The 56,410-nt window shown below is 69.7% G+C and carries 48 protein-coding genes and 4 pseudogenes (1 of these 52 running past the window's edge); 35 read left to right on the plus strand and 17 right to left on the minus strand.

Features of this window, described 5'->3' with window-relative positions:
• Positions 1 to 17: 17 nt before the first annotated feature.
• The 3 genes from ABZ396_RS18670 to ABZ396_RS18680 all read left to right on the plus strand — a co-directional run bounded on the left by ABZ396_RS18670 (position 18) and on the right by ABZ396_RS18680 (position 2,182).
• Positions 18 to 1,328 carry a ferric reductase-like transmembrane domain-containing protein gene (locus ABZ396_RS18670; protein WP_358921040.1) on the plus strand — a complete coding sequence of 437 codons (1,311 nt, stop codon included), beginning with the start codon at positions 18 to 20 and terminating at the stop codon, positions 1,326 to 1,328.
• Positions 1,329 to 1,371: 43 nt separating this feature from the next.
• A complete protein-coding gene (locus ABZ396_RS18675) occupies positions 1,372 to 1,896 on the plus strand; it encodes an FMN-binding protein (protein WP_358920934.1) in 525 nt (174 codons plus the stop codon).
• A 97-nt stretch (positions 1,897 to 1,993) separates the two neighbouring features.
• Entirely contained in the window at positions 1,994 to 2,182 is a 189-nt protein-coding gene (locus tag ABZ396_RS18680) for a hypothetical protein (protein WP_358920936.1), read from the plus strand.
• A 343-nt stretch (positions 2,183 to 2,525) separates the two neighbouring features.
• Here ABZ396_RS18680 and ABZ396_RS18685 read toward each other — a convergent pair whose 3' ends face one another.
• Positions 2,526 to 3,281, minus strand: coding sequence for a PepSY domain-containing protein (locus ABZ396_RS18685; RefSeq protein ID WP_358920937.1), 756 nt, complete (start codon positions 3,279 to 3,281; stop codon positions 2,526 to 2,528).
• 136 nt (positions 3,282 to 3,417) lie between these two features.
• Here ABZ396_RS18685 and ABZ396_RS18690 point away from each other — a divergent pair, with 136 nt between their 5' ends.
• Both ABZ396_RS18690 and ABZ396_RS18695 read left to right on the plus strand, forming a co-directional pair.
• Positions 3,418 to 4,080 carry a response regulator transcription factor gene (locus tag ABZ396_RS18690; protein WP_358920939.1) on the plus strand — a complete coding sequence of 221 codons (663 nt, stop codon included), beginning with the start codon at positions 3,418 to 3,420 and terminating at the stop codon, positions 4,078 to 4,080.
• Between the two features lie 38 nt (positions 4,081 to 4,118).
• On the plus strand, positions 4,119 to 5,663 hold the full coding sequence (locus ABZ396_RS18695; protein ID WP_358920941.1) for a HAMP domain-containing sensor histidine kinase: 1,545 nt from the start codon (positions 4,119 to 4,121) through the stop codon (positions 5,661 to 5,663).
• On the opposite strand, the gene ABZ396_RS18700 is transcribed toward ABZ396_RS18695, so the two are convergent.
• Both ABZ396_RS18700 and ABZ396_RS18705 read right to left on the minus strand, forming a co-directional pair.
• Positions 5,610 to 6,848: an FAD-dependent monooxygenase gene (locus ABZ396_RS18700; RefSeq protein WP_358920943.1), complete on the minus strand. Its 1,239-nt coding sequence runs from the start codon at positions 6,846 to 6,848 to the stop codon at positions 5,610 to 5,612. The genes ABZ396_RS18695 and ABZ396_RS18700 overlap by 54 nt on opposite strands.
• A 169-nt stretch (positions 6,849 to 7,017) precedes the next feature.
• Positions 7,018 to 7,377: a hypothetical protein gene (locus tag ABZ396_RS18705; RefSeq protein WP_358920944.1), complete on the minus strand. Its 360-nt coding sequence runs from the start codon at positions 7,375 to 7,377 to the stop codon at positions 7,018 to 7,020.
• A 387-nt stretch (positions 7,378 to 7,764) separates the two neighbouring features.
• On the opposite strand from ABZ396_RS18705, the gene ABZ396_RS18710 reads away from it, so the two are divergent.
• On the plus strand, positions 7,765 to 8,382 hold the full coding sequence (locus ABZ396_RS18710; RefSeq protein ID WP_358920946.1) for a TetR/AcrR family transcriptional regulator: 618 nt from the start codon (positions 7,765 to 7,767) through the stop codon (positions 8,380 to 8,382).
• 239 nt (positions 8,383 to 8,621) lie between these two features.
• Here the strand turns inward: ABZ396_RS18710 and ABZ396_RS18715 are convergent, their stop codons facing one another.
• Entirely contained in the window at positions 8,622 to 9,449 is an 828-nt protein-coding gene (locus tag ABZ396_RS18715; RefSeq protein ID WP_358920947.1) for a ZIP family metal transporter, read from the minus strand.
• Between the two features lie 227 nt (positions 9,450 to 9,676).
• Here ABZ396_RS18715 and ABZ396_RS18720 point away from each other — a divergent pair, with 227 nt between their 5' ends.
• On the plus strand, positions 9,677 to 10,039 hold the full coding sequence (locus tag ABZ396_RS18720) for a hypothetical protein (protein ID WP_358920949.1): 363 nt from the start codon (positions 9,677 to 9,679) through the stop codon (positions 10,037 to 10,039).
• Between the two features lie 535 nt (positions 10,040 to 10,574).
• On the opposite strand, the gene ABZ396_RS18725 is transcribed toward ABZ396_RS18720, so the two are convergent.
• The 4 genes from ABZ396_RS18725 to ABZ396_RS18740 all read right to left on the minus strand — a co-directional run bounded on the left by ABZ396_RS18725 (position 10,575) and on the right by ABZ396_RS18740 (position 17,844).
• A complete protein-coding gene (locus tag ABZ396_RS18725) occupies positions 10,575 to 12,470 on the minus strand; it encodes an SMI1/KNR4 family protein (RefSeq protein ID WP_358920951.1) in 1,896 nt (631 codons plus the stop codon).
• A 637-nt stretch (positions 12,471 to 13,107) separates the two neighbouring features.
• The gene (locus ABZ396_RS18730) at positions 13,108 to 13,275 is read right to left on the minus strand and encodes a hypothetical protein (protein WP_358920952.1); all 168 of its coding nucleotides are present in this window, start codon (positions 13,273 to 13,275) and stop codon (positions 13,108 to 13,110) included.
• A gap of 50 nt (positions 13,276 to 13,325) precedes the next feature.
• Positions 13,326 to 13,568, minus strand: coding sequence for a transposase (locus tag ABZ396_RS18735; protein WP_358921042.1), 243 nt, complete (start codon positions 13,566 to 13,568; stop codon positions 13,326 to 13,328).
• A 142-nt stretch (positions 13,569 to 13,710) separates the two neighbouring features.
• On the minus strand, positions 13,711 to 17,844 hold the full coding sequence (locus ABZ396_RS18740) for a S8 family serine peptidase (protein WP_358920954.1): 4,134 nt from the start codon (positions 17,842 to 17,844) through the stop codon (positions 13,711 to 13,713).
• 198 nt (positions 17,845 to 18,042) lie between these two features.
• On the opposite strand from ABZ396_RS18740, the gene ABZ396_RS18745 reads away from it, so the two are divergent.
• Positions 18,043 to 19,032 (plus strand): helix-turn-helix domain-containing protein, encoded by a 990-nt coding sequence (locus ABZ396_RS18745; RefSeq protein ID WP_358920956.1) that lies wholly within the window; start codon positions 18,043 to 18,045, stop codon positions 19,030 to 19,032.
• Between the two features lie 21 nt (positions 19,033 to 19,053).
• On the opposite strand, the gene ABZ396_RS18750 is transcribed toward ABZ396_RS18745, so the two are convergent.
• Complete coding sequence (locus ABZ396_RS18750; protein ID WP_358920957.1) at positions 19,054 to 19,239, minus strand: hypothetical protein; 186 nt, start codon at positions 19,237 to 19,239, stop codon at positions 19,054 to 19,056.
• 217 nt (positions 19,240 to 19,456) lie between these two features.
• Here ABZ396_RS18750 and ABZ396_RS18755 point away from each other — a divergent pair, with 217 nt between their 5' ends.
• The 6 genes from ABZ396_RS18755 (at position 19,457) to ABZ396_RS18780 (ending at position 25,449) form a co-directional block, all read left to right on the plus strand.
• Entirely contained in the window at positions 19,457 to 20,944 is a 1,488-nt protein-coding gene (locus ABZ396_RS18755; RefSeq protein ID WP_358920959.1) for a DUF1998 domain-containing protein, read from the plus strand.
• Positions 20,941 to 22,026 carry a DNA helicase gene (locus tag ABZ396_RS18760; RefSeq protein WP_358920961.1) on the plus strand — a complete coding sequence of 362 codons (1,086 nt, stop codon included), beginning with the start codon at positions 20,941 to 20,943 and terminating at the stop codon, positions 22,024 to 22,026. The genes ABZ396_RS18755 and ABZ396_RS18760 overlap by 4 nt, the downstream gene beginning before the upstream one ends.
• Before the next feature lie 575 nt (positions 22,027 to 22,601).
• A complete protein-coding gene (locus ABZ396_RS18765) occupies positions 22,602 to 22,805 on the plus strand; it encodes a cold-shock protein (protein WP_003973099.1) in 204 nt (67 codons plus the stop codon).
• Positions 22,806 to 23,149: 344 nt separating this feature from the next.
• Complete coding sequence (locus ABZ396_RS18770; protein WP_358920963.1) at positions 23,150 to 24,640, plus strand: DEAD/DEAH box helicase; 1,491 nt, start codon at positions 23,150 to 23,152, stop codon at positions 24,638 to 24,640.
• 46 nt (positions 24,641 to 24,686) lie between these two features.
• Positions 24,687 to 25,091 carry a CBS domain-containing protein gene (locus tag ABZ396_RS18775; protein ID WP_358920965.1) on the plus strand — a complete coding sequence of 135 codons (405 nt, stop codon included), beginning with the start codon at positions 24,687 to 24,689 and terminating at the stop codon, positions 25,089 to 25,091.
• A 49-nt stretch (positions 25,092 to 25,140) separates the two neighbouring features.
• Positions 25,141 to 25,449 carry an SCO5918 family protein gene (locus ABZ396_RS18780; RefSeq protein ID WP_358920967.1) on the plus strand — a complete coding sequence of 103 codons (309 nt, stop codon included), beginning with the start codon at positions 25,141 to 25,143 and terminating at the stop codon, positions 25,447 to 25,449.
• 308 nt (positions 25,450 to 25,757) lie between these two features.
• On the opposite strand, the pseudogene ABZ396_RS18785 reads toward ABZ396_RS18780, so the two are convergent.
• Positions 25,758 to 26,052: pseudogene (locus tag ABZ396_RS18785) on the minus strand (ATP-binding protein); the annotation flags it as partial.
• 1,265 nt (positions 26,053 to 27,317) lie between these two features.
• Between ABZ396_RS18785 and ABZ396_RS18790 the strand changes: the two are divergent.
• Complete coding sequence (locus ABZ396_RS18790) at positions 27,318 to 27,656, plus strand: MerR family transcriptional regulator (RefSeq protein ID WP_358920969.1); 339 nt, start codon at positions 27,318 to 27,320, stop codon at positions 27,654 to 27,656.
• Between the two features lie 241 nt (positions 27,657 to 27,897).
• Complete coding sequence (locus ABZ396_RS18795; protein WP_053751759.1) at positions 27,898 to 28,101, plus strand: cold-shock protein; 204 nt, start codon at positions 27,898 to 27,900, stop codon at positions 28,099 to 28,101.
• A 268-nt stretch (positions 28,102 to 28,369) separates the two neighbouring features.
• On the opposite strand, the gene ABZ396_RS18800 is transcribed toward ABZ396_RS18795, so the two are convergent.
• Positions 28,370 to 28,930 carry a hypothetical protein gene (locus ABZ396_RS18800; RefSeq protein ID WP_358920971.1) on the minus strand — a complete coding sequence of 187 codons (561 nt, stop codon included), beginning with the start codon at positions 28,928 to 28,930 and terminating at the stop codon, positions 28,370 to 28,372.
• Between the two features lie 214 nt (positions 28,931 to 29,144).
• On the opposite strand from ABZ396_RS18800, the gene ABZ396_RS18805 reads away from it, so the two are divergent.
• Positions 29,145 to 29,975 (plus strand): hemolysin III family protein, encoded by an 831-nt coding sequence (locus ABZ396_RS18805; RefSeq protein ID WP_358920973.1) that lies wholly within the window; start codon positions 29,145 to 29,147, stop codon positions 29,973 to 29,975.
• 23 nt (positions 29,976 to 29,998) lie between these two features.
• On the opposite strand, the pseudogene ABZ396_RS18810 reads toward ABZ396_RS18805, so the two are convergent.
• Positions 29,999 to 30,331, minus strand: a pseudogene (locus ABZ396_RS18810) (SpoIIE family protein phosphatase); the annotation flags it as partial.
• A 31-nt stretch (positions 30,332 to 30,362) separates the two neighbouring features.
• Here ABZ396_RS18810 and ABZ396_RS18815 point away from each other — a divergent pair.
• Positions 30,363 to 30,689 (plus strand): annotated as a pseudogene (locus ABZ396_RS18815) (FAD binding domain-containing protein); the annotation flags it as partial.
• Between the two features lie 340 nt (positions 30,690 to 31,029).
• Here the strand turns inward: ABZ396_RS18815 and ABZ396_RS18820 are convergent.
• Positions 31,030 to 32,715 carry a ribonuclease J gene (locus ABZ396_RS18820; RefSeq protein WP_358920975.1) on the minus strand — a complete coding sequence of 562 codons (1,686 nt, stop codon included), beginning with the start codon at positions 32,713 to 32,715 and terminating at the stop codon, positions 31,030 to 31,032.
• A gap of 368 nt (positions 32,716 to 33,083) precedes the next feature.
• On the opposite strand from ABZ396_RS18820, the pseudogene ABZ396_RS18825 reads away from it, so the two are divergent.
• From ABZ396_RS18825 to ABZ396_RS18865, 9 genes and pseudogenes are all read left to right on the plus strand, one after another.
• Positions 33,084 to 33,424, plus strand: a pseudogene (locus tag ABZ396_RS18825) (transposase); the annotation flags it as partial.
• A gap of 13 nt (positions 33,425 to 33,437) precedes the next feature.
• Positions 33,438 to 34,757 (plus strand): 4-carboxymuconolactone decarboxylase, encoded by a 1,320-nt coding sequence (gene pcaC / locus ABZ396_RS18830; RefSeq protein ID WP_358920977.1) that lies wholly within the window; start codon positions 33,438 to 33,440, stop codon positions 34,755 to 34,757.
• A gap of 87 nt (positions 34,758 to 34,844) precedes the next feature.
• On the plus strand, positions 34,845 to 35,480 hold the full coding sequence (locus tag ABZ396_RS18835; protein WP_358920978.1) for an MBL fold metallo-hydrolase: 636 nt from the start codon (positions 34,845 to 34,847) through the stop codon (positions 35,478 to 35,480).
• 36 nt (positions 35,481 to 35,516) lie between these two features.
• Positions 35,517 to 36,296: an exodeoxyribonuclease III gene (locus ABZ396_RS18840; RefSeq protein ID WP_358920980.1), complete on the plus strand. Its 780-nt coding sequence runs from the start codon at positions 35,517 to 35,519 to the stop codon at positions 36,294 to 36,296.
• A 16-nt stretch (positions 36,297 to 36,312) separates the two neighbouring features.
• Entirely contained in the window at positions 36,313 to 36,720 is a 408-nt protein-coding gene (locus tag ABZ396_RS18845) for a DUF6278 family protein (protein ID WP_358920981.1), read from the plus strand.
• A gap of 173 nt (positions 36,721 to 36,893) precedes the next feature.
• Entirely contained in the window at positions 36,894 to 37,637 is a 744-nt protein-coding gene (locus ABZ396_RS18850; protein ID WP_358920983.1) for an amino acid ABC transporter ATP-binding protein, read from the plus strand.
• A 16-nt stretch (positions 37,638 to 37,653) separates the two neighbouring features.
• On the plus strand, positions 37,654 to 38,577 hold the full coding sequence (locus tag ABZ396_RS18855; RefSeq protein ID WP_358920985.1) for a glutamate ABC transporter substrate-binding protein: 924 nt from the start codon (positions 37,654 to 37,656) through the stop codon (positions 38,575 to 38,577).
• 11 nt (positions 38,578 to 38,588) lie between these two features.
• Positions 38,589 to 39,233 carry an amino acid ABC transporter permease gene (locus ABZ396_RS18860; protein ID WP_358920987.1) on the plus strand — a complete coding sequence of 215 codons (645 nt, stop codon included), beginning with the start codon at positions 38,589 to 38,591 and terminating at the stop codon, positions 39,231 to 39,233.
• Positions 39,230 to 40,108, plus strand: a complete 879-nt coding sequence (locus tag ABZ396_RS18865) for an amino acid ABC transporter permease (RefSeq protein ID WP_358920989.1) — start codon at positions 39,230 to 39,232, stop codon at positions 40,106 to 40,108. Before ABZ396_RS18860 ends, ABZ396_RS18865 begins: the two co-directional genes overlap by 4 nt.
• Positions 40,109 to 40,151: 43 nt before the next feature.
• Here ABZ396_RS18865 and ABZ396_RS18870 read toward each other — a convergent pair whose 3' ends face one another.
• Both ABZ396_RS18870 and ABZ396_RS18875 read right to left on the minus strand, forming a co-directional pair.
• Positions 40,152 to 41,750, minus strand: coding sequence for an alpha/beta fold hydrolase (locus ABZ396_RS18870; RefSeq protein WP_358920991.1), 1,599 nt, complete (start codon positions 41,748 to 41,750; stop codon positions 40,152 to 40,154).
• Positions 41,751 to 41,866: 116 nt separating this feature from the next.
• Positions 41,867 to 42,631, minus strand: a complete 765-nt coding sequence (locus tag ABZ396_RS18875) for a hypothetical protein (RefSeq protein WP_358920993.1) — start codon at positions 42,629 to 42,631, stop codon at positions 41,867 to 41,869.
• 143 nt (positions 42,632 to 42,774) lie between these two features.
• On the opposite strand from ABZ396_RS18875, the gene ggt reads away from it, so the two are divergent.
• Positions 42,775 to 44,568: a gamma-glutamyltransferase gene (ggt, locus tag ABZ396_RS18880; protein ID WP_358920995.1), complete on the plus strand. Its 1,794-nt coding sequence runs from the start codon at positions 42,775 to 42,777 to the stop codon at positions 44,566 to 44,568.
• A gap of 74 nt (positions 44,569 to 44,642) precedes the next feature.
• Here the strand turns inward: ggt and ABZ396_RS18885 are convergent, their stop codons facing one another.
• Positions 44,643 to 47,186, minus strand: a complete 2,544-nt coding sequence (locus tag ABZ396_RS18885) for an ATP-dependent Clp protease ATP-binding subunit (protein ID WP_358920997.1) — start codon at positions 47,184 to 47,186, stop codon at positions 44,643 to 44,645.
• 307 nt (positions 47,187 to 47,493) lie between these two features.
• Positions 47,494 to 48,273 (minus strand): type I methionyl aminopeptidase, encoded by a 780-nt coding sequence (map, locus tag ABZ396_RS18890; protein ID WP_358920999.1) that lies wholly within the window; start codon positions 48,271 to 48,273, stop codon positions 47,494 to 47,496.
• A gap of 44 nt (positions 48,274 to 48,317) precedes the next feature.
• Between map and ABZ396_RS18895 the strand changes: the two genes are divergently transcribed.
• The 7 genes from ABZ396_RS18895 to hydA all read left to right on the plus strand — a co-directional run.
• A complete protein-coding gene (locus tag ABZ396_RS18895) occupies positions 48,318 to 48,569 on the plus strand; it encodes a helix-turn-helix transcriptional regulator (RefSeq protein ID WP_358921001.1) in 252 nt (83 codons plus the stop codon).
• 126 nt (positions 48,570 to 48,695) lie between these two features.
• Entirely contained in the window at positions 48,696 to 50,114 is a 1,419-nt protein-coding gene (locus tag ABZ396_RS18900; protein WP_358921003.1) for a hypothetical protein, read from the plus strand.
• A gap of 123 nt (positions 50,115 to 50,237) precedes the next feature.
• Entirely contained in the window at positions 50,238 to 51,080 is an 843-nt protein-coding gene (locus ABZ396_RS18905) for a nitrilase-related carbon-nitrogen hydrolase (RefSeq protein WP_358921005.1), read from the plus strand.
• The gene (locus ABZ396_RS18910; RefSeq protein WP_358921007.1) at positions 51,077 to 52,360 is read left to right on the plus strand and encodes an aspartate aminotransferase family protein; all 1,284 of its coding nucleotides are present in this window, start codon (positions 51,077 to 51,079) and stop codon (positions 52,358 to 52,360) included. The genes ABZ396_RS18905 and ABZ396_RS18910 overlap by 4 nt, the downstream gene beginning before the upstream one ends.
• Positions 52,361 to 52,480: 120 nt before the next feature.
• Entirely contained in the window at positions 52,481 to 54,061 is a 1,581-nt protein-coding gene (locus ABZ396_RS18915; protein WP_358921009.1) for a PucR family transcriptional regulator ligand-binding domain-containing protein, read from the plus strand.
• 332 nt (positions 54,062 to 54,393) lie between these two features.
• Complete coding sequence (locus ABZ396_RS18920) at positions 54,394 to 55,236, plus strand: nitrilase-related carbon-nitrogen hydrolase (RefSeq protein WP_358921011.1); 843 nt, start codon at positions 54,394 to 54,396, stop codon at positions 55,234 to 55,236.
• Between the two features lie 34 nt (positions 55,237 to 55,270).
• Positions 55,271 to 56,410: the 5' portion of a dihydropyrimidinase gene (hydA, locus tag ABZ396_RS18925; RefSeq protein WP_358921013.1), read on the plus strand. It continues 264 nt past the right edge of the window; the window shows 1,140 of its 1,404 coding nt (coding positions 1–1,140); it begins with the start codon at positions 55,271 to 55,273; its stop codon lies off the right edge, out of view.

The following is a 56,410-nucleotide window of genomic DNA, read 5'->3' on the forward strand; positions in this document are numbered from 1 at the left end:
GCCCCCCGCAGCCCTCCATGGCCTCCCCCCGCACCGTTCCGGTCGTGGCCCAGTTGCTGATCTGCGGCGGGGCCGCAGCAGTGGTCGGTCTGTGGTGGATCGACACCACCTCGGTGGTCGGCCCGGCCGGATGGCTGACCGACGCCGGCCGGGTCACCGGCCTGCTGGCGGGTTACGCGTGCGCGGTGCTGCTCGCCCTGATGTCCCGCTTTCCCCTGCTGGAACGGGCGGTCGGCTCCGACCGCCTCGCCCGCTGGCACGCGCTGGGCGGCCGCTACACCGTGTCGCTCTCGCTCGCCCACACGCTGCTGATCATCCTCGGCTACGCGGCAACCACCCACACCGACGTCGTGAGCCAGACCACCACGCTCGTCCTCACCTATCCCGACATGCTCAAAGCCACCGCGGGCTTCCTGCTCCTGGTCGCCACCGGGATCGTCTCGGCCCGCGCCGCGCGCCGCCGCCTGGGCTACGAGGTGTGGCACTACCTGCACTTCGCCACGTATCTCGCCGTCTTCCTGGCCTTCTTCCACCAGCTCTCCACCGGCGCCGACTTCGTCGCGCACCGCCCTGCCCAGCTCGCTTGGTACGCCCTCTACATCGGCGTGGCCGCGCTGCTGGTCTGGTATCGCTTCGTCACCCCGGTACGGCAGTCGTTGCGGCACCGGCTGACCGTGGTCGAGGTGCGGTCCGAGGCACCCGGCGTGGTGTCGGTCTGGATGACCGGACGGCACCTGGACGAACTGGGCGCCGAGGCCGGTCAGTTCTTCCGCTGGCGTTTCCTCGCCCGCGGGATGTGGTGGACGGCGAACCCGTACTCGCTCTCCGCTGCGCCGGCCGGGGACTTCCTGCGGATCACGGTGAAGGCCGTCGGCGGCCACAGCGAGGCGCTGGCCGGACTCCGGCCGGGCACCCGGGTGTGGGCCGAGGGGCCGTACGGTGCCGTCACCGAGGCCCGCCGAACGGCCCGCAAGGTCCTTCTGCTGGGCGGCGGGATCGGCATCACCCCGCTGCGAGCTCTCTTCGAGACACTGCCCGGAGACGTCACCCTGGTCTACCGGGCGCGCCGCCCGGAGGACCTGGCGCTCTGGCAGGAACTCGAAGCCATAGCGACGGATCGCGGCGCGACCGTGCACTACGTGGTGGACGAACCCGTCGAATACTCCTCGCCACTCACCGCGGCGGGACTGGCCGCCCTCGTGCCGGACATCGCCCAGCGCGACGTCTACCTGTGCGGGTCCCCGGGGATGACGGCCGCCGCGATACCGGCGCTGCGCCGGGCCGGGGTGCCGCGCCGCCGCATCCATCACGAGACGTTCGCATTCTGAGCCTTCTGAGGATTCGTCCGCTGATTCACAAGGAGCCAGTCCCATGGCAATGCGCCGTGCTGCCGTCCTCGCCACATCGACCGTCGCGGGCTTGGTCCTGCTGCTGTCCCTCAAACCGCATCAGTCCGTCGCGCCGGCGCTGGCCGCTCCGTCCGGCGGTGCCGCGGTCTCCTCGCCCGAGCCGGGCTCCAACTCCAGCGCCGGCTCCGGTGAGTCCTCCAGCACCGGCTCCAGCGAGTCGGGGCGGTCCGGCCGCTCCAGCACGTCGAAGAGCGGCGGCAGCGGAGGGGGCGCCACCGGCACTTACACCGGTGCTGTCGCGCAGACCCCCTACGGCCCGTACCAGTTCGCCGCCACCTTCTCCCACGGCAAACTGACCGACGTGAAAGCAGTGCAGATCCCGAGCGATGGGCGCAGCCAGTCGATCTCCGCCTACGCCGTTCCCACGCTCACCCAGGAGGCACTGGCCGCGCAGAGCGCGCAGATCCAGGCCGTCTCCGGCGCCACCTACACCAGCGAGGGCTACGCGCAGTCCCTCCAGAGCGCCCTGGACAAGGCCGGTGCCTGAGACGCCCCAGGGGCACGAAGCCACCAAGGCTTGCACCGGATCCGGGAGGCCCCGCCGCTTCCGCCACGTCGGCTGGACCGCGGTGACGGCCCCGGTGATGTTCGCGCTCGCCGCCGGCAAAGCACGCACCGGCACTGCGCTGGACAATCCGGTGCTGAAGACCGAGGGGCGGGTCACTCTGATCGGTGGCCTACTGGCCGCCGCCGTGGTGCTCGGCCTCGTGCTGAATTCTCTGGCTGGCCTGTGGTGGGCCGACCCGGCCGCCGGGTACGTGCTGGTCTGCTAGGCGCTGCGCGAAGTCAAGGAGATCTTCTTCGGCGAGCACTGACGGCCCGCACCAGCCAGCAGCACGCTTCACGACCGACGATGCCGTTCTCCGGTACGCGGCCCTGAGGCAGGCCGACGCTACGAAACGACAGGGGGCGCGCCCGCGATTGGGCGCGCCCTCTTGTGTGCCAGCGGCGACCGCTACCGGATGACGATGATCACGAAGGCCCCGTGCTCACTGCCGTGCACACTCGAGTTCTGCTTCAAGACCACTTCGATCACCGAACGACACCTGCATCGCCGGCATCACAGTGACCTGACGTGCCGTCCACGACGTGGTGGATGGCAGGGCGTCGGGCTCGTCACCCGTCGTCTCCGCCCCGGCCCCGTCCGCGGTTGCCGCCGTGGTCGTCTCCCGGGGTGTCGTCGTTGCCCACACGGTTCCCACCGTGGTCGTCGGCGCTGGGCCGAGTGGTCGCCCGGGTCGGGGTTCCTTTGTTGTGGTGGCCCTCGGAGACCGCGGCCGTGACGGTGTTGACGTGCAGCTCGTGGCGCAGGCGGTCCGTGCCGATGATGTCGACCTCCCAGTACGTGGCGTGGTCGTCGTCCAGGTCGACCTTCGTCACGACCCCCGGCGTGCGCGCGAGTGCGGCGGCTGCGGCCTGCTCCGCGCTCACCTGGGCCTTGGACAGCGCGACCCGGTCCTCGTCCCGGCGACGATCGTCCGTGTGCACGGCACCGGAGGTGGCGCCGACCTTGAGGTGGTGCCATGCGCCGTCCCGGCCCAGCAGTTCGACCTCCCACTGGTTGCCGCGGCCGAGCTCCACGGAGGCGATCGCCCCCGGATAACGCTTCAGCGCGGTGCCGGCCGACTCGCTCGCTGTGAGGCCCGTAAGGGTCGCACTGGTCGGCGTCCGAGAGCCCGACGCGGGGCGGTCGCCACCGTGGTCGTCGCCGATGTCGTGCCCGGACGTCGCACTCGGCAGGGCCGGGGCCGCCGTACCGCTCCTGTCGTCGATCCCGCCGTGGCCGCCGCCGCTTGTGGCGAACGCCGTGTAGCCGCCGCCGATGAGTATCGCCGCCGCGACGGCGGCGATGGTGGTGGTGTTGCGCTTCATCAGAAAGACCTCCCCGGCCGGGCTGTGCCCGGCCTGTGTCATGTCTGTGCCGTGACGCCAATCTGGCCGGTACAGGCTGAAGGCAGCCTGAAGCCGGCTGAAGATCTCTTCAGGTTCGATTTGGGAGGCTGGGCACATGCGCGTGCTCATCGTTGAGGACGAGAAGCGGCTCGCGGTCTCGCTGGCCAAGGGACTGACGGCCGAGGGCTTCGCCGTGGACGTCGTCCACGACGGGCTTGAGGGGCTGCACCGGGCCGGCGAGGGGGTGTACGACCTGGTGGTGCTCGACATCATGTTGCCCGGCATGAACGGCTATCACGTGTGCGCCGCGCTCCGCGCGGCGGGGAACAACGTGCCGATCCTGATGCTCACGGCCAAGGACGGCGAGTACGACGAGGCGGAAGGGCTCGACACCGGCGCCGACGACTACTTGACCAAGCCGTTCTCGTACGTCGTGCTCGTCGCCCGCGTCAAGGCGCTCGTGCGCCGTCGCGGGGGCGCGGGGGCATCCCCTGTCCATCGCATCGGTGTCCTGGTCGTGGACACCGCCACCCGCCGCGTCTTCCGTGAGGACACCGAAGTGGCCCTCACCGCAAAGGAGTTCGCCGTGCTCGAACAACTCGTGGTACGGGCCGGGCAGGTGGTCGGCAAGCCCGAGATCCTGGAGCACGTCTGGGACTTCGCCTACGACGGCGCTCCCAACATCGTCGAGGTCTACATCAGCGCGCTGCGCCGCAAGCTCGGCCCGGCCGCCATACAGACGGTGCGCGGCGCCGGCTACCGGCTGGTCGCTTCATGAGACGCCCGCACCGTCCGTTCGGATCCGTTCAGTCCAGGATGTCGCTGGGTGCGACGGCGGTGGTGGCGATCGCGCTGGTGGCCGCCGGCATCGCGGTACTGGTCTCGCTGCGTACGAACCTCACGGAACAGGCGCAGAGCCAAGCCGACGACACGGCCCGCAAGATCGCCCTGACCATCGCGCAGCAGAAGGCGGACGCCGCCCGGTACGCCCGGCTCCCGCTGCCCGAGGACGTGCCCGTACAGGTGACCACCGAGGACGGACAACTGCTCGCGGCCAGCCCGGGCTTGGAGAAGATCAGCGGCACAGGCGTGGCAGCCGTGAGGGTGCCGCGGGTGCCTGCCGGCGCCACCGCGTCGCCGAGTCCGACGTCATCCCCTACCTCGTCCCCCAGCTCGTCCCCGTCCCCGTCTTCGAGTCACGAGGCCGGGGACGACAACAGCGGGAGCGGGCGGCACGGGCGCGGCCGAGGCCGCGGTTCCGACGACGCGAGCGACGGTTCCCACTCGGCCTCGCCCACCCCGGACGCCGAACCAGTCATCGGCGAGATCGGCGATGTCCAGCACGGCGCGGGACGGGCGACACTGGGCGGCCGCAGCGCCGAATACCGCTTCACGACCGTCACGGCCACCGACCTCGGCGGCCGAACGGTCACGATCCACGCAGGCGCTTCGCTGGCGGCCCGGGAGAGCGCGGTCAGTACCGCAGCCGTCGCCATGCTGGCAGGACTGCCCGTTCTGCTGACGGTGGTCGCCGGGGCCACCTGGCTGGTCACCCGCCGCGCGCTGGCACCGGTGGAGGGCATCCGGCGCGAGATGGCGGCCATCACCGCATCCGAGGACCTCTCCAGGCGCGTGCCGGAACCCGCCACGCACGACGAGGTCGCCAGGCTCGCCCGAACGACCAACGCAACGCTCAAAGCCCTGGAGGCCGCCGTCGACAGGCAACGCCGCTTCGTCGCCGACGCCTCACACGAACTACGCAGCCCCATCGCCTCGTTGCGCACCCAGCTGGAGGTCGGCACGGCCTATCCGCAGCTGCTCGACGTCTCCGGCGCGGTCAAGGACACCGAGCGGCTTCAGCAGCTCGCCGGCGACCTGCTATTGCTTGCCCGGCTCGACGCGGGGGAGAAGCCGGTACTGCGGCGGGTCGACCTGGCTGAACTGGTCCGTGAGGAGGCCGGCCGGCGACCCGCCGACCGTGTCCCCTTGACGATCGACGCCGAGCAGCGGTGGGAAGTGAACGGCTCACGCGGCCAGTTGGCCCGGGTGATCGGCAATCTCCTCGACAACGCGCAGCGTCACGCCCGGAGCGAAGTGACCGTGTCGGTACGACTCAACGGCGGCCAGGTCGTACTCACGGTCAGCGACGACGGCGACGGCGTGCCGCACGCGGAAAGTGAGCGGATCTTCGAGCGGTTCGTCCGCCTGGACGACGCCCGCAGCCGTGACGACGGCGGTGCGGGGCTGGGCCTCGCCATCGCCCGCGATATCGCACAGCGCCACGGCGGCACCCTCACGGCCGGCACGTCACGGGCCGGCGGGGCGCTCTTCGAACTCCGACTCCCACCGGCACAGGTGTGAACCCGCCAAAGGCCGCTGCCGCGCCATCGCGTCCTCGCCTCGTCGGTGGGCGAGGTACCGGCGTCGGCCAGTGGCGAAGGCGCGCCGTGCCGTGCGTACGGCGGTGATCTGGGTCGCGAGGTGAAGTTGGCGGCGCCAGGGGCCCTGACCGGCGTGGCGTACCGACATGGCGTGCGCGAAGGCAACCGCATCGCGGTCGAGGTACTGGTCCACGTGCTCGAACCACGCCATGCTCGTACGGGCTGCTGCCTGCACCGGATGGAGTTCCGCGCGGCGATGGAGGTCGTACTCCCGAAGCGCGTCCTGGACGTCCAGGTACTCGCGCAGGCTGTGGGCGAGGACGACTGCGTCGATGATCGCCAGTCTGGTGCCTGACCCCAGTGTAAAGTGGGTGGTGTGGGCGGCGTCGCCGAGCAGCACTGTCGTGCCGTGGTACCAGCTGTCGTTCGTCACGTGTGCGAAGCGCTGCCAATGCGCCGGTGCACCCCGTGACTGGCTGAGCAGGCGGTGGCCGTCGAGCGTGCGTTTGAAGATGCCCTCCAGCAGCCGCACTCCCGCATCGCCGCCGAGCAGGTCGAATCCCAGAGCCTTCCAGGTTTGCGGAGAGCATTCGACGATGCAGGTGCTGATTCCGGCGACCGAGGGATAGGCGTGAAACCAGATCCATCCGGCGGATGTTTGCTGGAAGCTGAACACGAAAGTGCGAAACTGCTGTTCAGTGCCGAGCCAGATGTAGGGATTGCGACCGACCTCGATGCGGGTGCCGAATTCCTTGTGGTGGCCCCGGATCCGGCTGTTCGCACCGTCGGCGGCGACGACAAGGTCCGCCGGGGGAAGCGCCGAGGGGTCCGGAACGTAATGGCCGAACCGGACGTCGACGCCGAGCTGTGAGGCACGGCGCGCCAGGATGTCGAGCAGGGCCGAACGGCCGACGCTGTAACCGTAACCTCCGAAGTAGGCCGTCTGCTGGCCGTTGAGGCCATGCACGCGCACTTCCTGGTCCTGCCACAACACGGACCTCGCGGCGATCTCTCGCGCACTTTCGGGATCGTTGCGGTAGAGGACGTCCAGCAGGTCGTCCCAGTACACGACCCCCCAGCCGTAAGTAGCTGCCGACGGATCGCGCTCCAAGACAGTGACCTCGTGTCCGGCATCGCTCAACTTGGCCGAGATCGCGAAGTACAACCCCGCGGGCCCCGCACCGACGCACACGACTCTCACCGCTACCCACCGCCCCGACTGCCGGAGGAACGCCGGCCACTCAAGAACGGTCCGGATGCCCGAGAAGCCCCGAGCATCCGGACACAAAGCGCACACTGTCCACTGTTGATCGGTAACTCACTTGTGCGGAAGCTCAGTAGTTACGGCCACCGTCGCCGTAGCCGCCGTAGCCGCCGTAGCCGCCGTAGCCGTAGCCGTAGCCGCCGTAGCCGTAGCCGCCGTAGCCGCCGTAGCCGCCGTGGCCGCCGTGGTCACCCCAGCCCCACCCATCACCGGAGTGGCCGCTGTCCCCCCAGCCCCAGCCCCAGCCGTCACCGGAGTGGCGGCTGTCTCCCCAGCCCCAGCCGTCGTCGTGGGCGGAGACGGAGGCGACGGAGGACGACGGAGTGGAAGCGGCCGCGCTGACAGCGCCGGCACCGGCCGCGACGGCGAGGATGGGTGCCGTGCAGATCACCACGGCCATGCGCCGCATCCTGGTCCTGTTCGCACGCATGATCATGCCCCCTTCTTCTGGGGGTCGAGAAAAAGATCTCTGGCGTCCAAAGGGGACGACCAGACACGCCAGATCCTGCGCGCAGGTCTGGTGCACGATGATCCACCCGTCGGGAGCGTGGGTAGCAGCGCTTTCCCGTGGGGCTCACGGATCTACTATTAAGTACAAGAGGTGTTCTAACGGTACGAAACGCCTCGTACCGCCAAAATAGGGCCACTTCTCGGGCAAAGTCAACGGGTGCGCGCCAGCGGCTCACAAGGGAGGCTCACGGTGGTAACTCCCAGGCAGCACAACGGCCGGCAAGACCCTTCGGCTCCCGAGCACGCCGACCAGCGCAACTGCACCGCGCCTCGCTCCAGGCGGCGGCGCAGGGAGTCGCACGAAGCCGTGGTCCGTGCCGCGAAAGACCTGCTCAGCGAGGTCGGATATCAGCGACTTTCCTTCGAGGGCGTCGCACGTCGGGCCGGGGTCAGCAAGGCGACGATCTATCGGTGGTGGCCGAACAAGGCAGCGCTCGTGATCGAAGCCCTGAGCGGTGACGTCCCGCTTCCCCCCATCCAGACAACCGGCGATCTGGAAGCCGACCTGCGCACCGCCGTCCGGCTCACCATCGATCTCGTCTCCGCCATGCCCACGTGCCTGATCCTCCCGGCGCTGCTCGCCGATGTGATCGAGGATCCCACGGGTACCGGAGCCTTCTCCGACCTCATCGAACCGCGCCGCGCGTCGGTGGTGGAACTGCTGGAGCGGGCCCGCCTCGAAGGCCGGCTACCGCTGGACACCGACACGTCGCTGATGGTCGACATCTATTCCGGAACTATCGTCTACCTGGCCGCGGTGAGCCGCGAATCGCCCGGCGAGGCAGTGATAGACCAGATCGTCAGCCTCCTCCTGCACGGCAGACTCCCAGCCCACAAGCCCTCTCACGACGGCCGGCCCGGCCGGGATGTCCTGCCCGAGGCCGATGTTGCGCAGACGCCCGCGAATCGAATGCGAGCCCCGTAGGCAAGCACCTGGCGGAACGGCGCCCCTGCCGACTTGCTTGCGCTCCTGGGCCCGGCCCGGACCCGGGCACGGCGGAACGACCACTGCGCGGTGAGGCAAACTCGGCTACGGCGGAGGCGAGCATCGTGGTCGTCAGGAAGGTGGCTGCGGCACTGAGTAGTCATGTCGGCCAGGACTCAGCGGATGACGCCGTCTGCGCCGATGCCGCAGGGGCCGGCGGCGAGGCCGTACGGTCCGGCTCAGGCGCCCGCGGCCGTGACGACGGCGTCCGTGGCGAAGCCCAGCAGGAGGCCGAGGAGGATGCACCAGGTGGTGAGCGTCTTCAGGCCGGTCTTCCGGGCTACGGCCAGCAGTTCGATGACCACGTAGAGGATCGAGCCGGCGGCAAGGCCGAGGAAGGCGATCGACAAGGTTTCGTTCGCCAGGTGCTGGCCGACGAGGGTGCCGAGGAAAGTGGGACCGCCGCCGATCAGGCCGAGCCACAGCAGGGTGGGCCAAGAGGGGCGCTCGCCTTCTGCGGCCAGAGGGGCGACGATACCGAAACCCTCGGTGGCGTTGTGCAAGCCGAACCCGATGATCAACAGGAGAGCGAGGGAGATCTCTCCCTGCGCGGCGGAGTTGCCGATGGCCAGGCCCTCGGCGAAGTTGTGCAGGCCGATACCGGTGGCGATCATCAGGGCGAGCGAGCCGGCCTGGCTGCGGGTACGAGGAGCCAGCTCGGCGGAGGCGGCGGCGCCGGGACCTGCGGGCCGGGCGGCGGCCCCGCGGCGGCGGGCGATCCAGCCGTCGTAGTGCACGAGACCGGCGAGTCCGATGGTCAGGCCCGTCGCCAGGGTGGCACCCCCGGAGGCGACCGTCCCCCACTCGTGCTTGCCCAGCGCCCCGTCGACCGGCTCCCAGGCATGGGCCAGCACATCCCAGACGAGGAAGATCAGGATGCCGATGGCCACAGCGTTCAGGGCCGCCCTGAGCCGGGGCGTGGGCGTGCGGAGGCGGCCGAAGGGGAGGCCGAGGTAGATGGTGAAGCCTGCGATGGCTCCGAGCAGGGCGATATTGCCGCTGGACATGGGGTCTCCGGTCTGAAGTGCACAGGAAGCGCACAGAACGTAAGACAGGCAAGCCTTACCTAACAAGGCGTGAAGTCCAGCTTGAGCAAAACTTGAAGAAGTCATTACGCGTGCCGTGGGATGCAATCCTGAGGGCATCTCCATATTGGCCTCACAGGAGGCGACACCTCCTGCCCAACAGCATCTCCGAGGCGTTCCCGGCAAGAGCGGCGGCCGGTGACAAGGCCATGGCGGCGGTGCACGTCCTGGAGCGGCGCCACGGCATCTGGCTGACGTCCTCACCGAGGCCGTACGTTCACCTGGCCTCGCTCGTGCTCGGCTTCGGTGCCGTCCTGGTCGCCGACTACAACGCGCTCGCCTACCTGGTCGGGCGGTGCACCCTGCACGATGCCCTTGGTAGCACGGCCCGTCTCCATGTCCCCATGTGGGCGGGCCCCGCAAGTCTCCTTGTCAGCGGTGTCATGCTTCATCCGAACCTCGGATCGGCTCCCACCCGAATCAAGCTGGGGCTTGTTCTCATCCTCACCGTCAACGGCCTGCAGGCCGGCCTCCCGTCCGCCGTGCGTAGACACCTCCAGCAGGCGTTGTAGGTCAGACTGGGACAAGGCCATCGGGCATTTCCCGGGTTGAACTGGCCGTTCACCAGGGAGATTTGCACGGTGGCCTGCCCTATGCGCAGGGAGCGGAGCCCGTCACCGGATGCACGCCCCGGGCACCCGCCCGCGCACACCCGCACGGTGATCGCATACACCATCACGCGGGACGCCATCGCTCGCCGAACGGGCCCTGTTGATTCGGCGCCCCAGAAGGGCAGGTACGTGTCGGTGCCGAAGATGACCACCGGGATTGGGATGGGGCGAAGCGTGGCCAGGCTGCTGCCAGTGCCTCCGGATATGGTTTCGCCGCTGTCCCAAGAGTATTTGTAGGTGTGCGCGGGCGCGCTGGTACGCGCTGATGGTCTCCCGGGGCAGGTGCGCGCTCTTGTGCTTCTGGACGCGCTGCCCAGAGGAGCAGCGGCGGTGTAGCCACGGTGTACGGCTGGGCCGGGTGACAATGCCGAATACGACGACCGCCTCTTCGCCCGGGTGGGCGAGGCCGTGGTCGCGGCTCTGCGGTAGCGTCGCCTCAGGGGCGACGCCGTACGAAGCCCAGGTAGGCGAAGCCTTCGCCCTCGCGCGGCGCCCGGGTCCAGGACCGGGTGGTGAACATGGGGAGGCTGCCCTGGGACAGGGCGAAACAGGGAAGCGAGATGCCCAGTTCGGCGTGCAGGGTCTCCAACAGGCTTACCTCTCGGTCAAGATGGGTGTCCGGTGAGCCGACAAATCGCGCGGGGTCCAGGGTGTTGGGTATCGCACCCGAGCGCCGGATGTCGTTGCCCCGCACCGTGAACGCATAGAGTTCCACGCCGCGTTCGGCCACCGAGACATGGAATGCGGCCGGGTGATCAGCCCAGTGCCGCTGCGGCTCACGCCACACCACCACGGCGCGACCCGACGCGGAGGCGGCCGCGGCGGGGGACTGGAACAGGTGGTTGATGCCCTGGCGGGACTGGCCGTCGAAGGCGAAGGCCCACCCCTCGCTGCAGCGGCCGGCCATGACCGCGGCCCGGTCCTCCCAGAGCTCGACGCCCTCCCGCTCGTGGTTCTGCCTCAACGGCCGGTACGCCCTGGCTGCGTGCACGGGCGCACTCAGTTCGGCACCCTCGTCGCCTATCAGAGCGGGTAGGCCGGCGGGGTCGGCGCCCTCGACCCAGACGCAGCGGTACGCGTCGAACGGCCGGCCATGTATCCCGGTCGTCGTCAGCCAGGTGAGACCCGGCGGGTCGAGATCGGGCGCCGGCTCGGGAGCGGGCCCGGACTCGCCTGCGCGCGGAGTCGCGAGGATCTCTCGCCCGCGCTGCGGGGTGATCAGCGACCCCAGAACCGCATCGGCGAGCAGCCCAAGGGGCGCGAGCAGCAAAGGCCCAGGTGGTATCCACTGCGTAAGCGCAACGCGCAGCATTCGCCACGCGGTATCGGTCGCTCCCCATCGGGCCGACTCCCGGGCCTCGTTGACGGCCCGGCCCCACGCACCCGGCGGCGCATAGCGATGGGTGCCGTCGCGCAGCGCGCTCAACAGGTCCTCGGCGATTTCCCGGTCGACCCCACGGGCGGCCATCATCCCCAGCCAGTGGTCGTCTCCGCCCAGTCGCCATTCACCGGAGGCCGGTTCGATGGCCGACACCGTAAGGAGCTCGGGCAGATAACGGGGGTCAGCCACAAGGGAGCCGTAGTCGCGCTGAGCGCGGGGAGCCGCCAGATGCTGCAACTGGTTCAGCAGAATGGCGCTGTTCGGTCGTCCGAAGGACCGCGCCTCCTCGAGCAAGGGCAGGGCCTCCTCATGCCGTCCGCGCAGGGCGAGGAGGCGGGCCTCCTCGACCCGGGCGTCCTGGGCGCGCGTGGTGGCGTTCTCGAAGTCCGGCCGCCCCACCCGGTCGCCGTGGAAGCTCCGGTACATGGCCTCCATGTAGGCACGAAACGACGGGTAGCGGTCCGGGTATTCACCGCTCCAGCCCTTGTAGATGTAGAGCGCCCACTCGCCCTGCTCGTCGCGGTCGCCCGGGTCGAGCAGAGCCAGCGTCATATCGGAGTCAGTCTCCAGACGCAGCGATCGCTGCCACATGCCGGCGAGTAGGACTTCCTGCTCGCGCGGGTCGTCGCCCAGATTCTCCTCGTACGCCTCGGTCAACCCGTACGGATCCCGGGACCAGTCGATGTCCGCGATCCCACCGAGCTGATAGACCCCGGCCGTCTGCTCCACACGCCATCCGTCGCTCGCGGCCAGGAACTGGCGGTAGGAGGGCGGCAGTCGCTTCCCCAGCCGCTTCTCGACCGCGGTGATCGCGGACTCGTCCGCCCCTGGCCTGCCCAGCCTGACGGGACCCGGACCGCCGTCCCCGTCCTCCTCTTGCTCGGCGCGGGGAACCCACTCCTCCTGCCAACGACCGAGAAAATCCTGCCAGTTGAAAGACCCGTCGCTCATGACCCAGATCGTGCCAGCCACCACTGACAACGAGTCACTCAGAAGGCATACGCCGTCCGTTGGGGGCCTGCCGATTTTTGTGGCGTCCTCACGATTCTGACCGCCCGGTTGGCCCGGTGATGAGGCTTCGTGATATTGGCTCTGGCCGCAGTTCCGTGATCGACCAGCTGACGCATTCTTGATCAGTCGAAGGCCACGATGAGTCGAACGGCGTCATCACCGAAACGATCCGCCAGAGCTTTCATTACGGCAAACACGTGTGGCCAGTGGGACCGGGGGCCCAGGATGGAACCGGCCGTCAACGACTCGTACCGGCAAAGCAGGTCTCCGCTGTTCCACTCGACGTAACGGTCGCCTCCTTCCAGTTCCTGTGGGCCTGGACCCACCGCAGCAACCAACTCCGGGGACCATTCAGCAGGAACAAGTCGCTGATGCAGAATTGAGGGCTTCGCCAGCGATGACCATGTGAGCCGGCCAATGTAGTGCTCCGGAGCAGTTGCTGGATCTAGTCCCGCGATCTCAGCCCAGCTGACCCAGGTAGCCTCTGCCAGGTGGCCGTCTGCCACCCAAGGCTGTAGGCGCTCGCGTAGCCCACTCGACAAGTCGTCGGGCAAACCACGTTCCGCGGCCAGGGGCGTTAGCCCGCGTAGTTGCGCACGCCGAAGAGGCATCCGAAGGATGCGTAGTCGGTCTCGTCGTACAAGGGCCAGAGATCCATTGCGCCGACCCACGGCTCGCCCTCGTAGTAGTCCGTGCCGACCCCGGGATGGCGAAACTCGATACCGCCGTGGATGTCCGTACTCACGGCGCCTGACAGTACAACTGCTCGGAGCCACGGTCTCCTGCTTTAAGAGTTCACGCCTGCTGGCCGATCAGGATGCGGGTTCGGAGGAGTTCGAAGGACGCCCGGCCGTACATGGCTCTCTTGAGTGTTTTAACCCGGTTCACGTGCCCCCCGACCACACCGGAACTCCACGGCAGGGTGAGGCCGGCGGTGACGGCGTCGAGATTCTGGCGGAGGAAGCTGGCGAAGCCCTGCATCGGCTGGAGAACGGGTTTCTGTAGTCCTTCGCGCATGGCCCAAGCGTTGCGGCTCACCCCATCACCGACCAGAGCGGAACTACTCAGCTCTACCCGAGTACATGAGCCATGGGCAGATAGGGTGCAAGCGCCGCGGGGGCGAGAAGCGGTGACCGCTTCTCGCCCCCGGACCGCGTCGGTTTGGCGGATTGTCCCGCGCTCAGTAGGTGAACTGGCGGATCTGCCCGCCGTACGCGCCGTACGTCCAGCCGGTGCGGGTCGCCGGGTCCAACTGGACGGAGTTCATGACACCGCCGTGGACCAGGGGACCCCCGTGTCCCGTGATCTGGAATCCGGTCAGCGTTCGCACCACCCCGCCGGTCGTGACGTCGATGACGAGCATCTGACCCGTGGCGTTGTTGTCCGCGACGAAGGCGGTGCCGGAGCCTGTGTAGCTCGTGCCCTCCGGCGCCGTGAACGCCGCCACCGCGAGCCGGTTCACGCCGTCCACCGTCATCCCCGCGGAGGGGCCGCGCCGTACGGCCACCGAGTCGCCCGACGCGCCGGTTGCCGCGTCGAGCGAGCCGAGGACGCTGGTGGGGACGATCTTGGTGCTGACCGCGGTGGCCGACAGGTTGTAGAGCGTGCCGGCGTCGTCGGACGAGAAGCCGTTGCTGCAGCCGGACATGGTCCCCACGAGCGTCACGCTCCGGGTCCGCGGATTAACGCGGGGGATCTGGACGCCGCCCAGGCAGAGGGCGATGGGAGCGCCCTTCGCCAGGTAGACGTCGCCGGTGGAGGAGTCGATGTCCAGGAGGCTGTAGGTGCCCTTGTTGACATCCGGCAGGTCGGCGGGGATGGGGGCCTCGGTGGTGCCGTTCGCGAGGTCCACGGGCAGCACCAGGTCGGTTCCGTCGGCGACGGCCCGGAGCAGCAGGGCGCCGCGGGAACGGGCGGCGTCGACGCGTCCGACGACGAACCGGTAGTCCGCCGCCGCGAGCTTGGTCTGCCCGATGAGGGTGTCGGTGGCGGTGTCCCAGGTCTCCACCTGCACGTCGCCGCCCGGCGTCGCCTGGTGCACCAGAAGGGTGCGGTGCGCGGCGGGCGCCGCGCCGAGGACCTCGTAGTCCGACCCGTCGCCGGTGTCCGAGGCTATGACCTGACCGTAGACGCCGGTCCTGGTGGAGTAGTGCCGGATCTCTGTGGCACCGGAGACGGTCCGCAGTGCGGCGATCGAGTCGTCGCCGGCGGCGGCGAAGGACAGCACCGTGCTTCCGGCCGGGGCGAGGCCGTCGTCGACCTCGAGGGTCGAGACGGGGGACGTCTGGCCGATGACCCGGTGCTTGCTGTCGAGGGCCATGACGCGCACGCCGTAGACGGTGGCGGTGGACAGGCCCAGCCGCAACGCGTCGAGGTCGACGCTGCCCTTGGTGGCGGGCAGGACGTGGTGGGCGCTGGAGGGCGCGTCGACGCCGTTGTCGTCGAGGGCTGTGCCGTTGGCGTTGGTGAAGGTGTTCAGCGAGTTGTGGAGCGTCGGGGCGGGCGCGGAGAACTCCACCTGCGCGTACCTCGCCCCCGGGGCATCGCGCACGTCGTACCGCAGGGTGAAGCCGGCTCCGGCGCGGGTGACCTGGGCGCTGTGCGCGGGGACGCCGTCCTGTCCGGTGACCAATGGTGCCTGCGGGCGCTGGTTCGCGGTGCCGCCGTCGACGCGGACCGGCGCGAACTCCCCGTAGGTGACGAAGCCGGGGTTGCCTCCGAATCCGGACTGGGCGATGCCGATGCCGTAGAGGCCGCCGCCGGGGCCGAACGCGTCGGCGGGGATCGTGACCGTGCCGGAGCCGGCGGTCAGTGCCTGGTGCCACGCGGTGCTGAACAGGGGCGCGAGGGCGGGGTTCCAGTGGCCGACGGTGGACACGACGAGCTGCGGGTTGTTGGTCTTGGCGACGCCCGACAGGTCGTAGGTGACGGTGACCGCGTGACCGGCCTTCACCACTGCGGGCGCCTTGGGCGCAGTGCTCTCCACGTAGCGGCCGTCGCTGGGGCCGACGGTGAGGGTGCGTCGCACGGTGGCCTGGGTCCGCTCGCCGGTCAGCACGCGGTAGGTGACGGTGATCGCGCGGTCGGAGGCGGAGACCACCGGGAGTCCCGCGGCGTCCAGCAGTTCCCCGGGCGTCACCCGGATCGCCGGGGTGGCGGAGCGCCACGTCCTCGCGCCCACGGTGAGCGTGTACGTGGGGCTTGCCCCCTTGGGGAGTCCGGTGACGTCACCGGCGAAGGTGACCGGGCCCACCAGGCCCATGCCGTTGCCTCCGGAGGCCATGTCCCCGAGGTCGATGCGGTTCTGGTCGGTCGTCTCCAGGAACTGCCCGCCCAGCCCGCCGGCGGTGACCCGGTGGGCGACCGACAGCCGTACGGCCGCGGTCCCGCCACCGCGGTGCCCGAGGACCTCCTCGACGGCGGCGGTGACGTCGATCTGCTTGCCGACGTTGAGCTCGCGGTCGATCTGTGCCGGGGGAGAGACCGCCCGGCCGGTCCGCTTCAGCACGTCCCGTACCTGCCCGGGTGTCAGATGGTGTCCGGCCAGCCCGGCGGCCTGCAGCACCACGGCGGCGGCCGCCGCGATCTCGGGTGCGGATGCGGACGTACCGCCGTTGAGGACGGGGGTGACGGACTGCGCGTCGCCTCTGTCGGCGTGGGTGAAGGCGACGATGTTGTCGCTGGGCGCCGAGAGGTCGATGCGGGTGCCGAAGCCGGAGGAGAAGGTGCCGAAGCCGCTGATCCGGGTCTCGGCGGTGGTGGCGTGCCCGGTCCGGGAGGCGAGGGTGTCGTCCAGGGTGGTGCCGCCGGCGGCTACCGCACCGCTGTCGGGGACTCGCGACGGCGCGGTGGAGTAGGCCACGTCGTCGATGTCGGTGGCTGCCTTGTCGTTCTTCGCGGTGTCGGTGGGCGTGCTGCCGCCGTCGGGGCCGACGGCGGCCGGGGTGTACAGGCGGGTGCCGTCGTTGGAGGAGATCACCACCACGATGCCGTCCTTCTGGACGATCGAGGCGACGACGGACCGGATATAGGGGTCGTCCTCGAGGTAGCGTCCCGGAAAGCCCTGGGCGTCGGTGCCGAAACCGAGGCTGGCGGTGATGACGTCCGGCTTGGGCGACTGGTGGGCGGCGGCCTGGAGCGCGGTAGCGATCTGGTCGATCGTCGGCTGCTGCGGGACGACCAGCCGGTAGTCGGCACCGGGGGCTATACCGAGCAGATCGGTGTAGTCACTGCCGGTCCGGCCGGGGCGCTGCCGGTCGTGCGCCAGGGGCGCCATCACGCTGAAGTCCAGCAGGACTTCGCCGAGGACAGGGTCCTGGTCCTTGGTGGACGCCGAACCGCTGAGGCTTCCGTCGGGAGCCGCGACGTAGGTGGGGATCAGCGGCATCGACGGAAGGTCGAGGTAGCGCTGACCGCCTTTCAGCACCGTGGTCGGACCGTGGCCCTGCACGTAGGGGTCGCCGGAGTCGGCCATCGCCTGGTCGGTCAGGTCGCCGATGGAGACGTTGGTGATGGTCCGGCCGGTGCCGGGCTGTTGCCGGTAGCCGCCCTGGAGGATGTCGAAGGCGCCCACCGCGTTGACCCCGCCGGCGTTGAGGAACGCCTGCGCGGAGTTGGTGAGGGCGAAGTTCGCGGGTATCGCGTGGGTGTCGACCGTGGCCGGTGCGCCCGGCGCGTGCTTCGCGGACGCCAGGACGGCCGAGGGCAGTTGCTGCCCTCCGGTGTTCATGGTGTTCACGTACCGGTTCGGCTCGGCGTGGGCGATTCCCGGTGTGCCCTGGAGGGCGCGGGCGACGGAGGCGGAGTCATGGTTCCCGGTCCGTACCACGTAGGTACGCGACAGGTCGGCGGCGTCACCTCCCAGGCGCTCGCGGGCCGATGTGGTCATCGACTCGGTGGCCGAGGCCGACAGCGAGGGGAAGAGCGGCTGGAGCGAGGTGGCCCCGACCGCGTTCAGCTTCTTGTTCACAGCGGCGCTACTGGTCCCGGGAGCGAGGGCAGCAGCCCTGTTCCCCGGCAGCTTCCGGCCCGTCACCGCGGTCTCCTGGGAGAGGGTCACCAGCACCTGCCCCGGGACCACGCCGGCGCGCTGGGCGGGCAGCGCCTTCTGCGGCGACGCGTTGCCCAGCGGCGTACGGCCGGTGAGGGACGGGCCGGAGCCCGAGCCACCCGGGACCGGCGACGACGAGCCGGTGGAACCGGGAGCGGCTGCGGCCGGCAGCGCCGCCACCGCGGCGGTGAAGGCCAGGAACGCCACTGAAGTGACGGCAACGGCACCGAGCCGCCGTCTGCCGTACGGATGGGCACGCGACATGGGACACCCTTTCAGCGGGGCGAGGGTGTGCGGGGGACACACCGCGGCACGCTGTCGGTCACCTCAACGGTCACCTCAACGCAAACCAGCGTGCTCGCTGCTGGAAGATGTCAAGTGCGGCGGATGAGCCGCAAGGTGGAGGCGGTGGCCTACTTCCGCCAGGTGGCCGGTTGGTGCCACAGAGGTGTTGGAGAGGGCATGGGATTTAACGTACTGGGGCTTACGGCGGACATGGAGCGCGTCTATACGGCTCTGGTGGGGATGCCGCGAAGTACGACGGCGGAAGTCGCGGACGCGTGCGGCATGGCCGCGCCGACCGCGGGGAAGCTGCTGTCCGGCCTGGTGAGGGACGGCCTGGCGGTGCGCACCGCCGGGCGGCCGCTGAAGTTCTCGGCCGCGGCTCCCGATGTGGCGGTCAGCGCGCTGATCAATGAACGGGAGCAAGAGCTGGGCGAGGCACGGGCGCTGGTGCAGCGGCTGCTCGAGACACACCGGGAGGCGACCAGGATCAGCCACCCGGACATGGCCGCCGAACTGCTGACGGACCGCGACGACATCAGCAAGGCCGTGCACCGGTTGACGACCGGAGCGCGCCGTGAGGTGTGCGCCTTCGACCGCCCTCCGTACGTCGACCGGCCCGGCAGCAACCTCGACGCCCAGGTGGAGCGCCAGCAGACCGGTGTCACCTACCGGGTGATCTACGACCGCGAGGCGGTGGCCTGGCCCGGCAGGCTCCAGGCTGACATCATGCCGAGCATGCGGGCCGGGGAACAGGCCCGGATGCGGCCCGAGTTGCCGTTGAAGCTGGTGATCAGCGACAGCCGTGCCGCGATCATCCCCTTCAGCCTCGCGCCGGGCGGCCAGTCCGCGGCGTACCTCATCCACCCGTCGCCCATGCTGGTGGCTCTGCAGTCGCTCTTCGAGGCCCAGTGGGAGCGCGCCATCCCGCTGGGGGAGGCCGCACAGCAGCCGGACGGCCCGACTTCGGAGGGCCCGGGGCACCCGGATGCCGAGACCCGGGCCCTGGTCAGCCTGCTGGCCTCGGGGCTCACGGACGCGGCCATAGCCCGCACCCAGGGCTGGAGCGCCCGGACCACGCAACGGCGCATCCACCGCCTGATGAGCGAACTCGGCGCGTCCACCCGCTTCCAGACGGGGCTGGCGGCGGCCCGGCGGGGGTGGTTGTGAGCTGTCGGCGCGCGTGCCCGTTCAAGGGCAGCGGACACCGGTGTCGGCTGCAGCTGTGACGGTGCGCCCGAGTTCGCGCAGGCTGTGGTGGTAGGCAACCAGGGTCCAATAATCGTCGCGGTGTTCCGGGGGCAGTTCCCAGGCGCCCTGGAGCATGGCCGCGGCGGTGGCCACGGAGGCACGGCCCGAGGTGTGGCCCTGGGCCATCACGCCGAGGTAGAGCCGGCGTCGGAGCCGTCTTCGACATCCAGGGCGAATCGTTCGTGGCCACCGGCATCGGGGAAGACATCCCCGCTCAGCTCAAAGGACTCGACTCCGGGTCTGCGGCGCCTGCCGGCGCATGAAGCGCTGGCGCATCGCCGACGAGAAGCCGGGACAGCCGCCGCGTTGCCAGTCCTGCTCACCCGGACCCACTTTGGCGCCCATGAGGTTCGTGCAGATCTGCTCCGCCGGCCACCTCGGAGACATCGACTGGTGGTTCTGGTCCCATTCGCGGCGCGAGGCCAGCGAGCGCCGGGAATGCACCGAACGGGAGAAGCTGCGCTTCCTGGTCTCCGAGCGGGCCTCCGGCCTCGAAGCCTTGTCGGTCGTGTGCGCGGCGAAGGGCTGTGGAGCCGTGCGTGACCTGCTCGACATCCTCGGCACGCACGGCATGCGCTGCTCCGGGCGCAACCCGTGGCAGCGGGCCAACGAGGCGGTGGAATGCGTCAAGCCGGTCCAGATAGTTCAGCGAACCGCAGGCAATCTGTACTACCCCGTGGTGCACTCGGCCCTCGACATACCCGAGACGGAAACCGCGGTGTACGCCGACGAGACACTCGCGAGCCGGGTGCGTGAGCACGACCTGTGGGTCTCCCTGTGCAAGGTCGCCGCGACCCCGCGCGCCGAGGTCTTCCGCGAAATGATCAAGGATGACACCGGAGCGGACGACGCCCTGCTGGATGTCCTCCTGGCCGAGGAGACCGGACAGCCGGTGGCGGCCGCGTCCGGGCCGGCCGCCGCGCCCGTGCGCCCCGACCTCAGCCGCGAGGAGTGGGCGGCGTTCATGGCTCCCGTACCGCCCGCCACCCGTGACTTCGCGCTGCGCGCGACCACGCTCGACCTGGCGCAGGAGACCATGGAACCCTGGGTGGGCCTGCGGCGTCGCATCGGCCGCGTCCTGCTCGCAGACCGGTTGAGAGAAGTGCGCGCACTGTCCGGTTTCACCAGGGTGTCCCCGGACGCGACAGTCGTGCCCGCCGACACCGCACGGCGCCTGAAGTGGCTGCCCGCCGTAGAGGTATTCGGCGAAGGCATCTTCCTCACCCTCGACAAGGAGGCACTGGCCGAGTGGGAAGCGGACGACCGAGTGCGTCGCCGCGTCGGCGGTATGCGTGCCGATCTTGACCGAGCCTTCAAGAAGGACCGGCTGGAGGCCCTCACCGGAGCGGAGCTCTCGCCGAGGTTCGTTCTCCTGCACACGCTCGCGCACCTCCTCATCCGCCAGTTGTCCTTCGAGTCCGGCTACACGACGGCGAGCCTGCGCGAACGCATTTACGCCCGCCCTGAGCAGGACCAGTACGGCATCCTCGTCTACACCGCCGCCGGAGACGCCGAAGGCACTCTGGGCGGACTCGTGCGCCAGGGCGAACCGCCCCGCTTGGCGGAAACACTGTTGCGGATGACCGAGGCGGCGGCCTGGTGCTCCGCCGACCCGTTGTGCGCGGAACACGCCGGGCAGGGCTTCGGCAACCTCAACCGGGCGGCCTGCCACGCGTGTGCCCTGTTGCCCGAGACCAGTTGCGAGTCCGGCAACACGCTGCTGGACCGCGCCCTCGTGGTGGGCGGTGAACAGGTGCCCGGCTACTTCGAATCGATCGTCACAGCCGCCCGCGCAGCGGCTGCCGCAGCCCTGGAGCAGATCCCCTCATGACGCTCACCTACCTGGACCTCGTGCCGGAGCAGCGGTCCGCGCTCGACAACCTGCCGTTCGACGGCAACCATCTGATCAGCGGCCCGCCCGGCAGTGGCAAGAGCCTTCTGGCAGCCCAGCGCGCCGTGATGCTGGCACTGACCGGCACCCCGGCCGTCCTGCTCACACGCTCCCATCTGCTCCACCAGTCCTTGGCGTCCACCGTCCATGCGCTGGGACCCAGAGACCGCAGTGTTCGCGTGGCCACAGCGCACTCATGGCTGGACAACTGGTACGGTCCCAAACCTCCACGTGCCGAAGACGGCTGGTACGACTGGCCGGCCTTCTACGAGCGTGCGGCCGAAGCCGAACGGGACCCCGGTCTTACCCTGGTCATCGACGAAGGTCAGGACCTGCCGCCCGAGTTCTACCGGCTGTGCAGGCTCCTCGGGGGCCGCATCACGGTATTTGCCGATGAGTGCCAGCGGCTGACCGACACGAACTCCACGCTGGAGGACATCGCCCAGCGCCTCCGCAACTGCACGCGCGTCGAACTCGACGGCAATCACCGGAACACCCGCCAGATCGCCGCGTTCGCCGCGCACTTCCACACGGGCGCCGGCATGTCCGCCGTCCCCGACCGGAACGGGCCGCCACCGCGCGTGCACAGGCTGCCCGAACGCGGTGCAGCAGACTTGCTGATCACGCTGGCACAGCAACATCCCGGCCACACCATCGGCGTGATCGTCAACTCCCGGCACACGCAGTTCTCGCTGCTTGGCAGCCTGGAGAACAGAGCACCATGGCTGAAGCCCCAGCTGTACACATCCCAGGCAGTGAAGGGCCGCTATCGCACCCTGGACCTCGCCCGCCCGGGTATCGTCCTCGTCCACCGCGCCAGCGCGAAGGGACTGGGTTTCGACACGGTCGTCATCCCCGACACGCACACCGACGCTGCTGCCGATCCCACCTCGGCGGCCCTGCGGATGACCTACTACGTGCTGGCCACCCGTGCCAGGCGCGAGCTTCACCTCGCCTACGAGGGGGAGAACGAGCCACCGCTGCTCGCCGAGGTGGGTCCGGGCGAACTGCTGCGCGGCTGACCGAGCCGTGTCCCGCGAAGCGTGCCGGTGTTATGCCGACCACGTCGGTGCGGCGGCGGATCTCCTTGTTGAGCCGTTCCTGCGTTTTGGACCGCCGTCGGGGCCGACGGATTGATCCTGGCCTGCGAACTACGCCTGATGGCGGTGGCGTGGTGGTGTTCGCCGTAGCGGCCCTGCCACGAGGCGACACGGGGCGAGGCGCAGCTGCGTTTCCTGGCGGCAGCGGCTTTTCCCCGGCCGTCGCGCAGGGTGCCGATTGGCCACTCTTCCTGAGGCGTTGAACGCCGAGTGAATCAATATCTGTTCCCGAGGGATTAGTTTTTGGAGGGCCGTGCAGCGGGAGTTTTTGTCGCGAAGAGCAGAGCGGTATTATTCAACGTGCACGGGCCGTTCCGGCGTGCTACTGTCTATCTCAGTTGCAGTTGTGGTTCCCAAAACTTCAAGTGCCCCCGCCAGGCTTCTGCCGGTCGGGAGCACTTTTGTATTTCCGGTCATTTCCGGGCGGGGTAATCATCGCGGCGACACGTCGTCCGCGCAGTGCGGACGCCGATGTACTGCCCCAAAGGAGATATGACATGGCTGCTGGTACCGTGAAGTGGTTCAACGCGGAAAAGGGCTTCGGCTTCATCGAGCAGGACGGTGGCGGCGCCGACGTGTTCGCCCACTACTCGAACATCGCCGCGCAGGGCTTCCGCGAGCTGCTCGAGGGCCAGAAGGTGAACTTCGACATCGCGCAGGGCCAGAAGGGCCCGACGGCCGAGAACATCGTTCCGGCCTGACGCTCACGCGCAATCCGTAGCTGGGGCCCGCATCCCTCGGGGTGCGGGCCCCAGCTGCACGCGTATCCCGCAGCGGCTTTCACCCGCGGGACGACCCGGAGGAATCCGCACTACCATCACAAGCGGTTCCTCCCTCAGGGCGCAGACGCATCCTGAAGCGCTGCATCGCAGCCGGCGCCCGGATCTCAAGGTCCCCATCGCGTCACCCATTTCAGCACCTGTGCCCAGGATGTTTCCTCCAGCCAGATCTGCTTTCTATTGTCACCGGTTCATACTTGTAATTCTCCATGCCATTCATCGCAGCGGGAATTCCTTGATATGTGCCACATCGAGGAAGGTTCCGCATGAACCGCACGTACACGAACGACCGCCCCGCCCGCTCCCGTGACGGCGGTGCCGACGCTGGAAGGGGCGGCGGTTACGGCTCGCAGGCACCGCGTCGTACCGGCGGGCCCGTGCGCTCCGGCGGTTACGGCCGTCGGCCCGCCGCCGTGCAAGGTGAGTTTGCGCTGCCCAGGACGATCACCCCCGCGCTGCCCGCCGTTGATGGCTTCGCCGATCTCGACATGCCTGAGCAGATGCTGGCCGAACTCGGCAGGCAGGGTGTGACGGCACCGTTCCCGATTCAGGGCGCGACGCTGCCGAACTCCCTTGCGGGCCGTGACGTCCTGGGCCGCGGCCGCACCGGTTCCGGCAAGACCCTGGCCTTCGGCCTCGCCCTGCTCGCGCGTACCGCTGGGCAGCGTGCTGAGCCCCGCCAGCCGCTGGGGCTGATCCTCGTCCCGACGCGTGAGCTGGCACAGCAGGTGACCGACGCGCTGACCCCGTACGCCCGCTCCGTGCGGCTGCGGCTGGCCACGGTGGTGGGCGGCATGTCGATCGGCCGGCAGGCCAGCGCGCTGCGCGGCGGAGCCGAGGTCGTGGTCGCGACCCCGGGCCGGCTCAAGGACCTCATCGACCGCGGCGACTGCCGGCTGAACCACGTGGGCATCACCGTGCTGGACGAGGCCGACCAGATGGCCGACATGGGCTTCATGCCCCAGGTCACCGCGCTACTCGACCAGGTGCGCCCGGAGGGGCAGCGAATGCTGTTCTCCGCCACCCTGGACCGCAACGTCGACCTGCTGGTACGCCGCTACCTGACCGACCCCGTCGTGCACTCCGTCGACCCGTCTGCCGGTGCGGTCACGACGATGGAGCACCACGTCCTGCACGTCCACGGCGCCGACAAGCACGCCGCCACGACCGAGATCGCCGCCCGCGACGGCCGCGTGATCATGTTCCTGGACACCAAGCACGCCGTCGACCGGCTGACCCAGGACCTGCTCGACAGCGGGGTGCGCGCCGCCGCGCTGCACGGCGGCAAGTCACAGCCGCAGCGCACCCGCACGCTGGCGCAGTTCAAGACGGGGCACGTCACCGTGCTGGTGGCGACCAATGTCGCGGCGCGCGGCATCCACGTCGACAATCTCGACCTGGTCGTCAACGTGGATCCGCCGACCGACCACAAGGACTACCTCCACCGAGGCGGCCGTACCGCCCGCGCCGGCGAGTCCGGCAGCGTCGTCACCCTGGTCACACCGAACCAGCGCCGCGGCATGGTCCGCCTCATGGCGGACGCCGGAATCCGGCCGCAGACCACCCAGATCCGCTCGGGGGACGAGGCCCTGAGCCGGATCACCGGCGCCCAGGCCCCCTCCGGCATCCCGGTCGTCATCACCGCACCGGTGGTCGAACGCCCCAAGCGCAGCGCCTCCTCCCGAAGCCGCCGTCGCCCCGCCTCGGCGACCAGGCGCACCCCCGTACGCCAGTCCGGCTTCGGCGCGGTGGCCTAGAACTTTCGTGATCAGGAAGCCGGCCCATCTCTGCAGGAGGCACCTTTTGACGCTGGTTCAGACACAGTCCCGCCCGGCGGACGCCGACCCCGCGCACAGGACCGCGGTGGAGGTCGTGGACGCGGCCGATCCGCAGGTCTGTGACGACATGAGCGTCGGGGTGGCGCTGGCCGTCATGGCCGCCGCCCGCACGGTCCGACTGGTCGTCTGTGACCAGGACGGCCAGTGCACCGGCCTGGTCACCCATGCCGAACTCGCCGCCGTCCGTGACAGCTCCGACTACACGGACCGTGTCCGCCTGCGCGACCTCCTCGGCGACCACGGTTCGTTCGCCTCACCCGTGACCACGATGGCCGAAGCCGAGCATGCGATGCGCACCCGTCGGCTCGGTGCCCTGCCGGTGGTCGACGAGCAAGGCAACGCTCTGGGCATCCTCGCCCTCTCCCGCTGAAACGCCCACCCTCGGTCGGACCGTTCTCCCCTTCTCCCTGTGAGGCCACATGCGCTGCGTCATCGCCCGCTTCCCCTTCGAACTCACCAAGGGCGGCGTGCTGGAATCGATGAAGGGCATCAAGCCCGAACCGGTCACCGGCGAATCGGTGATCATCGGCCGCCGCCACTACCCCGTCAAGCAGGTCGGCCAGGTCATCACGCGCCAGGACCGCCGTGACTTCAGCGCCGCCGAAGTCCTGCGGGCCGTGGCTGCGCTCGGCTTCACCTGCCGCGCCGTTCCCAAGGCGGCGCCCCTGGACGTTCTCAGCCCGATGCAGCACGCCTCCGCGATGCTCGGCACCCCCGTCACGGTCTGACCCGGTAAACAGACACGAGCCGACACCTGAGCAGCAGTGTGGGCCCGACCGGTACGCCGGTCGGGCCCACACCGTGTGCAGTGGGTTCCCGTCACCGTTGCCCTGCAGGATCCGGGCGACATGGAAGTGCAGACGCGTGGGCGGCCCGTCCTCCTCCGGTGATGACAGCGCCACCGGTGGCCGCGGCCAGGGACATCTGGTTGCTCTGGCCGGACTCCGTCAGGGCGGCAACGTCAACCAGCAACTCGTCGGGCTGCGGTATGAGGCGGACCATGTTCGTCGGCCATCCGGCTGCTTGAGCGGTGACGCTACTGGGCAAGGAAGGCGCTCACGGTCTTGCCGCCGGAGGCCCGGCGGGTGACCGCCGTGGCGTGGGCGAGGCCGGTGACCATGGGCCAGCCGAAGCCCCCGGTACGCCGTTCAGGTCAGGGGTGCGCATGCGCGGCACATGCCGGCTGGGATCGTGAACGGCGACCTCGATGGTGTCGGGGTGCGCAGTCGGTTCCAGTGTGCAGCGGCCCCACCGTGGCGCGGGGCATCGGTGAGGAGCTCGGACACGACCAAGACCACAGTGTTCGCCGCGTCAGGAGCCACGGCCGGCTGCGGCGCTGGCAATCACCGTGATCATCAGGGTCACCCTGATCTCTGAATCGTCCATGCCCCTGCCCTGGCTACCCGACCCCTGTGCCCCGCCCCTCCACCTGCCAACCCCGCAGAGCCCCAGTGCTTGCCTGAAGGGGGCGGAGGACCACAGCCGACGCATGACGGCACCTGCTGCCGTGAGTCCGTGTCTCCGCAGCCCGCGGACTGCTCGAGTCAGGGGGCGTGCGGGTTCGCCACCGGCTGCTCGATGATCCGGGGATCGTCGAAGGCGGCGCAGGGCCTTCTGCCATGCTCGTCAACGGCCGACCTGGGGGCGTCACGGCTGGAAACGTCCGTGCCGGTCGGTGGTGTTCCTCGCGAGAAGCAGTGTTGGCCGGTGCCGCCGACGGTAGCCGCGGCGCAGGCGGCGACGTCACGCCCAGCCCGACATGCCACGCGGTGGTGGGTCACTGTGAGCGCCGGACAGAGCCTCGCAGCTGCTTGAACCCTCCATGGGGACCGGTCGGGGCGGAGTACTTCATCTTCCAGCACGCGAAAATCTATACCTGCTGGAGTAGACATTGGCCGGCGGTATGGTTAAGGTTTCTCTCGTAGTCGAGATCGAGCGAGGCCCGGAGAGATGAACTACCGGGCAGTAGTACCGCAGTTGCAGTTGGCAGGGCGGTGCGGTGGTGGAGTTCCGAAGCCAGAGCGTTCGCAGGACGGCGACGGGACTGACGACCGGACCGGGTGGCCCGCAGTGATCAGGGGCCGCCATGAGCAGTACCGGCAGTGGCAGTACCCGTAAGTGCAGGTTCGCAGCACCCAGCAGTGGCATGGGTGAGCACTACCTCGGCGAAGGCGTCGGCTGCGGGCGCGCGCACCGGGGGTGCGGCAGTGGGGTTCCGAGCCGGAGCAGACGCAGGACGGGCGACGGGGCTGGCTGCCGAAGAGTGGCTCGGTTCGAGGCCACCAGCAGTTCGCAGTACCAGTAGTACGCAGTTCCCGTTAGTGAGTAGTTGATCAAGAGGGAAGAACGGAGGAACCCCGCGCCATCAGGATCGCCCGGGCGGAAGTCTTGGACCCGGGTACCGCAGGACATCGATAGTGAGGTGGTCTCCGGTCAAGCAACCGCGATCCCCGCGCCCCCGACAGCGTCTCGGTCGGGTCTGCGGAAACAGAGGGCCGGTGCAGTATCAGGGCCGGCAGATGGTGTAGTAGTTCCTTCGGGGCCCTGGCGGCAGTACGGCGCCAGGGCCCCTCCACGCGTTCCACAGAGAGGTGCGATGACAGCAGACGACACGTTCGGCCGTCTCGATGACGACGACTACCCCGCCTACACCATGGGCCGGGCCGCCGAGATGCTCGGCACCACCCAGGGCTTCCTCCGCGCCATCGGCGAAGCCCGCCTGATCACCCCACTGCGCTCCGCGGGTGGCCACCGCCGCTACTCCCGCTACCAGCTGCGCATCGCCGCCCGCGCCCGGGAACTCGTCGACCGGGGCACCCCCATCGAGGCCGCCTGTCGGATCGTCATCCTCGAAGACCAGCTCGAGGAAGCCCAGCGCCTCAACGCCGAATACCGGCGCGTCGCCGAATCAACGAACCCGACGGCAGCGGCTTGAGATGAGCGTGCCCGTCAGCGTCGGCGGGCACCGCACGCACGGTCTCGATGTGCGGCGTGATCTTTTCCTGTGGTGACGCGGTGTGTGGGCGTGTAGCGTCTGTGTCAGCTGTCGTGGTTCGGAATTCCCTGCCCGCGCCTTTGGTGTGGGCGTTTTGCTGTGCTGTGCCGCAGGGACCAGGGCGATCACCTCCGTCTGCCACAGGGAGTGGTAGGCGTTCATCGACTGGAAGGCATAAGACATGGCAACGGGTACTGTTAAGTGGTTCAACGCGGAGAAGGGCTTCGGCTTCATCGCCCAGGACGGCGGCGGTCCGGATGTCTTCGCGCATTACTCCGCGATCAACTCCTCGGGCTTCCGAGAGCTCCAGGAGGGCCAGATCGTGACGTTCGACGTCACCCAGGGCCAGAAGGGCCCGCAGGCCGAGAACATCACCCCGGCCTGACCTCGCAGCCCTGTACGAGGGATCGCGCACGGCGCGTCCGGTGGCCGACGCCCGTGCGGGCCCTGCCGCCCACCTGGATCGAGGCGCCTGCTCTCGTGCCGGGAGTGCACAGGATCACGGGCCGCGCAGTCATTGCTGCGCGGCCCTGCTGTTGAGGTGCGGGGGGCGACCTCGGCCCGGAACTCCTGACCTCAGTCGCTTCAAGCGTCGTCGGCTCGGGTGCTGCATGCCCTGCGCGTCTGTTCGCGCAGCCTGGAGCGGCAGACGGTCACGCGCCCGTCCAGGCGTCGACGAAAGCTTGCCGTCCGGCCGGATCGTCCCATCTGCGGTCTGCGTGCAGAACGCGCCAGGCGGTGAGTTCGAGATCTCGGAGCCACAACTCTCCGATGACCTGTGTCTTGAGGTCGGGCAGATGGTCGGACTCGGCGAGGGCTTGCCCGATCACCTCGCCGGCCGCGACGCGCTGGGGCGGGGTCATCTCATCGACGGCCGAGAGGATCTGTCGGGCCAGGGCGGTTCCTTCTCCTGCCAGGGAACGCAGCACCAGAGCCTTGATGTTGACGGGTAGCAGGTACGCGGTGCCCGAAGACCTCCACAGGTCCGACCAGAAGCGTTCTCCTGCCTTGGTGGGGGCGGGCAGCGCGGCCAGCAGCCCGAGGAGATGGCCGGTGGCCGCATAGCCATCGGAGTGGGCAGCCGCGACGACTGCGATGCCGGCGACGCCCTCCACATCGAGATGGCCGGCTTCGAGACGCGAAGCCAGACCTAGTTGATGTTCCAACTGGTGGGCCAGGGCAGCGGATACGTGGGGGCGGACCTCAGGAAGCATCGGCGATCCTTGCGGGTAGGCGAGCGGAGATGCCCGTTCGGAAGCCCTGATCGTTCCCATGACCAGCCGTTCTACTCGGTTTCGGCAGGCCCAATTGGCGGCAGCGTGCCGGAGTTCACGTGGTGGCGAACCAGCCCTGCCCGGCGACGTGGCCCTGGGGTTCTGGACCGACCTCCCCTCCTGCTGCCGGAGTGAGATCTTTTAGCATGACCGCATGGTTGCCAGTGACGCCCAGGAGCCCGGGGGAGGACGAGGAGCTGTGGCCCGCGACGCCGCTGAAGTCGAATACGGTCACGTCGCCTCCGCGCGTGGAGGGCGCCGTGAAGACGGGCCGCCCGGCGGATCACAAGGCGACCATGCGGGGCAGAAGGCGCACTCGGTTGCTGCTCTGGTGGAGCGGGCGGCCGACCTCGCCGAACCGATCAAGCCGAGGTTGCGTGGCTGGCTCCATGCCGGAATGGTCCCCGCCGCACTGATCGCGGGGGTCGTGCTCATCTGTCTGGCCCCTACTCCGCAAGCGGTGCTGGCATGCGCCGTGTACTCGGTCACCGCCTGGCTGCTGTTCGCGACGAGTGCCATCTACCACCGCGGCACCTGGGGACCGCTGGGCGAGGCGCTTCTACGACGACTCGATCACGCCAACATCTTCCTGATCATCGCCGGCACCTGTACCCCCCTGGCCGTGCTTCTCCTCCCGCCGGACCAGCGGTCCGTGCTGCTGTGGATCGTATGGGCGGGAGCGTTGGCCGGCATCGCGTTCCGGGTCCTGTGGGTGGGAGCTCCGCGCTGGCTCTACACCCCGTGTTATCTGGCCCTGGGCTGGGCGCCGGTGAGCTACCTTCCCGACTTCCTGCACACCGGCGGAGCAGCCGTGGTCGTCCTGATCGTCGTCGGCGGTCTCCTGTACAGTGCGGGCGCGGTCGTCTACGCCCTCCAGCGGCCCGACCCCTCACCCCGCTGGTTCGGCTATCACGAGGTCTTCCACGCGCTGACCGTGGCAGCTTTTTCGGCGCACTACACCGCCATCTTCCTGACCGCGTACTGACCGACACGGCGTTCGGGCTCGCCTCAGCTCGTCGACGTCCCGGAGGCGTCGCCCAGGATCATCCGCCCCGTCCGTGACGGGGCGGAGGCGTCGGCGAGGTCGGCTCCGGTGTCGGCGTCCCGCTGCGAGTGGCCGACGCCGTGCCAGTCCAGGCACGTGACGGTCGCGTCGTCCTGCAGATGACCGTGGTGGGCGTCGACGACCGCAGCGATGAGGGTGCGAGCGGCCTCACGGGGATGCAGCTCGCGGGTGCGGACGATCAGGTCCGACAGATCGAGGCTCTTCGCGTTGCGCTCCAGCATGCCGTCGGTCAGCATCACCAGCCGGTCGCCCGGACGCAGGTCCAGCGACTGGATCATCCACTCCCGGATCTCCTCAGGCGAGCACGGCCACAACCGCACGCACGCCATCCTCGGCACCTCCGACGCCTGCGTGGCCACCCACCCCTCCGGCGCCGCCGTCGCCTTCGCCGCCCTGGAGGCCCGGGTGCACCTGCTGGGCCCGGACGGGGCACGCCAAGTCCCCTTCGCTGACTTCTCGTTGCGGCCCGGTAGCACCCCACAACGCGAACAGGCGCTGCACAAATGTGAGTTGATTACGGCGGTTGAGTTCCCCGCTCTTCCGCGCCCGCTCAGATCCGGCTATCTGAAGGTGCGTGACCGGCAGTCGTACGAGTTCGCCCTGACGTCGGCGGCCGTCGCGCTGCACGTACGTCGGCCGGTCAGCCCGAAGGCCCACAGGCATGCCTGCCGAGCCGACGGGCCGTGCCGGGGCAGTTGGACGTGGCAGCGTGTTCCGTCCCGGATCGGAGGGATGGGCTGTACGTCATGACGCTCGTTTGACGCTCCGGGCGCCCGCAGGCGTGACAGCGAGCCGATAAATCAGCTCTGACCTGGGCTTTTCCGTGACTCGCCCAGGCCGGCATCCTTTCGATGACGCATCATGTGGAGTGCGTTGCATCCCAGCCTGCTGGGTCGGCTGCTGACTCCCGTGCCCGACCTCGATGCCCGCGGGGCCACGACCGGAACCGGGGACCGTGCTGCCGGGCTGTGGCTCAGGCGTCGATGATGACGGGGATGATGAGGGGCTGGCGGCGGTGGGTGCGGAACGCCCAGTTGGCCACCGCGCGGGCGACGAGTTGTTCGAGTTGGCGCGCGTCCCCGACGCCTTCCGCGGCTGCGGTGGCCAGGGTCTTCTCGATGACGGGGATGACCGGTTCGAAGGTGGTGTCGTCGTGGACGAAGCCCCGGGCCAGGAAGTCGGGGGCCTCGGCGAGGGCACCGGTGTCCGCGTCGACGATCGCCACGACCGTGACCACGCCTTCGGCGGCGAGGGTGAGGCGATCCTTGAGGGAGGCTTCGGTGGCGCCGCCGACTTCCATGCCGTCCACGTAGACGTTGCCGGCGGGGACCTTGCCGGTGATGGAGGCGCGCCCGTCGATGAGGTCGACGACGACGCCGTCCTCGGCGATGACGACCCGCTCGGGGTCGACACCGGTACGGATGGCGAGGTCGCCGTTGGCCCGCAGGTGGCGCCATTCGCCGTGTACGGGCATGACGTTGCGGGGTTTGACGATGTTGTAGCAGTAGACGAGTTCGCCGGCGCTGGCGTGCCCGGAGACGTGCACCTTGGCGTTGCCCTTGTGGACGACGTGGGCGCCCCACCGGGTGAGTCCGTTGATCACCCGGTAGATGGCGTTCTCGTTGCCGGGGATGAGGGAGCTGGCGAGCAGGACGGTGTCGCCCTTGCCGATGCGGATCATGTGGTCGCGGTTCGCCATGCGTGACAGGGCCGCCATCGGTTCGCCCTGGGATCCGGTGCACACCAGAGTGATCTTGTGGTCCGGGAGTTTCTCCAGTTCCTTCGTGCTGACGACCAAACCGGACGGGACCTTCAGGTAGCCGAGGTCGCGGGCGATGCCCATGTTGCGGACCATCGACCGGCCGACGAAAGCGACTTTGCGGCCGTGCTGGTGGGCGGCGTCCAGGACCTGCTGGATGCGGTGCACATGGCTGGCGAAGCTGGAGACGATGACACGGCGCGGTGCGGTGCGCATCACCTGCTCGATCGCGGGGTTCAGCTCACGCTCGGAGGTGGTGAAGCCGGGTACTTCGGCGTTGGTGGAGTCGGTGAGGAACAGATCCACGCCCTCCTCGCCGAGACGGGCGAAGGCGCGCAGATCGGTGATGCGGTCGTCGAGCGGGAACTGGTCCATCTTGAAGTCGCCGGTGTGCAGAACCATCCCGGCCCGGGTGCGGATCGCGACCGCGAGGCTGTCGGGGATGGAGTGGTTGACCGCCACGAACTCGCAGTCGAAGGGCCCGAAGCCGCGCCGGTCGCCCTCGCGCACGCGCACCGTGCGCGGCCGGATGCCGTGTTCCTTGAGCTTGGCCTCCAGGAAAGCCAGCGTCAGCTTGGAGCCGACGACGGGGATGTCGGACCGCTCGCGCAGCAGGTACGGCACGCCGCCGATGTGGTCCTCGTGGCCGTGGGTGAGGACTACGGCCACGATGTCGTCCAGCCGGTCGCGGATCGAGGTGAAGTCCGGCAGGATCACGTCCACGCCGGGCTGGGTCTCCTCGGGGAACAGCACGCCGCAGTCGACGATGAGCAGCTTGCCGGCGTGCTCGAAGACGGTCATGTTGCGGCCGATCTCACCCAGGCCGCCCAGGGCGATGACCCGCAGCCCTCCTTCGGGAAGGGGCGGGGCGGCTTTCAACTCGGGGTGCGGATGACTCATACCCTGACGTTACCCGGAGAGCGGGGCAGGGTGATCCGTTGCCTGTGGGATGTCCTTTTCCGACGGAGCGGGACACCTGCAGTGGGTGCCTCAGCACGATCGGATCACGCCGGCGGCCGGAACAGTGAGTGGTGAAAGCGGTACCACCTTCCGTGGCCGAACCGTTCGCCCGGTGCCGGAGAGGATCTCGTGCACCCTGTCGAGTTTCCGGCGCTCGCTGCCTCCCGGTGGGCCTCGGCACTGGTCCATTCGTAGTAGTCGAGACGCGGGTGCCCTCGGCGCTCAGGAGCAAGTGGGCTGAGAGGCCCTGAGGCAGCATCCTTCGCCGGTCAGACAGATGGCGGTGTCCCCGAAGCGCTCGCCGCACTCTGCTGATCACGGTGAGGGACAACCCGGAACGCCTGGGCAGTGAGGCGTCCTTCGCCGCGCTGTGCGGGGTCAGCTCTGCCGAGCGTTCCTCGGGAAGTCGGCAGGACCGCCGCCTCAACCGTGGCGGTGACCGGCAGGCCAACGCTGCTCTGCACCGGATCGTGCAGACTCACCTGCGCTTCGACCCGCGCACCAGGACTACTACGAACGCCGCATCAAAGAGGGCAAGACCCGACGCGAAATCGTCCGATGCCTCAAACCCTACGCTGCCCGGGAGGTCTTCCACCGGTCAGGCCCGCACAGCCATGACCCCCGTTATAGGGGCAGCCGTGAGAGATGAGAGGGTCTGACGGGTGAGCGAGACACCACCGAACACCCTGCAATACCGATTCGACGGGCCAGAAGACGCTCCTGTCCTGATCCTGGGTCCCTCGATGGGTACCACGTGGCACATGTGGGACCGGCAGGTCCCGGAGCTGACCCAGCAGTGGCGGGTCTTCCGTTACGACCTGCCCGGGCACGGCGGCTCCCCGGCGCACCCGGCCGGGTCCGTCACCGAGCTGACCGCCCGGCTGCTGGCCACGCTCGACGCCTTCGGCGTCCAGCGCTTCGGCTACGCGGGCTGCGCGCTCGGCGGTGCCGTCGGCATCGAGCTGGCCCTGCGGCACCCGGAGCGGATCGCCTCGCTCGCGCTGGTCGCCGTCTCACCGCGGTTCGGGACAGCGGACGAGTTCCGTCAGCGAGGCGTGATCGTGCGGACGAACGGTCTTGACCCGATCGCCCGCAGCTCGCCCGACCGCTGGTTCACCGGCGGGTTCGCCGCCGCGCAGCCCGCGATCACCGAGTGGGCCGTCCAGATGGTGCGCACCACCGACCCCGGCTGCTACATCGCCGCCTGCGAGGCCCTGGCGGGCTTCGACGTACGGCACGAGCTCGCCCGGATCGGCGTGCCCACCCTCGTCCTGGTCGGCTCGGACGACCAGGTCACCGGACCCGCCGAGGCCCGCACCCTGGTCGCCGGGATCCCGGACGCCCGGCTCGCGGTGGTGCCCGGCGCCTCCCATCTGGTCCCCGTCGAGCAGCCCGCAGCCGTCACCGACCTGCTGGTGCGGCACTTCTCCACCGCCTGGCAGCCCGCCTACGACTCGACCACCGGCCAGATGGCCATCCCGGCCGCCCCGGTGAAGCCGGTCCTGGCCGCGGCACCGCATGCCGTGCCGCAGGTAGCTCCGCAGGTCAAGCCGATCGCCGAGATCGCCCCGGCCGCCGTACCGCAGCAGCCGCTCGGGCGGCCCGATCCGTACGACGCGGGGCTGAAGGTCCGCCGGGAGGTGCTCGGGGACGCGCATGTGGACCGGGCGCTGGCCCGGGCCGACGAGTTCTCCGGGGATTTCCAGGAGTTCATCACCCGGTACGCATGGGGGGAGATCTGGGACCGGCCCGGACTCGACCGGCGCTCGCGCAGCTGTGTCACGCTCACCGCGCTGGTCGCGGGCGGCCACCTGGACGAACTGGTCTTCCACGTCCGGGCGGCCCTGCGCAACGGCCTCACTCCGGACGAGATCAAGGAAGTCCTCCTGCAGGCGGCGGTGTACTGCGGGGTACCGGCGGCGAACAGCGCGTTCCGGGTCGCCCAGCAGGTCATCCGCGAGGAGACCACTCCCGAGGACTAGGGGAGTCCACTCCCGAGGACCACTCCGGAGGACCGGGGGAGACCGCTCCCGAGGACGAGCTGACGGCTCGGGGGGAGGATGGTGACCATGAAGCTGACGAAGAAGTCCCACGCGTGTGTGCGCCTGGAGAAGGACGGGCGCACGCTCGTCCTCGACCCCGGAGGGTTCAGCGAGGAGGACGCGGCCGTCGGCGCGGACGCGATCCTGGTCACGCACGAGCACGCCGACCACTTCGACGAGGGCCGGCTGCGGGCCGCGATGGACGCCGACCCGGCCGCCGAGATCTGGACCCTGAAGTCCGTCGCCGACCAGATCGCGGCGGCCTTTCCGGGCCGGGTGCACACCGTCGGCCACGGCGACACGTTCACCGCGGCCGGCTTCGACGTCCAGGTGCACGGCGAACTGCACGCGGTGATCCACCCCGACATCCCGCGCATCACCAACGTCGGCTACCTCATCGACGGCGGTAAGGTCTTCCACCCCGGCGACGCCCTCACCGTCCCCGATCACACCGTCGAGACGCTGATGCTCCCGGTGATGGCCCCCTGGAACAAGATCTCCGAGGTCATCGACTATGTCCGCGAGGTCAAACCGCAGCGCGCCTACGACATCCACGACGCTCTGCTCACCGACCTGGCCCGCCCGATCTACGACCGCCAGATCGGCGCTCTGGGCGGCGCGGACCACCAGCGGCTGGCCCCGGGGGCCTCGGCGGACGTCTGAGGCAGGTTGTCAGAGGGGCCCGGTAGGTTGTGGGGCATGCGCATCGCGACCTGGAACGTGAACTCGATCACCGCCCGCCTGCCGAGGCTCCTTGCCTGGCTGGAGAGCAGCGGCACCGACGTGCTCTGCCTCCAGGAGGCCAAGGTCTCGGAGGCGCAGTTCCCCTTCGAGCAGCTGCGCGAGCTGGGCTACGAGGCGGCGGTCCACGCGACGGGCCGGTGGAACGGCGTGGCGGTGCTGTCGAAGGTAGGCCTGGAGGACGTCGTCAAGGGCCTGCCCGGCGACCCCGGCTACGATGGCGGCGTGGAGCCCCGCGCCATCTCGGCGACCTGCGGCCCGGTCCGCGTCTGGTCGGTGTACGTGCCGAACGGCCGCGAGGTGGACCACCCGCACTACGCCTACAAGCTCCAGTGGTTCGGGGCCCTCAAGGCCGCCGTGGCAGGGGACGCGGGCGGCAGCCGCCCCTTCGCCGTCCTCGGCGACTACAACGTGGCACCGACGGACGACGACGTCTTCGACACGGCCGCCTTCGAGGGCCTCACCCATGTCACCCCGGCCGAGCGCGCCGCCTTGACCGCCCTGCGCGAGGCCGGCCTGTCCGACGTGGTCCCGCGTCCCCTGAAGTACGACCACCCGTTCACCTACTGGGACTACCGCCAGCTCGCCTTCCCGAAGAACCGCGGCATGCGCATCGACCTGGTGTATGGCAACGCACCCTTTGCCAAGGCTGTGAAGGACGCCTACGTCGACCGCGAGGAACGCAAGGGAAAGGGCGCTTCCGATCACGCTCCAGTGGTGGTGGACCTGGAGGTGTAAGTGTCAACCTGGGTCCATGAACATCCCCTTTCTGGGTAACAGGCACACCAAGAGCGGTGACGTGCCCCTGACCGCCGACCCCGATCTGCTCGCCGAGTGTGAGCTCCTGCGTGCCCAGGCGGCCGAGGAGGGTGTCGCGCTCGACGACACCCCGGCCTCGCTGGAGGCCCTCGACCAGTTGATCCCACGCTGGCGGGACGACGAGGAGACCCTGATCTGGCTCGGCACCGACGCCGGCCTGTATCTGGGCACCGTCCTGATCCGGACCGTGCCCGGCGCTGAATGGGAGATCCGCGCGGACGGGGAACCGGTCGTACGACTTGAGTCCGGGCGGGAGTTCGAGGTCGTCGAGTCCGGCCACGACTGGGCCGCGAGCGGGGTCCCCGAGCTCTCGCAGCTCTACGCGGAGGTCGCCGAGGCCTGACCGGCGGCGGTACGAACGGTGATGACTGCGGTGATGACTACGACGATAAGAACGACGATAAGGACGGCGTAAATACGGCTAATGCCCGAAAAGTGCGTGTCGTGCTTTAAGTCTGCTCCCGGCTGGATAGTTTGCGGCAACCACGACACAGCTGAGAGTGGGTAGGGCTGCGTATGGCCGTCGATCCTTTGATCGAGCTGCGTGACGTCAACAAGTACTACGGCGAGCTCCATGTCCTCCAGGACATCGATCTCACCGTCGGCAAAGGGGAGGTGGTCGTGGTGATCGGCCCCTCGGGGTCGGGAAAGTCGACGTTGTGCCGCACCATCAACCGCCTGGAGACCGTCCAGTCCGGGAGGATCACGCTTGACGGGCAGCCGCTCCCCGAGGAGGGCAGGGCCCTCGCGAAGCTCCGGGCCGAGGTCGGCATGGTCTTCCAGTCCTTCAACCTGTTCGCCCACAAGACGGCCCTGCAGAACGTCTCCCTCGCCCAGATCAAGGTCCGCAGGCGCAACAAGGAGCAGGCCGACCAGCGCTCGCGTGAACTCCTCGACCGTGTGGGCCTCTCGGCGCACGCCGAGAAGTACCCCGCACAGCTCTCCGGCGGCCAGCAGCAGCGTGTGGCCATCGCCCGCGCCCTCGCCATGGAACCCAAGGCCCTCCTCTTCGACGAGCCCACCTCGGCCCTCGACCCCGAGATGATCAACGAGGTCCTCGAAGTCATGCGGCAGCTCGCCCGTGAGGGCATGACCATGGTCGTCGTCACCCACGAGATGGGCTTCGCCCGCTCCGCCGCCAACCGCGTGGTGTTCATGGACGACGGCCGTATCGTCGAGGACCGCGCCCCGGAGGAGTTCTTCACCGCCCCGCGCAGTGAGCGCGCCCGGGACTTCCTCTCCAAGATCCTCAAGCACTGAGCGGGGAGCGCGACCCATGGTCCGTACCACCCGTGTGCCCGCCGCCCTGGCCCTGCTCACCGCGCTGCTCGCCGGCGCCGGAGCCGCCGCCTGCGGCAAGGAGGGCAGCCCGCCCAGCAAGGGGCCGGCGGCCGAGGCACTCCCCGGCTACCAGGTGGCGCAGGGCTTCCAGCTGCCCGGCTCCAAGACCTGGACCCGGGCCAAAAGGCGCGGCTACTTCGTCGTGGGCGCCAAGGAGGACCAGCCCTACCTCGGCGAGAAGGACCCGGCCTCCGGCGTCTACTCGGGCTTCGACATCGAGATCGCCAAGATGATGTCCGCCTCCCTCGGCTTCGCCCCGACGACGATCCGCTTCCGGACCATCGCCTCCGCCAACCGCGAAACTGCCCTGCAGAACGGCCAGATCGACTACTACGTCGGCACCTACACCATCAACGACAACCGCAGGAAGCTGGTCGGCTTCGCCGGGCCCTACTACATGGCCGGCCAGTCCCTCCTGGTGCGCCACGGCGAGAACGACATCCACGGCCCCCAGGACCTCGCCGGCAGACGCGTCTGCTCTGCGGCCGGTTCGACGCCGTACCAGCGGATCAGGGCCTACTACCCGAAGGCGATCCTGGTCGCCTACGACACCTACTCCGTCTGCGTCGACAACCTGCTCACCTACCAGGTCGACGCCGTCACCACCGACGACGCCATCCTCATCGGCTACGCGGCGAAGGCCCCCGACGAACTCAAGGTCGTCGGCAAGCCCTTCTCCGAGGAGCCGTACGGCATCGGCGTCCCGCACGGCGACACCGCACTGCGCTTCGCGATGGACGACGCATTGGAGGCCCGTGAGAAGAACGGTGACTGGAAGAAGGCGTACGACGCGACGCTCGGCCTGTCCGGCGTCCCAGCCCCGAAACCGCCCGCGATCGACCGCTATCCCGCGAGCTGAGCGAGGACGGCATGAAGGTACTGACAGACAACTTCCACACGTATGCCGAGGGTTTCCTCGGCACCGTCGAACTGACCGTCTACGCCTCGGTGCTGGCCCTGATCCTGGGCTTCCTGATGGCGTCCTTCCGAGTCGCCCCCGTCGGCTCCCTGAGGGTTCTCGGCACGGCCTGGGTCACCGTGCTCCGCAACACCCCGCTCACCCTGCTGTTCTTCGCGGTGCTGCTGGGCCTGCCCCGGTTCGGACTCGTGCTGCCCTTCAAGGTGTTCGCGGTCATCGCGCTCGGCTGCTACACCTCGGCGTTCATCTGCGAGGCGTTGCGCGCCGGCATCAACACCGTGCCCAGGGGACAGGGCGAGGCGGCCCGCAGTCTCGGCATGACCTTCGGGCAGACCCTCAACCAGGTGATCCTGCCCCAGGCGTTCCGGTCGGTCATCCCGCCGGTCGGCTCCACCCTCATCGCGCTCGCCAAGAACTCGGCGATCGCGGGCGCCTTCAGCGTCACCGAACTCCTCGGCACCTACAAGACGTTGAGCGAGCTCGGCTACAACATCGTCTGGACGTTCTTCTGGATCGCCGTCGGCTACCTCGTCATCACCCTCGCCATCAGCGCCCTGTTCAACGTGATGGAGCGGAAGTGGGGGGTCGCCCGATGACCGAGGCCACCGCGCTCTACGACATCCCGGGTCCCGTCACCCGTAGACGGCATACCGTCTACGGCATCCTGTCGACCCTCGTCATCCTCGGTCTGCTCGCCTGGATCCTGTATCTCCTCTTCGACACCGGTCAGTTCACGTACACGAAGTGGATGCCCTTCGAGTACAAGGGAATTCAGGAACTCCTCCTGCGGGGCCTGGGCAACACGCTCAAGGCCTTCGCGATGGCCGCCGTCCTCTCCCTCGCCCTGGGCGGGCTGCTGGCCACCGGACGGCTCTCGGAGCACCGCCCGGTGCGCTGGCTGGCCACCGCCGTCGTGGAGTTCTTCCGCGCAATGCCCGTACTGGTGATGATCTTCTTCATCTTCGTGGCGCTGAAGGTCCAGCCCCTGCCCGCCCTGGTCGCCGGACTCACCCTCTACAACGGCTCGGTGCTCGCCGAGGTGTTCCGCTCCGGGGTGAACAGCGTCGAACGCGGCCAGCGGGAGGCCGCGTTCGCGCTCGGCATGCGCAAGACCCAGGTCATGTCGTACGTCTTGGTGCCGCAGGCCGTACGGGCCATGCTGCCCGCCATCATCAGCCAGCTCGTGGTGGCCCTCAAGGACACCTCGCTGGGCTATCTCATCACCTACGAGGAGTTCCTCCATGCCGGGAAACTGATCGCATCGAACCTCGACTACGATTTGCCCTTCATCCCCGTGGTGATGGTGATCTCGCCGATCTACATCGGGATGTGCATGTTGCTCTCGTGGTTCGCCGGCTGGGTGGCCAGACGGGAGCAGCGCAGTCCCAAGACCGAGGCCGTCGAGGTGGCCCCGGCCGAACCAGGGACGCTGCTGCCCGGTGGGGGTCCCCCCACGGCCCCTCGACCGTAGGGGGCAGCAGCCAGGGCCAGGCCCGGCCGGCGGCAGCCGGAGATCACTGCTCGCGCAGCGGAACGGACGCGTACGACGGGTCGTCCACCGGCGAGGAGAAGGTCAGCTGCGCGCCGGACGGGTTGTGCTCGGCGTAGAGAGGGTCCACCGTGTCGACCACCAGCGCGAGCCGGTGCCCGGCGGGCACGTCGTAGGCCGTGGAGAACAGGTCGAGGTCCACGTCGAACGCCTTGCCGGGCGTGCGGCCGTGCCAGGTGTACGGCGCGTTGGTGACCAGCCTGCCGAGGCCGAGCGGGCCCACGTCGTACAGGTAGGCGACGAGGGTGCCGCTCTCCTCGGTCGGGGTGAGGGTGGTGTGCAAGCGGGCCGTGCCGCGCACCTGCTGAGTACTGCCGTACCGCTCGGACTGCCAGACGGCGGCCCAGCGGCGGGGCAGCAGCGGGATCGAGGCGACCGGTGGTAGCTGGGCGACCTGGTCGAGGAGGCCGGAGAGGAGGACGACGCCGCCGTCCGCGCCCGAGTCGACGTTCGCGTGGATGGTGGTCGAGCCGGCGAGGCCGATCTTCCTGCGGGTGGCGCCCACCGACTTCCAGTCGGGGTAGCCCTCGTAGCCGGCGCTGGTACGGGACTTGAGCTGCACCGGCTGTTCGCGGTCGATGCCGTTGTCCTCGCCCCTGAGGTAGTGGTCGAACCAGCGCTCGGTGTCGGTCCACACGTCGTTGGGCAGCCCGAGCAGGCCGGTCAGCTCGGCGGTGGCGTGGTCGCCGGGGCGGAACTCCAGGCGTTTCGGGACGGTCAGCTTGCCGTAGAAGTCGGCGTACTGGTTGGCCGGGAAGATGGTGTCGCTCCAGGCGTTGGCCAGGAAGACGGCCGCACCGCTCTTGTTGAGCTGGTCGACATAGGTCGCGGCGGAACGTTTCGCCCCCCAGGCGATCATGTCCTGTTCCCGCTGCAGGTTCGAGGCGTAGAAGTCCTTGAAGATCTGCCGGAGTTCGGGGCTCTCACGGCCGGTGAGGGTCGCCGAGCCGTCGAGCAGGGCGGCTGCCTGGACGTGCTGGGTACGGCCCGAGTAGATCGAGTCGATCAGATCGGCCCAGCCGCTGAGCGCGCCGACCGCCTTGATCCGCTTGTCGTGCGCGGCGGCCAGCAGACTGATCCCGGCGCCGTACGAGACCCCCGCGATGCCGATGTGCCGGGGATCGGCGCCGGTGTGGGCGAGCGCCCAGTCGATGACCTTGGACGCGTCCGCCACGTCCGGCGGACCGGCCACTTCTATCTGCCCGCCCGACTGCCAGAACCCGCGCACGTTGTAACTGAGCACGATGTAGCCCGAGTCGGCGAGCTTCTGGGCCTGGGCCAGATACTCGACCTGGGGCAGCGACCAGCTGGTGGGCAGCACGATGAGCGGGTAGCGGTGCGTGGCGTCGGCGCCCGCGGGTGTGACGACGTTCGCCTTCAGGACCGTGCCGCCGTCGCCGGTGATGTCGACGAAGCGGACGGAGGCGGCGGCCTGTGCGGCCGGAGCCAGGCCCACGACGCTGCCGGCGATCAGGGCCGCCGATACGGCCCCCGCGGCGGTCGTGCGCAGAGCGGCGGTGCGGTGGTCGGTGCGGCGGCTCGTGGTGGTGCGACCTCGTCCCATGGGTCACTCCTCACTCGTGTCAGTGCAAAGTGACCAGACGGTAACCGCGACGCCTTACCGCAAGTAACCCGTCGGTAAGTTACGTGCGGGTAACGATTGTTGAATGGTGCAGGTACTCAGGAGGCGCGATGCGAGGAGGGTGCGGTCTCGGTCGTCGCGGGCGGCAGCGGCGCCTGGGCGGCGCGGGTGACGTCGGAGACGAGTTCGACCACGTCCGGGCCGTACGCCTGCGAGTTGACGACCTTGAGGAGCAGCACGAAGGAGTTCTTGCCGTGCTTGCGGGCGAGCCGCTCGTGGTTGCGGGCGAGGTAGCGGGTGGCCGCCTGGTTGGTGATCGCGCGCTGCCCGCAGAAGAGGAACACCGGGCGGGCGTCGGGGCGCTGGCCGGCGGTGAGGCGGGCGAGCAGGACGTACTCCGTGATGCCCGGGTCGAGGCGGTAGCGCTCGGCGCCGATCTGGAAGGCGCCGCGGTCCGGGCCCGGTTCCGGGTCGATGTTGACCCGCACGCCCGGCAGCATCGCCGACATGTGGGCCAGCATGCGCCGGTTCGACCCGGGGCCGCCCACGCAGAACTCGGTGCGCTCGCCGAAGCCCTGCTGGACGTTGTCCTGGGTCACCACCTGGAGGTTCGCCCCGCAGTCCTTGATCAGCGCGGCCAGCTCCAGGAGCGCGAACACGTCGAAGCGATGGACCGCCGGTTCGGAGGTGGCCGGATCGCGGTTGACGACCAGCAGCGACTCCGAGTTCTCCGGCAGCCCGAGAAAGGCCTGCTTGCGGCGCAGGCCGCGCCGCCACAGCGAGGTGCGGGCCAGCCAGCCGAGCGCCGCGCTGATGCCGGCGGCGACGACGCCAAGGATAATATTGCGCAGGTCGTCATTCATGGGCGCGCATGGTAGCGGTCACAGGTGGCCGGAACGTACCCGTGTTCGAAGTGTGGCGGTCATATGACAGTGCCCTGAATGTGGCTGTCGGGGCCGAGGCCCCCCGGATACGCTGCGCGGACGTTCCGGAACTGGAGGTGCGGATGCGTCGCCCTGTCACGCGGAAACTGACGGTTCTGGCGGTCTCGGCCGTCATGGTGTCGGTGGGGGCGGCAGCGCCTCCCGCCGGCGGCGGCGGGACCGTCGGGAAAACCCCGGTGGCCGTCGGCTACGGCGGCGCGGTCGCCAGCGTCGACGCGGACGCCACCGCCGCCGGTGTCGAGGTGCTCCGCAGGGGCGGCAACGCGGTCGACGCGGCCGTCGCGACCGCCGCCGCGCTCGGGGTCACCGAGCCCTACTCCGCCGGCATCGGCGGAGGCGGCTACTTCGTCTACTACGACGCCAAGTCCCGCACGGTGCACACGATCGACGGCCGTGAGACCGCGCCGCTGACCGCCGACTCCAACCTGTTCATGGAGAACGGCAAGCCACTGGCCTTCGCGGACGCAGTGAGCAGCGGACTCAGCGTCGGCACGCCGGGGACACCGGCCACCTGGCAGAGCGCGCTCGACCAGTGGGGGACCGAACGGCTCGGCAAGGTGCTGAAGCCCGCCGAGCGGATCGCCCGCAACGGGTTCGTCGTCGACGACACGTTCCGGTCCCAGACCGCGTCGAACGAGACACGGTTCCGGTACTTCCCGGACACGGCGAAGCTGTTCCTGCCGGGTGGCCGGCTGCCGGTGGTGGGGTCCACCTTCAAGAACCCCGACCTGGCCCGGACTTACCGGGAGCTGGGCAGGAAGGGGATCGGGGCGGTCTATAAGGGGGACCTCGGCAAGGACATCGTGTCGACGGTCGACAACCCTCCGGTGGACGCCGGTTCGGGGTGGAAGGCGAGAGCGGGCAAGCTGTCGGCGAAGGATCTGGCGGCGTACCGGGCCAAGTCGCAGGCGCCGACCGAGACGTCGTACCGCGGGCTGAAGGTGTACTCGATCGCGCCGTCCTCGTCCGGCGGGACGACCGTCGGGGAGGCCCTCAACATTCTTGAGAACACCGGCCTTTCGAAAGCCGACGAGGTCCAGTATCTGCACCACTTCATCGAGGCGAGCCGGATCTCGTTCGCGGACCGGGGGAGGTGGGTCGGTGACCCCGCGTTCGAGGACGTGCCGACCAAGGGGCTGCTGTCGCAGCGCTACGCCGACGAGCGGGCGGCGCTGATCCACGACGACTCGGTGCTGACGAGCCCGGTCGCCCCCGGTGACCCGAACCACCCGGGCTCGACAGGTACGGCGGCGCCCACAACGTACGAGGGCGAGAACACGACTCATCTCACGGTCGCCGACAAGTGGGGGAACGTCGTCTCCTACACGCTGACCATCGAGCAGACCGGTGGCAGTGGGATCACGGTTCCAGGGCGGGGGTTCCTGCTCAACAACGAGCTGACCGACTTCTCGTTCACGCCGGCGAATCCCGCGGTGCATGACCCGAATCTGCCGGGGCCGGGGAAGCGGCCCCGGTCCTCCATCTCGCCGACGATCGTGCTCGACAAGGCCGACAAGCCCGTGGTGGCGGTCGGTTCGCCCGGTGGGGCGACCATCATCACCACCGTGCTTCAGGTGTTGACCGAGTTCCTCGACCGGCATCTGCCGTTGGTGGACGCGATCGCCGCGCCCCGGGCGTCGCAGCGGAACGCGGCCAAGACCGAGCTTGAGCCCGCGCTGTACAACGACCCTGTTGTGAGGGGGAAGTTGGAGGCCATCGGGCACTCGTTCAGTCTCAACCCGGAGATCGGTGCTGCCACGGGTGTGCAGCGGTTGCCGGATGGGAAGTGGCTGGCGGCGGCTGAGACCGTGCGGCGGGGCGGGGGGTCCGCGCAGGTGGTGGATCCGGTGCGGTAGCCGGGCGGCCGCGGGTGGGTGGGGCTGGTCGTGCCCATGCGGCGATGGCCGCGATTCGACGCGGCCCCGCGCTCCTACCGGGGTGCCTCGCCCGCCCGGAACACCAGACGCCCGCCTTCGACATCCACCGTCACCTCGCTGCCTTCCCTGATCGTGCCGTCCAGGAGCAGCCGCGACAGCTGGTTGTCGACCTCCCTCTGGATGGTCCGTCGCAGCGGTCGTGCGCCGTACTCCGGCTGGTAGCCGTGTTCGGCCAGCCAGTTGACCGCGGCGTCCGTGAAGTGGGCCGTTATGCCCTGGGCGTTCAGCATGCGGCGGGTGCGTTCCAGCAGCAGCTCGGTGATCTGGCGCAGCTGGTCGTTGGACAGCTGGCGGAAGACCACGATCTCGTCGATGCGGTTCAGGAACTCCGGGCGGAAGTGCTCCCGTAGCGGGCGGAGGACCTGTTCGCGACGGGCCTCCTCCGTCGCCTCCTCCCCGCCGGGGCCGAAGCCGATACCGGCGCCACGCCGTGTGATCACGTCCGAGCCCAGGTTGCTCGTCATCACGATGACCGTGTTGGTGAAGTCCACCGTGCGGCCCTGGGAGTCGGTGAGGCGGCCGTCGTCCAGGACCTGGAGGAGGATGTTGAAGACGTCCGGGTGGGCCTTCTCCACCTCGTCCAGGAGGAGGAGCGAGTAGGGGTGGCGGCGGACCACCTCGGTGAGCTGCCCCGCCTCCTCGTGGCCGACATAGCCGGGCGGCGCGCCGATCAGGCGGGAGACGGTGTGGCGCTCCTGGTACTCGCTCATGTCCAGGCGGACCATCCGGTCCTCGCTGCCGAACAGGGCCTCGGCCAGTGCGCGGGCCAGTTCGGTCTTGCCGACGCCGGTCGGGCCTAGGAAGAGGAAGCTGCCGATCGGGCGGTCCGGGCTGGCGAGCCCGGCGCGGGAGCGGAGCACCGCCTCGGAGACGGCCGCGACCGCCTCGTCCTGGCCGATGACCCGCTGGTGCAGATGCTCCTCCAGGGCGAGCAGCCGTTCCTTCTCCTCCTGGGTGAGGCTGCTGACCGGGATTCCGGTCTGGCGGGACACCACCTCGGCGATCGCCTCGGCCGTGACCTCCAGGTTCAGCCCCTCGTCGGCCTGCCCTTCGCCGGTGAGTTCGGCGATACGCGTCTTCAGCTCGCCGACTCGGTCACGGAGTTTGGTCGCGTGCTCGTACTGTTCGTCGGCGGCCGCCTGGTCCTTGTCCCGGATGAGCTGCTCGATCTCCCGCTCCATCGCCCGTACGTCGCTGCCCTTGGCACGGGAGCCGAGCCGGACGCGGGCGCCGGCCTGGTCGATCAGGTCGATCGCCTTGTCCGGGAGCCTGCGGTCGGTGAGATAGCGGTCGGAGAGCTCCACGGCGGCGACGAGGGCCTCGTCCGTGTAGCGGACCTGGTGGTGCGCCTCGTAGCGGTCGCGCAGGCCACGCAGGATCTCGATGGTGTCCGGGACCGTCGGCTCGGGCACCAGGATCGGCTGGAAGCGGCGGGCCAGCGCCGCGTCCTTCTCGATCTTGCGGAACTCCTCCAGCGTGGTGGCGCCCACGATGTGCAGCTCGCCCCGGGCCAGCGCGGGCTTGAGGATGTTGCCCGCGTCCATCGAGCCGCCCTCGGCGCCGCCTCCGGCGCCGACCACGGTGTGCAGTTCGTCGATGAAGACGATCAGCTGGTCGGAGTGGGCGCGGATCTCGTTCACGATGGTGTTGAGGCGTTCCTCGAAGTCGCCCCGGAAGCGGGTGCCCGCGACCACGGCGGGCAGGTCGAGCGCGATGACCCGGCGCCCGGAGAGTATGTCCGGCACGTCCCCGTCGGCGATCCGCTGGGCCAGGCCCTCCACGATCGCGGTCTTGCCGACACCGGCGTCGCCGATCAGTACGGGGTTGTTCTTGCCGCGCCGGGACAGCACCTCGATGGTCTGCTCGATCTCCTCCTCGCGGCCGATGACCGGGTCGATGCGGCCTTCCCCGGCCAGCTCGGTCAGGTCGCGGCCGTACTTGTCCAGCGTGGGCGTGTTCGTACGGCGGCGGCTGTCCGTGCCGGTGAGGGTGCGGTCGGTCTCCGGGGCGTCCGGCGGCAGGCCCGCGGCGAACCGGGCCGCGTTCAGGATGTGCCCGGCGGCCGAGTCCGGGTTCGCGGCGAGCGCGCCCAGGACGTGTTCGGGGCCGATGTATCCGGCGCCGCTGGCCCGGGCCAGGTCGTGCGCGTCCAGCAGGGCCCGCTTCACGGCCGGGGTCAGGGACAGCGAGGTCGGCGGGGGTGTCTCGCCGGGCGGGTGCTGGACCGGGCCGGCGCGGTCGTCGATCTCCGTGGCCAGCGAGTCGGGATCCGCGCCGGACCTGCTGAGCAGGGAGCGGGTCGGCTCCGCCGTCAGGGCCGCGCGCAGCAGATGCTCGGTGTCGAGGTCCCGGCTGCCGTGTTCGGCGGCGTACTGGGCGGCGCCCCGGACCAGCTCCCGGGCGGGCTGGCTGAGCAGCCTCCCGATGTCGATCTGGCGGGGCCCCTGCTGCGCTCCCCCTCCGCCGAAGAAGCGTGCGAGGAACTCTCCGAAGGGATCCTGTCCGAAGTCGCTCGGTCCGGGGTAACCGCTGGTCATGAGCGTTCGTTCCGTTCCGGCGTCCCGGCGCCTGGCAGGACGCGCTCGCTGGTCGACGTGCCGGTCCACGCGGGTGCCCCTGCGGGGCCCGGTCACACCACCTTCGCACGCCCGCCCGAGGGGGGCATGTCCAGCACTTCGGGCACCGAGAGATACCGGTGCGACACGGGATGCCGGTGAGACGAAAGAAGACTCGAATTGCATGTAGCGCCGGGCGCGGACCGGCGAAGGCGGACTGACCTTCGCTCGGCCCGTGCCACGGGGGATGTCGCGTCACGCGATCAGCGGCCGGCGCCGCCAGCCTGTGTCAGTTCTCAGAATTCCGTGCCGTGAGGATCCGCGGCCCCGTCTCCGTGATCGCCACCGTGTGCTCCACATGGGCTGCGCGGGAGCCGTCGTTCGTGCGCAGGGTCCAGCCGTCGGGAGCCTCGTGGTAGCCGTCCCGGCCGCTGCCGATCAGCATGGGCTCGATCGCGAGGGCCATGCCGTGCCTGAGCGGGAGACCGCGGCCGGGTCGGCCCTCGTTCGGCACCTCCGGGTCCTCGTGCATACGGCGGCCCACACCGTGCCCGCCGAAGCCCTGCGGGATGCCGTAGCCGGCCTCGCGGCAGACCCGGCCGACGGCGTGCGCGATGTCGCCGATGCGGTTGCCGACGACCGCCGCCGCGATGCCCGCCGCCAGTGCCCGCTCGGCCGTCTCGACGAGCCTTACGTCCGCCGGGCGCGGCCTGCCGACCGTGAAGCTGATCGCCGAGTCGCCGACCCAGCCGTCGAGTTCGGCACCGCAGTCGATGGAGACCAGGTCGCCGTCGCGCAGCCGGTAGGAGGTCGGGATGCCGTGCACGATCGCGTCGTTGACGGAGGCGCAGATGACGGCGGGGAACGGGGTGGTCGCGAAGGAGGGCCGGTAGCCGAGGAAGGGGGAGGAGGCCCCGGCCGCCCGCAGCACCTCCCGCGCCACCTCGTCCAGCTCAAGGAGGGAGACGCCGACGGCGGCGGCCTCCCGTACGGCCGTCAGGGCCCGCCCGAGGACCTGGCCCGCCTCGTACATCGCGTCGATCGATACGTCTGTCTTCAGTTCCACCATGCCAATTAATATACCGGTTTTCTCGACCGGGTTAGAATGACGGCATGGTGCGCACCCCTCTCACCCCGGAAGAGCATGAACGCGGCGAGCGGCTCGGGCAGATGCTGCGCGAGGCGCGCGGTGGCCGGAGCATGACGGAGGTGGCGGCCGAGGCCGGCATCTCGGCCGAGACACTCCGCAAGATCGAGACCGGCCGGGCGCCGACACCCGCCTTCTTCACCGTCGCCGCGCTGGCCCGCGCGCTCGGTCTGTCGATGGACGAACTGGTGGTGCGCTGCGCCCTGGCCGCGGTGTGACACGCATCGGTCAAGATCCCGTAATGACGGCTCTGCGCGTCCCCTGAAAAGTCCCCGTAGCAGCCCCGTAACACAACTGGTGTTGCCTACGGAGCCGGAGTGTTCCGGTCTGGCGGGAGTCGAGCGATGACTGTGGATCAGCTCCCGGGCCGGGTACGGGAGTTCGCGAACTACCTCAACGGCCTGCTGACGCGCCTGGACCAGGGCGGCGGCTGGTGTGCGGTGTTCTGGCAGCGCGACCCCGACGGAATGCAGGCCTGCCTCAGCGGGCGGGAGGTCCCGCCCTGGGACGTCATGGAGGCTCTTCTCCAGGACCTCGCGACCGCCTACGGCCCCGAGGCCGCCGCCCATCAGGCCGAGCAGGCCCGGCGGCTGCACACCGGCGCGCTCGCCGCGTACGACGCCCGGCCGGGGGCCCGGGAGGACCTCAGCGACCGCCTCGACGTCATGCTCCGCGAACAGCGCTACGCCGCCGAACGGCTGGCCCAACTCGGAAATGCGCGCAACTCCGCGCACTCCCGCGAGGAGGCCGAGTCCCTGGACATCGACCTCGCCTGGGCCCGTGACGACCACGAACGGGCCTCCGCCCGGTGTGCCGAACTCCGGGGCCGGATGAGGAGGCTGGAGCGGCAGGCCGAGCCGGGGCCGCCGTCTCCCGGCCCGGCCGAACCGACGGCGACCGCGCACGTGCCCGCGCCCCGAACCACGGTGCACGGCCGCCCGGGCGGGTTCGCGCCCGACGCCGCCGCAGCCGCACCAGCCCCCGCACCCGCTCCCCGGCCGGCCCCCGACCCGGACCCCGCCCCCGCCCCCGCCAAGCAGCGCAAGCGGCGGCGGGGCAGCGCCCGGTTCGCCGGGATGGCGGAGGACGAGGCCGTCACCTCCGCCGTACCGCAGACGCTGGAGGTGGCCGTACCCGCGGCTCCCGGCGGCGATCGCACCCCGCGGGGGGCCCGGTTCGCCGGGGCCGCCAGGGGGCCGGTGCGGCCGGAGCCGGTGACGGAGCAGGCCGACGAGGAGTCGGGGCAGGCCGTGACGGGAGCCGTGGAGCGACTCGAACGGCTGCGCGCCGAGGGCCGCACCGGCGAGGCGCATGCGCTCCTGGCCGAGGCCGCGCAGTGGCCCGCCGCCCGGTTCCCCCTGCTCGCGGACGCCCTCCAGCGGGCCGGACTCGGCGCCGACTGGACCACCCTGCTGTGGGAGGCGGCCTCGCTGCCGCCCGCCCGGCTGGTGGCGGCCGCCGACGCCCTGACCGCCGCGGGCCGGACCGACGACGGCCGGCAGATCCTCCGCCAGGGCGTGGCCCGCCCCGCCACCGAGATCGGCGAGGCCGTCCTCGCCCTGGACACGGCGGGCCGCCACCGCGAGGCCCGGGCCCTGCTGGACACCTACGTCCAGGTCAGGAGCCCGGAGGAGGCGGCACACAGCGCGGAACCCGACCCGCACCGACTGGTTCCGCTGCTCCTCCGCTCGGCCCAGACGATCTCGGACCAACGCCACTGGGACCTGCTGCACGCGCTGAGGGTGGCAGGCCTCACCTCCTGACACCCCCGCATCCGCCAGCCAGGTAAGAAACGAGATCGACTCGGCGGCATAACGACGATGGTCTTGGCAAGGACTTCGAGGAGGCTTACTTTCGACCCTCTACGGGCGTAGAAGGAGCAGCTCATGGCCAACGTCGTACGCGCCGCTCTGGTCCAGGCCACCTGGACCGGCGACACCGAGTCCATGGTGGCGAAACACGAGGTGTACGCCCGCGAGGCGGCCCGCCAGGGTGCGAAGATCATCGGATTTCAGGAAGTCTTCAACGCCCCCTACTTCTGCCAGGTCCAGGAACCCGAGCACTACCGCTGGGCCGAACCCGTCCCCGACGGCCCGACCACGCGCCGTATGCGGGAACTCGCCCGCGAGACCGGCATGGTGATCGTCGTCCCGGTCTTCGAGGTCGAGCAGTCCGGCTTCTACTACAACACCGCCGTCGTGATCGACGCCGACGGGACCGTGCTCGGCAAGTACCGCAAGCACCACATCCCGCAGGTCAAGGGCTTCTGGGAGAAGTACTACTTCAAGCCCGGGAACGCCGGCTGGCCGGTCTTCGACACCGCCGTCGGCAAGGTCGGCGTGTACATCTGCTACGACCGCCACTTCCCGGAGGGCTGGCGGCAACTCGGCCTCAACGGCGCCCAGCTGGTCTTCAACCCGTCGGCCACCTCGCGCGGTCTGTCGGCCTACCTCTGGCAGTTGGAGCAGCCCGCGGCCGCCGTCGCCAACGAGTACTTCGTCGCCGCCATCAACCGGGTGGGCAAGGAGGAGTACGGGGACAACGACTTCTACGGGACGAGCTATTTCGTCGATCCACGTGGGCAGTTCGTGGGGGAGGTCGCGAGCGACAAGAGCGAGGAACTCGTCGTCCGTGACCTCGACTTCGACCTGATCGAAGAAGTACGGCAGCAGTGGGCCTTCTACCGCGACCGCCGTCCCGACGCCTACGAAGGGCTGGTACAGCCGTGAACGACCTCTTCGCCCGCCACCGCCAGGTCCTGCCTGACTGGCTGGCCCTCTACTACGACGAGCCCCTCGAGATCACGCACGGCGAGGGCCGCCACGTCTGGGACGCGGACGGCAACCGCTACCTCGACTTCTTCGGCGGCATCCTCACCACGATGACCGCGCACGCGCTCCCCGAGGTGACCAAGGCGGTGAGCGAGCAGGCCGGCCGGATCATCCACTCCTCCACGCTCTACCTCAACCGCCCCATGGTCGAACTGGCCGAACGTGTCGCCCACTTGAGCGGCATCCCGGACGCCCGGGTCTTCTTCACCACCTCCGGCACCGAGGCCAACGACACCGCACTGCTGCTCGCCACGACATACCGCCGGACCAACACGATCCTGGCGATGCGCAACAGCTACCACGGCCGCTCCTTCAGCGCCGTCGGCATCACCGGCAACAAGGGCTGGTCCCCGACCTCGCTGTCCCCGCTCCAGACGCTGTACGTCCACGGCGGCGTCCGCACCCGCGGCCCGTTCGCCGAGCTGAACGACCGTGACTTCATCGCGGCCTGCGTCGACGACCTGCGCGACCTCCTCGGCCACACCCGGCCGCCGGCCGCGCTGATCGCCGAGGCCATCCAGGGCGTCGGCGGCTTCACCTCCCCGCCCGACGGGCTGTACGCGGCCTTCCGCAAGGTCCTCCAGGAGCAGGGCATCCTCTGGATCGCCGACGAGGTACAGACCGGCTGGGGCCGCACCGGTGAGCACTTCTGGGGCTGGCAGGCGCACGCCCAGAGCGGCCCGCCGGACATCGTCACCTTCGCCAAGGGGATCGGCAACGGCATGTCCATCGGCGGGGTGATCGCCCGCTCCGAGATCATGAACTGCCTGGACTCCAACAGTATCTCGACCTTCGGCGGCACCCAGATCACCATGGCGGCGGGCCTCGCCAACCTGGCGTATCTCCTGGACCACGACCTCCAGGGCAACGCCCGCCGGGTAGGAGGCCTCCTCATCGAACGCCTCCGCGCGGTCGCCGCCCAGCTGCCGGGCGTACGGGAGGTCCGGGGCCGCGGCCTGATGATCGGCGTCGAACTGGTCAAGCCCGGCACGGACGAGGCCGACCCCAAGTCGGCCTCGGCGGTCCTGGAGGCGGCTCGCGAGGGCGGCCTCCTGATCGGCAAGGGCGGCGGCCACAACACGAGCGCGCTGCGCATCGCCCCGCCGCTGTCCCTGACGGTGGCGGAGGCGGAAGAGGGCGCGACCATCCTGGAGCAGGCGCTGAGAAGCGCCTACTGAGGCGCTCCGTAAGGGGCGCGGAGCTGTAGCGGACATGCGGCTACCGCCGTGCGGGCGCGACCAGCCACAACGCACCGGCGGTTTCCGAACGCACCGCACCCGACCAAGGGACCACGCAAGATGACCGCCACCTGGGATCCCCCGAACAGCACAGAGCCCATACTGTCGGTCCGTCAGATCCTCTCCCTGGAACGGGTCCTGGCCGGCGACCCCGAGGTGGTCGCCGGCACCGCCCACCTCGACCGCCCCGTGCGCTGGGTGCACGTCGCCGAGGCACCCGACGTCGGCGTCATGCTCACCGGCGGCGAGATGGTCCTCACCACCGGCGTCCTGCTCGCCGGCGACGAGCACAAACAGGCCGAGTACATCCAGTCCCTGCACCGCGCCGAGGCCGCCGCGGTCGTCCTCGGCCTCGGCCGGGCCTTCCCGGCCCCACCCGACGCCATGCGCCGCGCAGCGGACCGCTGCGGCCTTCCCCTGGTGGTGATGCACCGCCCCTTCCCCTTCGCCGAGCTGACGGAGGAGGTCCAGTCCCGGCTCGTACGGCGGAAGTTCGCCGCCGTCAGCCTCTCCGAGTCGGTCCGGACCGCCCTCACCGGTCTCATCACGGCCGGTGCCCCCCTGCAACGCCTCCTCGACGAGGTCGCCCTGCACAGCGCCTGCCCGGTCGTCGTCACCAACCTCGCGCACCGGGTCCTCGCCACCGCGGGGGAGCGGTCGGCCGTGGACGACGTGCTGCGCGACTGGGAGCGCATCGCCCGGCAGGCCGGCGGCAGCGAGGGCGACGGCTGGATCCGCGCCGAGCTGGGCGGACGCGGGGAGCGGTGGGGGCAGATCATGCTCTGCGGGTACCGCGGCGACACCGCCACCGGGCGGCTGCTCGCCGACCGCGGCGCCGAGGCCCTCGTCCTGCACCGCATGCTCGGCGGCGGCTCGGCCCACAGCTGGGAGGAGCAGTCCGCGCAGAGCCTGCTGACCGACCTGGTCTCCGGGGTCGTACCGGCACGGCAGTTGCTGCCCAGGGCGCGGGCGGCCGGACTGCCGGTCAACCGGCGGACCTTCGTCCCCCTCGTCGTACGGGACGCCGAACCGGCCCAACTGGAGCGGATCCTCCGCCTGTTGGGCCTTCCCGGACTGGTCGCCGAACTCACCGAACGCGTCACCGCCGTCCTTCTCAGCCTAGCCCGCGACCAGCAGGCCGACGCCCTCGCCACGCACTTCGCCGTGCGGCTGCACGGTGAGTCGACGGAGCCCCAGGCGGTGGTCGCCGCCGCGGGGCCTCGTACCGCCTGGGACGATGTGCCCGCCGGCCTGCGCGAGGCCCAGCACGTGGCCGACGCCGTCGCCGACTCCTCGGCCGTTCTCGACCTTCCACCCGTCGTACGGCTCAAGGATGTACACCTGCGGGGCCTGGTCCGGCTGCTCCGCGACGACCCGCACGTCCAGTCCTTCGCCGAGCGCGAGCTGGATGGAATGCTCTGCGGAAAAGGCGTCGACCAGGACCTGCTGAGCGTTCTGCGGACGTACCTGGCCACCGGGCGCAACAAGTCCCGCACCGCCCAGCTGCATCACGTCTCGCGGCCCGCGCTGTACCGCCGTCTGGAGGCGATACAGGCCCGGCTCGGCGTCGACCTCGACGACTTCGAACAGGCGGCCTCCGTGCACATCGCGCTCCTCGCACATGACGCGCAACAGGGGTGAAACATGCGACGACCAGGGAAAACGGCGGTGAAACATGAGCCGACGACCGCGTGACACGGTGACACGCGGAGCACCCGCAGACGTGACACGATGGCACTCAAAGCCCGCTTTCGGACTTTCTAGGCTCCTGGGGCGGGCGTCGAAAATGCCGTCTGCCCCGCGACGCCCAGCACGCACTCTCGCCGCACCGCGCGCAAGCCCAAGTACGTCCGGTACGTGGGCTTGCGCGCGGCACACCGACAGCACGCACCGGACGCCGCAGGGCCCGCCCTCCGGGCGGACGACGGCACTTTCGACGCCCGCCCCAGCACACCGAGCGACCGGAGGTCCCGATGAGCCGAGTGATTCGTGCCGCCCTGTTCCAGACCGCCTGGACCGGCGACAAGGAGTCGATGATCCAGGTCCACGAGCAGGCGGCCCGCGACGCGGCCGCGCAGGGCGCCCAGGTCCTGTGCTTCCAGGAACTGTTCTACGGCCCCTACTTCTGCCAGGTCCAGGACAAGGCGTTCTACGAGTACGCCGAGCAGGTACCGGACGGCCCGGTCGTCCAGCGCTTCCAGGCCCTCGCCAGGGAACTGGGCCTGGTCCTGATCCTGCCGGTGTACGAGGAAGAGCAGCCCGGCGTCCTCTACAACACCGCGGCCGTGATCGACGCGGACGGCTCGTACCTCGGCAAGTACCGCAAGCACCACATCCCCCAAGTTCCGGGGTTCTGGGAGAAGTTCTACTTCCGTCCGGGGAACGCCGGCTGGCCCGTCTTCGAGACCGCCGTCGGGAAGATCGGCGTCTACATCTGCTACGACCGGCACTTCCCGGAGGGCTGGCGGGCGCTGGGCCTCGGCGGTGCCGAGATCGTCTTCAACCCGTCGGCCACCTCGCGCGGACTCTCCCGCTACCTCTGGCAGTTGGAGCAGCCGGCCGCGGCCGTGGCCAACGAGTACTTCGTCGGTGCGATCAACCGCGTCGGCGTGGAGGACCTGGGCGACAACGACTTCTACGGGACCTCCTACTTCGTGGACCCGGAGGGCCAGTTCGCCGGCGAGGTGGCCTCCGACAAGGAGACCGAACTGGTCGTCCGCGACCTGGACCTGGCCAAGCTGCGCGAGGTCCGCGACCGCTGGCAGTTCTTCCGGGACCGCCGCCCCGACGCGTACGCCCCGATCACCGCCCCGTAACCCCACCAGTGTCGAGCACGGCAGGAGAGGGAGAATGAGCAGCCGTACCGTCATCCGCGGCGGACTCGTCATCACCGCGTCCGACGAGATCCACGCCGACATCCTGATCGAGGACGGCCGCATCGCCGCCCTCGCCACCTCCGCAACCCCCGCCGCCGAGGCCTTCACCGCCGAGCGGACCATCGACGCCACCGGCAGGTACGTCATCCCGGGCGGTGTCGACGCCCACACCCATATGGAGCTGCCGTTCGGCGGCACCTTCGCCTCCGACACCTTCGAGACCGGCACCCGGGCCGCCGCCTGGGGCGGTACGACGACCATCGTCGACTTCGCCGTGCAGAGCGTCGGACACGGCCTGCGCGAGGGACTCGACGCCTGGCACGCCAAGGCCGAGGGCAACTGCGCGATCGACTACGGCTTCCACATGATCGTCTCCGATGTGAACCAGGAGACACTCAAGGAGATGGACCTGCTGGTCGAGGAGGGAGTGACCTCCTTCAAACAGTTCATGGCCTACCCGGGCGTCTTCTACTCCGACGACGGGCAGATCCTGCGCGCCATGCAGCGCTCCGCCGAGAACGGCGGCCTGATCATGATGCACGCCGAGAACGGCATCGCCATCGACGTGCTGGTGGAGCAGGCACTGGCCCGCGGCGAGACCGACCCCCGGTACCACGGGGACGTGCGCAAGGCCCTGCTGGAAGCCGAGGCCACCCACCGCGCCATCAAGCTCGCGCAGGTCGCCGGCGCACCCCTGTACGTCGTGCACGTCTCGGCCATGGAGGCAGTGGCCGAGCTGGCGCGCGCCCGGGACGAGGGGCTGCCCGTCTTCGGCGAGACCTGCCCGCAGTATCTGTTCCTGTCGACCGACAACCTCGCCGAGCCGGACTTCGAGGGCGCCAAGTACGTGTGCAGCACGCCGCTTCGCCCCAAGGAACACCAGGCAAAACTCTGGCAGGGCCTGCGCACCAATGACCTCCAGGTGGTCTCCACCGACCACTGCCCCTTCTGCTTCGTGGGTCAGAAGGAGCTGGGCCGCGGGGACTTCTCGAAGATCCCCAACGGCCTTCCGGGCGTCGAGAACCGCATGGACCTGCTCCACCAGGCCGTCGTCGACGGGCACATCTCGCGCCGCCGCTGGATCGAGATCGCCTGCGCCACCCCGGCCCGGATG

It is taken from the genome of Streptomyces sp. NPDC005866 (assembly GCF_040629895.1).
Taxonomy (GTDB): Bacteria; Actinomycetota; Actinomycetes; order Streptomycetales; family Streptomycetaceae; genus Streptomyces.

Excerpts from the sequence above, each read along its gene's own strand:
- ABZ396_RS18855 (WP_358920985.1), top strand. The coding sequence starts at position 37,654 with ATGGTCCGTACCACCCGTGTGCCCGCCGCCCTGGCCCTGCTCACCGCG.
- ABZ396_RS18760 (WP_358920961.1), top strand. The coding sequence starts at position 20,941 with ATGACGCTCACCTACCTGGACCTCGTGCCGGAGCAGCGGTCCGCGCTC.
- ABZ396_RS18725 (WP_358920951.1), bottom strand. The coding sequence starts at position 12,470 with ATGAGCGACGGGTCTTTCAACTGGCAGGATTTTCTCGGTCGTTGGCAG.
- ggt (WP_358920995.1), top strand. The coding sequence starts at position 42,775 with ATGCGTCGCCCTGTCACGCGGAAACTGACGGTTCTGGCGGTCTCGGCC.
- ABZ396_RS18900 (WP_358921003.1), top strand. The coding sequence starts at position 48,696 with ATGACTGTGGATCAGCTCCCGGGCCGGGTACGGGAGTTCGCGAACTAC.
- ABZ396_RS18800 (WP_358920971.1), bottom strand. The coding sequence starts at position 28,930 with ATGCTTCCTGAGGTCCGCCCCCACGTATCCGCTGCCCTGGCCCACCAG.
- ABZ396_RS18680 (WP_358920936.1), top strand. The coding sequence starts at position 1,994 with ATGTTCGCGCTCGCCGCCGGCAAAGCACGCACCGGCACTGCGCTGGAC.
- ABZ396_RS18715 (WP_358920947.1), bottom strand. The coding sequence starts at position 9,449 with ATGTCCAGCGGCAATATCGCCCTGCTCGGAGCCATCGCAGGCTTCACC.
- ABZ396_RS18740 (WP_358920954.1), bottom strand. The coding sequence starts at position 17,844 with ATGTCGCGTGCCCATCCGTACGGCAGACGGCGGCTCGGTGCCGTTGCC.
- ABZ396_RS18860 (WP_358920987.1), top strand. The coding sequence starts at position 38,589 with ATGAAGGTACTGACAGACAACTTCCACACGTATGCCGAGGGTTTCCTC.
- ABZ396_RS18755 (WP_358920959.1), top strand. The coding sequence starts at position 19,457 with ATGAGGTTCGTGCAGATCTGCTCCGCCGGCCACCTCGGAGACATCGAC.
- ABZ396_RS18835 (WP_358920978.1), top strand. The coding sequence starts at position 34,845 with ATGAAGCTGACGAAGAAGTCCCACGCGTGTGTGCGCCTGGAGAAGGAC.
- ABZ396_RS18915 (WP_358921009.1), top strand. The coding sequence starts at position 52,481 with ATGACCGCCACCTGGGATCCCCCGAACAGCACAGAGCCCATACTGTCG.
- ABZ396_RS18875 (WP_358920993.1), bottom strand. The coding sequence starts at position 42,631 with ATGAATGACGACCTGCGCAATATTATCCTTGGCGTCGTCGCCGCCGGC.
- ABZ396_RS18670 (WP_358921040.1), top strand. The coding sequence starts at position 18 with ATGGCCTCCCCCCGCACCGTTCCGGTCGTGGCCCAGTTGCTGATCTGC.
- ABZ396_RS18870 (WP_358920991.1), bottom strand. The coding sequence starts at position 41,750 with ATGGGACGAGGTCGCACCACCACGAGCCGCCGCACCGACCACCGCACC.
- ABZ396_RS18865 (WP_358920989.1), top strand. The coding sequence starts at position 39,230 with ATGACCGAGGCCACCGCGCTCTACGACATCCCGGGTCCCGTCACCCGT.
- ABZ396_RS18765 (WP_003973099.1), top strand. The coding sequence starts at position 22,602 with ATGGCTGCTGGTACCGTGAAGTGGTTCAACGCGGAAAAGGGCTTCGGC.
- ABZ396_RS18820 (WP_358920975.1), bottom strand. The coding sequence starts at position 32,715 with ATGAGTCATCCGCACCCCGAGTTGAAAGCCGCCCCGCCCCTTCCCGAA.
- ABZ396_RS18840 (WP_358920980.1), top strand. The coding sequence starts at position 35,517 with ATGCGCATCGCGACCTGGAACGTGAACTCGATCACCGCCCGCCTGCCG.
- ABZ396_RS18675 (WP_358920934.1), top strand. The coding sequence starts at position 1,372 with ATGGCAATGCGCCGTGCTGCCGTCCTCGCCACATCGACCGTCGCGGGC.
- ABZ396_RS18720 (WP_358920949.1), top strand. The coding sequence starts at position 9,677 with ATGGCGGCGGTGCACGTCCTGGAGCGGCGCCACGGCATCTGGCTGACG.
- ABZ396_RS18695 (WP_358920941.1), top strand. The coding sequence starts at position 4,119 with ATGTCGCTGGGTGCGACGGCGGTGGTGGCGATCGCGCTGGTGGCCGCC.
- ABZ396_RS18745 (WP_358920956.1), top strand. The coding sequence starts at position 18,043 with ATGGGATTTAACGTACTGGGGCTTACGGCGGACATGGAGCGCGTCTAT.
- ABZ396_RS18790 (WP_358920969.1), top strand. The coding sequence starts at position 27,318 with ATGACAGCAGACGACACGTTCGGCCGTCTCGATGACGACGACTACCCC.
- ABZ396_RS18770 (WP_358920963.1), top strand. The coding sequence starts at position 23,150 with ATGAACCGCACGTACACGAACGACCGCCCCGCCCGCTCCCGTGACGGC.
- ABZ396_RS18750 (WP_358920957.1), bottom strand. The coding sequence starts at position 19,239 with ATGGCCCAGGGCCACACCTCGGGCCGTGCCTCCGTGGCCACCGCCGCG.
- ABZ396_RS18850 (WP_358920983.1), top strand. The coding sequence starts at position 36,894 with ATGGCCGTCGATCCTTTGATCGAGCTGCGTGACGTCAACAAGTACTAC.
- ABZ396_RS18905 (WP_358921005.1), top strand. The coding sequence starts at position 50,238 with ATGGCCAACGTCGTACGCGCCGCTCTGGTCCAGGCCACCTGGACCGGC.
- ABZ396_RS18780 (WP_358920967.1), top strand. The coding sequence starts at position 25,141 with ATGCGCTGCGTCATCGCCCGCTTCCCCTTCGAACTCACCAAGGGCGGC.
- ABZ396_RS18690 (WP_358920939.1), top strand. The coding sequence starts at position 3,418 with ATGCGCGTGCTCATCGTTGAGGACGAGAAGCGGCTCGCGGTCTCGCTG.
- ABZ396_RS18845 (WP_358920981.1), top strand. The coding sequence starts at position 36,313 with ATGAACATCCCCTTTCTGGGTAACAGGCACACCAAGAGCGGTGACGTG.
- ABZ396_RS18920 (WP_358921011.1), top strand. The coding sequence starts at position 54,394 with ATGAGCCGAGTGATTCGTGCCGCCCTGTTCCAGACCGCCTGGACCGGC.
- ABZ396_RS18705 (WP_358920944.1), bottom strand. The coding sequence starts at position 7,377 with ATGCGTGCGAACAGGACCAGGATGCGGCGCATGGCCGTGGTGATCTGC.
- ABZ396_RS18895 (WP_358921001.1), top strand. The coding sequence starts at position 48,318 with ATGGTGCGCACCCCTCTCACCCCGGAAGAGCATGAACGCGGCGAGCGG.
- map (WP_358920999.1), bottom strand. The coding sequence starts at position 48,273 with ATGGTGGAACTGAAGACAGACGTATCGATCGACGCGATGTACGAGGCG.
- ABZ396_RS18685 (WP_358920937.1), bottom strand. The coding sequence starts at position 3,281 with ATGAAGCGCAACACCACCACCATCGCCGCCGTCGCGGCGGCGATACTC.
- ABZ396_RS18805 (WP_358920973.1), top strand. The coding sequence starts at position 29,145 with ATGGTTGCCAGTGACGCCCAGGAGCCCGGGGGAGGACGAGGAGCTGTG.
- ABZ396_RS18885 (WP_358920997.1), bottom strand. The coding sequence starts at position 47,186 with ATGACCAGCGGTTACCCCGGACCGAGCGACTTCGGACAGGATCCCTTC.
- ABZ396_RS18795 (WP_053751759.1), top strand. The coding sequence starts at position 27,898 with ATGGCAACGGGTACTGTTAAGTGGTTCAACGCGGAGAAGGGCTTCGGC.